Source organism: Ensifer sp. SL37 (genome assembly GCF_026672675.1).
Taxonomy (GTDB): Bacteria; Pseudomonadota; Alphaproteobacteria; order Rhizobiales; family Rhizobiaceae; genus Ensifer; species Ensifer adhaerens.
Map to the genome: position 1 here is coordinate 670,009 of NZ_JAPPRN010000006.1, position 55,016 is coordinate 725,024.

56 protein-coding genes, 1 tRNA gene and 2 pseudogenes (1 of these 59 running past the window's edge) are annotated in these 55,016 nt (G+C 63.2%); 28 read left to right on the forward strand and 31 right to left on the reverse strand.

Going from position 1 to position 55,016, the window contains the following annotated elements:
* Window positions 1-40: 40 nt before the first annotated feature.
* Together OVA00_RS15430 and copM are read left to right on the forward strand one after the other, a co-directional pair.
* Entirely contained in the window at window positions 41-469 is a 429-nt protein-coding gene (locus tag OVA00_RS15430) for a hypothetical protein (protein WP_034801425.1), read from the forward strand.
* A gap of 108 nt (window positions 470-577) precedes the next feature.
* A complete protein-coding gene (gene copM / locus OVA00_RS15435) occupies window positions 578-964 on the forward strand; it encodes a CopM family metallochaperone (protein WP_034800951.1) in 387 nt (128 codons plus the stop codon).
* 56 nt (window positions 965-1,020) lie between these two features.
* On the opposite strand, the gene OVA00_RS15440 is transcribed toward copM, so the two are convergent.
* Window positions 1,021-1,665: a DNA-3-methyladenine glycosylase I gene (locus tag OVA00_RS15440; RefSeq protein ID WP_060602071.1), complete on the reverse strand. Its 645-nt coding sequence runs from the start codon at window positions 1,663-1,665 to the stop codon at window positions 1,021-1,023.
* Window positions 1,666-1,921: 256 nt separating this feature from the next.
* Between OVA00_RS15440 and OVA00_RS15445 the strand changes: the two genes are divergently transcribed.
* Window positions 1,922-2,695 (forward strand): L,D-transpeptidase, encoded by a 774-nt coding sequence (locus OVA00_RS15445; protein WP_134885796.1) that lies wholly within the window; start codon window positions 1,922-1,924, stop codon window positions 2,693-2,695.
* 191 nt (window positions 2,696-2,886) lie between these two features.
* Window positions 2,887-3,582, forward strand: a complete 696-nt coding sequence (locus tag OVA00_RS15450; RefSeq protein ID WP_034800943.1) for a L,D-transpeptidase — start codon at window positions 2,887-2,889, stop codon at window positions 3,580-3,582.
* Window positions 3,583-3,647: 65 nt separating this feature from the next.
* Here OVA00_RS15450 and glcF read toward each other — a convergent pair whose 3' ends face one another.
* The 4 genes and pseudogenes from glcF to OVA00_RS15470 all read right to left on the reverse strand — a co-directional run bounded on the left by glcF (window position 3,648) and on the right by OVA00_RS15470 (window position 8,115).
* Window positions 3,648-4,943 carry a glycolate oxidase subunit GlcF gene (glcF, locus tag OVA00_RS15455; RefSeq protein WP_268089288.1) on the reverse strand — a complete coding sequence of 432 codons (1,296 nt, stop codon included), beginning with the start codon at window positions 4,941-4,943 and terminating at the stop codon, window positions 3,648-3,650.
* A gap of 111 nt (window positions 4,944-5,054) precedes the next feature.
* Window positions 5,055-5,435, reverse strand: coding sequence for a DUF4870 family protein (locus OVA00_RS15460; protein WP_034800937.1), 381 nt, complete (start codon window positions 5,433-5,435; stop codon window positions 5,055-5,057).
* Between the two features lie 31 nt (window positions 5,436-5,466).
* Window positions 5,467-6,679, reverse strand: a pseudogene (glcE, locus tag OVA00_RS15465) (glycolate oxidase subunit GlcE).
* Window positions 6,676-8,115 (reverse strand): FAD-linked oxidase C-terminal domain-containing protein, encoded by a 1,440-nt coding sequence (locus OVA00_RS15470; RefSeq protein WP_060584051.1) that lies wholly within the window; start codon window positions 8,113-8,115, stop codon window positions 6,676-6,678. The pseudogene glcE and the gene OVA00_RS15470 overlap by 4 nt, the downstream one beginning before the upstream one ends.
* 106 nt (window positions 8,116-8,221) lie before the next feature.
* Here OVA00_RS15470 and OVA00_RS15475 point away from each other — a divergent pair, with 106 nt between their 5' ends.
* Window positions 8,222-9,118 carry a LysR family transcriptional regulator gene (locus OVA00_RS15475; RefSeq protein ID WP_034800931.1) on the forward strand — a complete coding sequence of 299 codons (897 nt, stop codon included), beginning with the start codon at window positions 8,222-8,224 and terminating at the stop codon, window positions 9,116-9,118.
* A gap of 72 nt (window positions 9,119-9,190) precedes the next feature.
* On the opposite strand, the gene OVA00_RS15480 is transcribed toward OVA00_RS15475, so the two are convergent.
* On the reverse strand, window positions 9,191-10,465 hold the full coding sequence (locus OVA00_RS15480) for a DUF3422 family protein (RefSeq protein ID WP_034800929.1): 1,275 nt from the start codon (window positions 10,463-10,465) through the stop codon (window positions 9,191-9,193).
* A gap of 286 nt (window positions 10,466-10,751) precedes the next feature.
* Here OVA00_RS15480 and OVA00_RS15485 point away from each other — a divergent pair, with 286 nt between their 5' ends.
* From OVA00_RS15485 to OVA00_RS15510, 6 genes are all read left to right on the forward strand, one after another.
* Window positions 10,752-11,540: a FadR/GntR family transcriptional regulator gene (locus tag OVA00_RS15485; RefSeq protein ID WP_268089289.1), complete on the forward strand. Its 789-nt coding sequence runs from the start codon at window positions 10,752-10,754 to the stop codon at window positions 11,538-11,540.
* Window positions 11,541-11,853: 313 nt separating this feature from the next.
* On the forward strand, window positions 11,854-12,360 hold the full coding sequence (locus tag OVA00_RS15490) for an NUDIX hydrolase (protein WP_218684921.1): 507 nt from the start codon (window positions 11,854-11,856) through the stop codon (window positions 12,358-12,360).
* Between the two features lie 137 nt (window positions 12,361-12,497).
* Complete coding sequence (locus tag OVA00_RS15495) at window positions 12,498-14,003, forward strand: inorganic phosphate transporter (RefSeq protein ID WP_268090338.1); 1,506 nt, start codon at window positions 12,498-12,500, stop codon at window positions 14,001-14,003.
* Window positions 14,004-14,014: 11 nt separating this feature from the next.
* On the forward strand, window positions 14,015-14,752 hold the full coding sequence (locus OVA00_RS15500; protein WP_268089290.1) for a 16S rRNA (uracil(1498)-N(3))-methyltransferase: 738 nt from the start codon (window positions 14,015-14,017) through the stop codon (window positions 14,750-14,752).
* A gap of 243 nt (window positions 14,753-14,995) precedes the next feature.
* The gene (locus OVA00_RS15505; protein ID WP_268089291.1) at window positions 14,996-16,369 is read left to right on the forward strand and encodes a glutamate--cysteine ligase; all 1,374 of its coding nucleotides are present in this window, start codon (window positions 14,996-14,998) and stop codon (window positions 16,367-16,369) included.
* Between the two features lie 126 nt (window positions 16,370-16,495).
* The gene (locus OVA00_RS15510) at window positions 16,496-17,326 is read left to right on the forward strand and encodes a DUF937 domain-containing protein (RefSeq protein ID WP_268089292.1); all 831 of its coding nucleotides are present in this window, start codon (window positions 16,496-16,498) and stop codon (window positions 17,324-17,326) included.
* Between the two features lie 299 nt (window positions 17,327-17,625).
* Here the strand turns inward: OVA00_RS15510 and OVA00_RS15515 are convergent, their stop codons facing one another.
* Window positions 17,626-17,922: a DUF1127 domain-containing protein gene (locus OVA00_RS15515; RefSeq protein ID WP_034800920.1), complete on the reverse strand. Its 297-nt coding sequence runs from the start codon at window positions 17,920-17,922 to the stop codon at window positions 17,626-17,628.
* Window positions 17,923-18,129: 207 nt separating this feature from the next.
* Between OVA00_RS15515 and OVA00_RS15520 the strand changes: the two genes are divergently transcribed.
* Window positions 18,130-19,080: a LysR substrate-binding domain-containing protein gene (locus OVA00_RS15520; RefSeq protein ID WP_034800917.1), complete on the forward strand. Its 951-nt coding sequence runs from the start codon at window positions 18,130-18,132 to the stop codon at window positions 19,078-19,080.
* 91 nt (window positions 19,081-19,171) lie between these two features.
* On the opposite strand, the gene katA is transcribed toward OVA00_RS15520, so the two are convergent.
* Complete coding sequence (gene katA / locus OVA00_RS15525; RefSeq protein ID WP_090294900.1) at window positions 19,172-20,656, reverse strand: catalase KatA; 1,485 nt, start codon at window positions 20,654-20,656, stop codon at window positions 19,172-19,174.
* Window positions 20,657-20,839: 183 nt separating this feature from the next.
* Here katA and OVA00_RS15530 point away from each other — a divergent pair, with 183 nt between their 5' ends.
* On the forward strand, window positions 20,840-21,751 hold the full coding sequence (locus OVA00_RS15530) for a hydrogen peroxide-inducible genes activator (protein ID WP_060602049.1): 912 nt from the start codon (window positions 20,840-20,842) through the stop codon (window positions 21,749-21,751).
* 12 nt (window positions 21,752-21,763) lie between these two features.
* Here the strand turns inward: OVA00_RS15530 and OVA00_RS15535 are convergent, their stop codons facing one another.
* The 5 genes from OVA00_RS15535 to OVA00_RS15555 all read right to left on the reverse strand — a co-directional run bounded on the left by OVA00_RS15535 (window position 21,764) and on the right by OVA00_RS15555 (window position 27,153).
* Entirely contained in the window at window positions 21,764-22,639 is an 876-nt protein-coding gene (locus OVA00_RS15535; protein ID WP_034800909.1) for a dienelactone hydrolase family protein, read from the reverse strand.
* A gap of 149 nt (window positions 22,640-22,788) precedes the next feature.
* Entirely contained in the window at window positions 22,789-23,817 is a 1,029-nt protein-coding gene (adhP, locus tag OVA00_RS15540; RefSeq protein WP_060602043.1) for an alcohol dehydrogenase AdhP, read from the reverse strand.
* Window positions 23,818-23,959: 142 nt separating this feature from the next.
* On the reverse strand, window positions 23,960-24,376 hold the full coding sequence (locus OVA00_RS15545; protein WP_090294904.1) for an MAPEG family protein: 417 nt from the start codon (window positions 24,374-24,376) through the stop codon (window positions 23,960-23,962).
* A gap of 83 nt (window positions 24,377-24,459) precedes the next feature.
* Complete coding sequence (gene guaB, locus OVA00_RS15550) at window positions 24,460-25,962, reverse strand: IMP dehydrogenase (protein ID WP_034800902.1); 1,503 nt, start codon at window positions 25,960-25,962, stop codon at window positions 24,460-24,462.
* A 204-nt stretch (window positions 25,963-26,166) separates the two neighbouring features.
* Window positions 26,167-27,153, reverse strand: a complete 987-nt coding sequence (locus OVA00_RS15555) for an MBL fold metallo-hydrolase (protein ID WP_268089293.1) — start codon at window positions 27,151-27,153, stop codon at window positions 26,167-26,169.
* 186 nt (window positions 27,154-27,339) lie between these two features.
* Between OVA00_RS15555 and OVA00_RS15560 the strand changes: the two genes are divergently transcribed.
* Complete coding sequence (locus OVA00_RS15560; RefSeq protein WP_034800899.1) at window positions 27,340-28,749, forward strand: DHA2 family efflux MFS transporter permease subunit; 1,410 nt, start codon at window positions 27,340-27,342, stop codon at window positions 28,747-28,749.
* Between the two features lie 51 nt (window positions 28,750-28,800).
* Here OVA00_RS15560 and OVA00_RS15565 read toward each other — a convergent pair.
* Window positions 28,801-30,440: pseudogene (locus OVA00_RS15565) on the reverse strand (peptidoglycan D,D-transpeptidase FtsI family protein).
* On the opposite strand from OVA00_RS15565, the gene OVA00_RS15570 reads away from it, so the two are divergent.
* Entirely contained in the window at window positions 30,378-30,725 is a 348-nt protein-coding gene (locus tag OVA00_RS15570; protein ID WP_268090392.1) for a hypothetical protein, read from the forward strand. The pseudogene OVA00_RS15565 and the gene OVA00_RS15570 overlap by 63 nt on opposite strands.
* A 142-nt stretch (window positions 30,726-30,867) precedes the next feature.
* Here OVA00_RS15570 and OVA00_RS15575 read toward each other — a convergent pair whose 3' ends face one another.
* Genes OVA00_RS15575 through OVA00_RS15585 form a run of 3 tightly spaced genes read right to left on the reverse strand, consistent with a single transcriptional unit; the run spans window position 30,868 to window position 33,573 of the window.
* Window positions 30,868-31,248 (reverse strand): VOC family protein, encoded by a 381-nt coding sequence (locus tag OVA00_RS15575; RefSeq protein ID WP_113188755.1) that lies wholly within the window; start codon window positions 31,246-31,248, stop codon window positions 30,868-30,870.
* A 1-nt stretch (window position 31,249) separates the two neighbouring features.
* The gene (locus OVA00_RS15580) at window positions 31,250-31,987 is read right to left on the reverse strand and encodes an RlmE family RNA methyltransferase (protein WP_034800892.1); all 738 of its coding nucleotides are present in this window, start codon (window positions 31,985-31,987) and stop codon (window positions 31,250-31,252) included.
* Window positions 31,984-33,573 (reverse strand): Ppx/GppA phosphatase family protein, encoded by a 1,590-nt coding sequence (locus OVA00_RS15585; protein ID WP_060516471.1) that lies wholly within the window; start codon window positions 33,571-33,573, stop codon window positions 31,984-31,986. The genes OVA00_RS15580 and OVA00_RS15585 overlap by 4 nt, the downstream gene beginning before the upstream one ends.
* A 317-nt stretch (window positions 33,574-33,890) precedes the next feature.
* Here OVA00_RS15585 and OVA00_RS15590 point away from each other — a divergent pair.
* From OVA00_RS15590 to OVA00_RS15625, 8 genes are all read left to right on the forward strand, one after another.
* A tRNA-Gln gene (locus OVA00_RS15590) sits at window positions 33,891-33,964 on the forward strand.
* 213 nt (window positions 33,965-34,177) lie between these two features.
* A complete protein-coding gene (locus tag OVA00_RS15595) occupies window positions 34,178-37,156 on the forward strand; it encodes an ATP-binding protein (RefSeq protein WP_268089294.1) in 2,979 nt (992 codons plus the stop codon).
* A 6-nt stretch (window positions 37,157-37,162) separates the two neighbouring features.
* Window positions 37,163-38,329 carry a YcaO-like family protein gene (locus tag OVA00_RS15600; protein ID WP_268089295.1) on the forward strand — a complete coding sequence of 389 codons (1,167 nt, stop codon included), beginning with the start codon at window positions 37,163-37,165 and terminating at the stop codon, window positions 38,327-38,329.
* Window positions 38,319-39,077: a TfuA-like protein gene (locus tag OVA00_RS15605; protein WP_034800884.1), complete on the forward strand. Its 759-nt coding sequence runs from the start codon at window positions 38,319-38,321 to the stop codon at window positions 39,075-39,077. The genes OVA00_RS15600 and OVA00_RS15605 overlap by 11 nt, the downstream gene beginning before the upstream one ends.
* 62 nt (window positions 39,078-39,139) lie before the next feature.
* A complete protein-coding gene (locus OVA00_RS15610; RefSeq protein WP_034800881.1) occupies window positions 39,140-40,351 on the forward strand; it encodes a hypothetical protein in 1,212 nt (403 codons plus the stop codon).
* Window positions 40,352-40,368: 17 nt separating this feature from the next.
* Window positions 40,369-40,857, forward strand: coding sequence for a hypothetical protein (locus tag OVA00_RS15615; protein ID WP_034800879.1), 489 nt, complete (start codon window positions 40,369-40,371; stop codon window positions 40,855-40,857).
* A 24-nt stretch (window positions 40,858-40,881) separates the two neighbouring features.
* Entirely contained in the window at window positions 40,882-41,145 is a 264-nt protein-coding gene (locus OVA00_RS15620) for a hypothetical protein (RefSeq protein WP_034800877.1), read from the forward strand.
* Between the two features lie 126 nt (window positions 41,146-41,271).
* Window positions 41,272-41,520, forward strand: a complete 249-nt coding sequence (locus OVA00_RS15625) for a hypothetical protein (RefSeq protein ID WP_034800874.1) — start codon at window positions 41,272-41,274, stop codon at window positions 41,518-41,520.
* Window positions 41,521-41,556: 36 nt separating this feature from the next.
* Here OVA00_RS15625 and OVA00_RS15630 read toward each other — a convergent pair whose 3' ends face one another.
* Entirely contained in the window at window positions 41,557-42,696 is a 1,140-nt protein-coding gene (locus OVA00_RS15630) for a fumarylacetoacetate hydrolase family protein (RefSeq protein ID WP_034800872.1), read from the reverse strand.
* Window positions 42,697-42,957: 261 nt separating this feature from the next.
* Here OVA00_RS15630 and OVA00_RS15635 point away from each other — a divergent pair, with 261 nt between their 5' ends.
* Complete coding sequence (locus tag OVA00_RS15635; protein WP_051659567.1) at window positions 42,958-43,374, forward strand: hypothetical protein; 417 nt, start codon at window positions 42,958-42,960, stop codon at window positions 43,372-43,374.
* Window positions 43,375-43,501: 127 nt separating this feature from the next.
* Here the strand turns inward: OVA00_RS15635 and OVA00_RS15640 are convergent, their stop codons facing one another.
* A complete protein-coding gene (locus OVA00_RS15640) occupies window positions 43,502-44,119 on the reverse strand; it encodes a TetR/AcrR family transcriptional regulator (protein ID WP_034800870.1) in 618 nt (205 codons plus the stop codon).
* 51 nt (window positions 44,120-44,170) lie between these two features.
* Between OVA00_RS15640 and OVA00_RS15645 the strand changes: the two genes are divergently transcribed.
* Window positions 44,171-44,965: a 3-oxoacyl-ACP reductase family protein gene (locus OVA00_RS15645; protein WP_082566269.1), complete on the forward strand. Its 795-nt coding sequence runs from the start codon at window positions 44,171-44,173 to the stop codon at window positions 44,963-44,965.
* Window positions 44,966-45,039: 74 nt separating this feature from the next.
* Here the strand turns inward: OVA00_RS15645 and OVA00_RS15650 are convergent, their stop codons facing one another.
* The 3 genes from OVA00_RS15650 to OVA00_RS15660 form a co-directional block, all read right to left on the reverse strand.
* Window positions 45,040-46,293 (reverse strand): NAD(P)/FAD-dependent oxidoreductase, encoded by a 1,254-nt coding sequence (locus OVA00_RS15650; protein WP_034800866.1) that lies wholly within the window; start codon window positions 46,291-46,293, stop codon window positions 45,040-45,042.
* Between the two features lie 64 nt (window positions 46,294-46,357).
* Entirely contained in the window at window positions 46,358-46,861 is a 504-nt protein-coding gene (locus tag OVA00_RS15655) for a TIGR00645 family protein (RefSeq protein ID WP_082566270.1), read from the reverse strand.
* A 155-nt stretch (window positions 46,862-47,016) separates the two neighbouring features.
* On the reverse strand, window positions 47,017-47,181 hold the full coding sequence (locus tag OVA00_RS15660) for a DUF1328 domain-containing protein (RefSeq protein WP_034800864.1): 165 nt from the start codon (window positions 47,179-47,181) through the stop codon (window positions 47,017-47,019).
* A 224-nt stretch (window positions 47,182-47,405) separates the two neighbouring features.
* Here OVA00_RS15660 and OVA00_RS15665 point away from each other — a divergent pair, with 224 nt between their 5' ends.
* Entirely contained in the window at window positions 47,406-47,600 is a 195-nt protein-coding gene (locus tag OVA00_RS15665) for a hypothetical protein (protein WP_060584342.1), read from the forward strand.
* Window positions 47,601-47,706: 106 nt separating this feature from the next.
* Here OVA00_RS15665 and OVA00_RS15670 read toward each other — a convergent pair whose 3' ends face one another.
* Both OVA00_RS15670 and OVA00_RS15675 read right to left on the reverse strand, forming a co-directional pair.
* Complete coding sequence (locus tag OVA00_RS15670; protein ID WP_090294925.1) at window positions 47,707-47,904, reverse strand: CsbD family protein; 198 nt, start codon at window positions 47,902-47,904, stop codon at window positions 47,707-47,709.
* 61 nt (window positions 47,905-47,965) lie between these two features.
* Window positions 47,966-48,289 (reverse strand): hypothetical protein, encoded by a 324-nt coding sequence (locus OVA00_RS15675; RefSeq protein ID WP_034800858.1) that lies wholly within the window; start codon window positions 48,287-48,289, stop codon window positions 47,966-47,968.
* 491 nt (window positions 48,290-48,780) lie between these two features.
* Here OVA00_RS15675 and OVA00_RS15680 point away from each other — a divergent pair, with 491 nt between their 5' ends.
* Window positions 48,781-49,029: a glycine zipper domain-containing protein gene (locus tag OVA00_RS15680; protein ID WP_034800856.1), complete on the forward strand. Its 249-nt coding sequence runs from the start codon at window positions 48,781-48,783 to the stop codon at window positions 49,027-49,029.
* Between the two features lie 46 nt (window positions 49,030-49,075).
* Here the strand turns inward: OVA00_RS15680 and OVA00_RS15685 are convergent, their stop codons facing one another.
* Window positions 49,076-49,294: a NepR family anti-sigma factor gene (locus tag OVA00_RS15685; RefSeq protein ID WP_060584014.1), complete on the reverse strand. Its 219-nt coding sequence runs from the start codon at window positions 49,292-49,294 to the stop codon at window positions 49,076-49,078.
* A 188-nt stretch (window positions 49,295-49,482) separates the two neighbouring features.
* On the opposite strand from OVA00_RS15685, the gene OVA00_RS15690 reads away from it, so the two are divergent.
* Window positions 49,483-50,280 carry a response regulator gene (locus OVA00_RS15690; RefSeq protein ID WP_034800852.1) on the forward strand — a complete coding sequence of 266 codons (798 nt, stop codon included), beginning with the start codon at window positions 49,483-49,485 and terminating at the stop codon, window positions 50,278-50,280.
* Between the two features lie 18 nt (window positions 50,281-50,298).
* Here the strand turns inward: OVA00_RS15690 and OVA00_RS15695 are convergent, their stop codons facing one another.
* The 6 genes from OVA00_RS15695 to OVA00_RS15720 all read right to left on the reverse strand — a co-directional run.
* The gene (locus OVA00_RS15695) at window positions 50,299-51,429 is read right to left on the reverse strand and encodes an AI-2E family transporter (RefSeq protein ID WP_442780567.1); all 1,131 of its coding nucleotides are present in this window, start codon (window positions 51,427-51,429) and stop codon (window positions 50,299-50,301) included.
* A 137-nt stretch (window positions 51,430-51,566) separates the two neighbouring features.
* Complete coding sequence (locus OVA00_RS15700) at window positions 51,567-51,737, reverse strand: hypothetical protein (protein WP_089044705.1); 171 nt, start codon at window positions 51,735-51,737, stop codon at window positions 51,567-51,569.
* A 177-nt stretch (window positions 51,738-51,914) separates the two neighbouring features.
* Window positions 51,915-52,262 carry a RidA family protein gene (locus OVA00_RS15705; RefSeq protein WP_060516475.1) on the reverse strand — a complete coding sequence of 116 codons (348 nt, stop codon included), beginning with the start codon at window positions 52,260-52,262 and terminating at the stop codon, window positions 51,915-51,917.
* 180 nt (window positions 52,263-52,442) lie between these two features.
* Entirely contained in the window at window positions 52,443-53,273 is an 831-nt protein-coding gene (locus OVA00_RS15710; protein WP_034800847.1) for an ABC transporter ATP-binding protein, read from the reverse strand.
* A complete protein-coding gene (locus OVA00_RS15715) occupies window positions 53,270-54,112 on the reverse strand; it encodes an ABC transporter ATP-binding protein (RefSeq protein ID WP_268089297.1) in 843 nt (280 codons plus the stop codon). The genes OVA00_RS15710 and OVA00_RS15715 overlap by 4 nt, the downstream gene beginning before the upstream one ends.
* A gap of 2 nt (window positions 54,113-54,114) precedes the next feature.
* On the reverse strand, window positions 54,115-55,016 hold the 3' portion of the coding sequence (locus OVA00_RS15720; protein ID WP_034800846.1) for an ABC transporter permease subunit. It continues 7 nt past the right edge of the window; 902 of the gene's 909 nt are visible here — the last part of the coding sequence; the start codon falls outside the window, past its right edge; it ends in the stop codon at window positions 54,115-54,117.

Genomic DNA, 55,016 nt, shown 5'->3' on the forward strand with positions numbered 1-55,016 from the left:
TAACGAGACATCACGTCCGCGCGGCGAGAAGAAGGGCATCATGTTGAGGTTCATGACACCTGGCTCGGGAGCCATCCAACCCGGGCACCTCGGGGCGCATTCGGCCTGGATGGACCACCTCGATGAAAGCGACTATTTCGTGGAGACATGGCGCTGCGATCTGGCCAGCGGCGTCTTTCATCTGGGCGAGCGAACCGCCGCCCTGCTTGGCGCTTCCAACCGCTCCTGCGGCATCGTCGATCTGGTGCGTGCCTATGACAGCCGGGATCGCGTGACAGTGCTCAACATCCTCGAGCAGGCAACCGCGTCGCCGTCTTCGTTCTGCTTCACGGCGCTCGTGCGCTTGCCAAGTTTGAAGGCGGCACAGCTTTTCTGCGTCGGCCGGTCGTCGCTCGACGCGTCCACCGGCGAAAACATGCTGCAGGGCATTTTCGCCTTTCCGCGCGAGCGTCCTGCGCTTGACGCCTGAACGGACGGGTTGAATCCGCAGCCAGCCCTTCCCTAGATTGATGGAGTGCCAAGGAGCCGGCCACGGCCGGCCTCTTGGCACGAGACATCAGATAAGGAAGGAAACACCATGTCGCTGAAACCGCTGATCGCCGCCCTCGCGCTTTCCGCCTGCCTCGGCTTTCCTGCGTTGGCAGAGGAGTCCGGACACGGCAGCATGCACCATGGAGCGACCGAAACCGCGATGCCGAAGGGCGACAATTCGCCTTCGAGCAAAGCCTTCGCCGAAGCCAATGCCCGCATGCACAAGGACATGGACATCACCTACACCGGCAAGGCGGACATCGACTTCGTGCGCGGCATGATCGCCCACCATCAGGGCGCGATCGACATGGCGAAAGTGGAGCTCGAATACGGTAAGGACGAAACGCTGCGCAAGCTGGCCGAAGAGGTCATCAAGGCGCAGGAAGGCGAGATCAGGACGATGAAGGCGTGGCTCGCCAAGAACGGCGGCTGACCCTCAGCCCCGCCTCCGGTAGACGCCCGCCGACAAGCCGGCGACGGGTACGCCCATCAGGCGACGCGGGCTTGGGGCCTTGCAAGCTTGCCACGCAACTCCTCGACGACCGTGCGGCAGTGGCAGCCTTCGATGTGATCGTTGACGAGGCCCATGGCCTGCATGAAGGCGTAGATCGTCGTCGGGCCGACGAAGGTCCAGCCGCGCTTCTTCAAATCCTTGGAAATGCGGGTCGAGGTCGGGGTGGTCGGATTGGCGACGATCGCTTCATAGGTCACCACCTGCGGACGCTCGGCTGCCTGCGGCTCATAGGACCAGAAATAGGCCGCCAGCGAACCGAACTCTTGCCTCAGTTCCTGGGCGCGGCGCGCGTTGTTGATCGTCGAGACGATCTTGCCGCGATGACGCACGATGCCTGTATCGGCAAGGCAACGCTCGATTTCCGCGTCGCCGAACTTTGCGACCGCGTCGAAATCGAAACCGGCGAAGGCGGCGCGAAACGCCTCGCGCTTGCGCAGGATCGTCAGCCAGGACAGGCCGGACTGGAAACCTTCCAGGCAGATCTTCTCGAAAAGCCGGCGGTCGTCGGTGACCGGGCGCCCCCATTCCTCGTCATGGTAGCGACGATAATCGTCGAGATTGCCCTGCCAGGCGCAACGCAAAAATCCGTCCTCACCGATCACAATGCCCTTGGCCGTCATCGCCCTCTTTGCTCCATCCTGCTCATTTTCCTGCCTTTACCATTTGCAAACCAGATTCCTAAAGCAGCGGATAACCCTACCCAAAGCTTTATCGGCGCCATCGGCTTTTAACGAGGCACCGTTTACCATTCGGTCGCCCTCCAAATGACACGATTGCCCCCATTGCCAAGGCGCAACCCGTCCGTTCGAGCATTCCGCTCGCCGGCAGACTGCGCCCCCTTCAGTGATTTTCGGCGAAAGGTAGCGAGTCCGTCCGATGTTGAAAAAGTCTCTTCTTATAGCCGCCTCTCTTCTGACCCTCGTGGCTGGCCCGGCCGGAGCGCAGGACCGGTATCAGAACAGGCCGCCCGTCGTCGTCAGTCCCGACCTCACCGCCCCCTGGGTGATGCAGCTCGGCGGACAGCAGGCGCGCACGCGGCAGGTGATCTACCGGCAGCAGATTCCGCAGGCCACCCGAAAACAGTTCTATCAGCAGGGACAGGTCGCGAAACCTCAGGTCAAGCGCCGCACCGTCAATCCGCTGATCCAGCCGGCCAATGCCATGCGCGCCCAGCGGCCGGTGAAATCGAAATTCGACCCGCAGTACCTGCCGCAGACGGTCGCCTATGAGAGCAAGGAAAAGCCGGGCACGATCGTCATCGATACCAACAACCGCTTCCTCTATCTGGTGACCGGCAACGGTGAGGCACGGCGCTATGGCGTCGGTGTCGGCAAGCCGGGCTTCGAATGGGCCGGCGCCCACAAGGTCACCCGCAAGGCGGAATGGCCGAGCTGGACGCCGCCGCAGGAGATGATCACCCGCGAGGCGGCCAAGGGCCATTACCTTCCGGCCCGCATGGACGGCGGCCCGGAAAATCCGCTCGGCGCACGCGCCATGTATCTCGGCTCGACGCTATACCGCATCCACGGCACCAACGCGCCCTGGACGATCGGCTATGCCGTTTCCTCCGGCTGCATCCGCATGCGCAACGAAGACGTTGTCGATCTTTACGAGCGCGTGAAAGTGGGGACGAAGGTTATCGTCATCTAATTGCAGCACTGCATAGAATATTCCCCTCTCCTCACCCGTGTTGCTGTTGCCTATGCGTGATTTTCAGGCAACAGCAGCGTAAGGACAGGCAAGTTTTGTGATCACGTTTGATCTACCGGATGTATCGCGGGCTTGAACTTCGATGCGTTTTGCATAGCCTGCCTGCAACGAGGGTTTAGAGGGAATCGTAAATGAAGCGTCATGCCAGCAAAGTGGTCGCAATCGCGATTGCGACCAGCACTATTCTTGTGGCCGCCAGCGCCTCGGCTTTCACGCCGGCGCCCGTAGCAGGCCCCAAGATCCAGTCGTCAGACATTGTACTCGTGGCCACTCCGAAGAAGCCGGCAAAACAATACTGGCGCACCAAGGTTCGCTTCCGCACCGACGAAGCCCCCGGCACGATCATCGTCGATACCAACAACAAGTTTCTCTACTACATCGACGGCCCGAACCGCGCGACGCGCTACGGCATCGGCGTCGGCCGTGACGGCTTCGGCTGGTCGGGTGTCGTGAAGGTTGGCCGCAAGGCCGAATGGCCGACCTGGACGCCGCCGGCCGAAATGCGCCGCCGCGAGGCCGCCAAGGGCCGCATCCTGCCGATCACCCAGGAAGGCGGCATCGACAACCCGCTCGGCGCCCGCGCCATGTATCTCTACAAGGGCGGCCGCGACACGATCTTCCGTATCCACGGCACCAACCAGCCCTGGACCATCGGCCAAAACATGTCTTCCGGCTGCATCCGCATGATGAACGAGGACGTGGAGCATCTCTACGACCGCGCCGACGTCGGCACGAAGGTCATCGTCATCGGCCCCGGCAGCAAGGCCGGCGACACCTATTTCGACGATCGCGGCGTCGACATCTTCCGCCAGATCTTTGGCGGCTGAGGACGCCGAAACGTCCACCCACAAAAAAGGCCGGCTCCCGAAGGTGGCCGGCCTTTTGCTTTGCCTCAGAGCCCCTCAGGCTTTGCCCCGCCATAGGCCCAGTCGAGCAATTCGACCGTATGCAGGATGGGGATTTTGGTGCCGCTGGCGATCTGGGTGATGCAGCCGATGTTGCCGGTCGCGATCGCATCCGGCTTCGTCGCCTCGATGTTCTTCACCTTGCGCGCCTTCAGCTTGGCCGAGATTTCCGGCTGCAGGATGTTGTAGGTACCGGCCGAACCGCAGCAGAGATGGCCCTCGGCCGGATCGCGCACGACGAAGCCGGCGCGCTTCAGAAGCTGCTTCGGCGCAAGCGTGATCTTCTGGCCGTGCTGCATCGAACAGGCGGAATGGTAAGCGAGCGTCATGCCGCGCGCCTCCTGTTCCGGCAGGTCGAGGGTCGCCAGATACTCGGTGATGTCCTTGGCCAGCGCCGAGACCCGTGCGGCCTTTTCCGCATAGGCGGGATCGAGCCTGAGCATGTGGCCATAGTCCTTGATCGTCGTTCCGCAGCCCGAAGCGGTGATGACGATGGCGTCGAGTCCACCTTCGTCGGCGACCTTGAGCCAGGCATCGACGTTGCGGCGCGCGGCTTCGAGCGCCTGGTTCTCGCGGCCCATGTGATGCACCAGCGCGCCGCAGCAGCCCTCGCCAGCCGAAACGACCACCTCCACACCAAATCGTGTCAGAAGCCGGATCGTCGCCTCGTTGATTTCCGGCTTCAGCACGGGCTGGGCGCAGCCGCTGAGCAGCGCAACGCGGCCGACACGCTTGTCCTTGGGCGCATGAACGCCGGGTGTGGCCGAAGCCGAGGGCTCCGCCACGACGGCGGGCGCCAGATCGAGCATCACGCCAAAGGTTTTCAGGAAGGCGACGCGCTTCATCAGTCCGGCGAGCGGCCGGGCAAGGCCGGCTGCCTTCAGCGACAGGCGGAAGCGCTGCGGATAGGGCAGCACGGCTGCGAGCACGGAACGCGCCAGCCGGTCCTTGAACGGGCGGCGATAGGTGTTTTCGATATGCACGCGGGCATGGTCGACGAGATGCATGTAGTCGACGCCGGAGGGACAGGTGGTGGTACAGGCGAGGCACGACAGACAGCGGTCGATATGGGTGACAGTTTCCTTGTCGGCCGCCCGGCCGTTCTCCAGCATGTCCTTGATGAGATAGATACGCCCACGCGGGCTATCGAGCTCGTCGCCGAGCGTAACATAGGTCGGACAGGTCGCGGTGCAGAAGCCGCAATGCACGCACTTGCGCAGAATGGCCTCGGATTCGGCCACGTGCGGATCGGCGAGCTGCGCGGCGGTAAAATTGGTCTGCAAGTGCGAACTCCACTCTTCGTCCTGCGGAACCGGGCGCTTCGCGCCGCGGTCGATTGCAACATTCTGTTTTCAGCTTCCTTCGACCTTGCCGGTCTCCGGTTGCATACCGGCCTAAACCATCCAGCCCTCGGGATTGGTAATCGGCTCTTCGCGCGCGGCCCTTTGCAGGCCGACGACGCAGCGCACGACGATCCAGACGGCGGTGGCGATGAAGCCGAGGATGCCGACAAGCACCACCGTCAGCAACAGCGAGATCAACAGGAACAGCAGCGATATCCAGAAGGTCCGGATCGCCCAGACATAGTGCGTCTGGACCCACGGCGCGCCCTTGCCACGATTGAGATAGGCCATGACGACGCCGATGATCGGCGTGATGCCCACCGCAAACCCGACGAGATAAAGGACATAGATCACCTGCACATTGATCTTGCCCGGCTCCAGCCAGCGATCGGTCTCCCGGGAGAACGGTGTCTGCGGACCCTTATCGCTCATGCTTGTCTCTCCTGTTCCCTTGCGAATGCGCTCAGGAAATCGCGGCCATGCGGCCGGGATTGAAGATCCGGTGCGGGTCGAACTTCGCGCGCACGCGCTCGCTCAACTGTGCCACGGGCAAGGGTTGCGGTTCAAACGATGAAACGGCCTGACGGTAGCTGTCATCTGCTCTGACGAGGGTCGCGTGGCCGCCGCCGAGAACCTTGATGTAACGGCGCACCAGTTCCGCCTCCGGATCGGCCTCCATGCGCAACCATACGAGACCGCCCTGCCAGTCGTAGAAAGCGTCGACGCCGGTCTGCAGCCGCAGTGCTGCTACCAGTTGATGGCCAAGCGACGGGGCGACGGACGCGCGCCAGAGCGGCTTCCTGGTACCGTCGGCATAGGGTTTGACGTCGCGGATCTCCGTCCAAAGCCTTGCTGTTTGCGATGCATCAAGCCGCGTCACCGCGCCGAAGCGTCCGACCGCCTTCGTCAGCTTTTCAGCCCTGATCGCAACGGATGCCTCCAGCCCTTCGAGCCTGAGCACGGTGGCTGCACCATCCGGAAGGTTGCCATCCAGGAACCGTCCGCGCACGCTCTCGGGCAGATGCGCCGCGCCGGAAACCTCAGTTGTCTGCGCCATTGCCTCGGCCATGACCGCCGCCGCCTCGGCATCGTTGAGCCCGGAGACGACGATGGTCTCCGACGCCGGCGGCAGCGGCAGGACGCGGAAGGTGACTTCGGTGAGGATGCCGAGCGTGCCATGCGAGCCAGCCAAAAGCTTGACCAGATCGAGACCGGTGACGTTCTTCATCACACGCCCGCCGGCCTTGATCGCCTCGCCCTCGCCGTTGACGAAACGCACACCGAGCAGGCTGTCGCGGGCGGCACCGGCGACATAGCGCCTGGGGCCGGACACGTTGGCGGCAAAGACCCCGCCGATCGTCGGCTCACCCGAGGAGGCGAAGATCGGACCGGTGATCCATCGGCTCGAAGGCGAGCATTTGCCGGTTTTCGGCCAATGCCTCGCCGATCTCGCGCAGTGGCGTTCCCGCAAGCGCGGTAATCGTCATTTCGGCCGGATTGTAGCTGACGATGCCGGAAAGGCGGCGGGTCGACAGCACCCGATCGGCGCGCACAGGATTGCCGAGGCCGGAGCGCGTGTTGCCGCCGATCACTACGAGCGACGCCTTGTCCGCCGCCATGGCGCGAACGACGGTCGCAATCCCCTCTTCGCTGGCCGGTTCGAAATGCACGATCATGCGGCGGGACGCCCTTTAAGAGGGAAGACCTTGGACGGGTTCAGGATCCATTGCGGATCGAAGGCGGCGCGCGCCGCCATCTGCTGGTCGAGGTCGATCTGGTTGTACTGATGCAGCATGAGATCCCGTTTTTCGATGCCGACGCCGTGCTCGCCCGTCAGGCAGCCACCCGCGTCGACGCAAAGCTTCAGGATATCGTTGCCGGCAGCCTCGGCGCGCGCCGCATCCTCCGGGTCGTTGATGTTGTACAGGATCAGCGGATGCATGTTGCCGTCGCCGGCGTGGAAGACATTGGCGACACGCAGGCCGTAGCTCGCGACGATCTCACCGGTGCGGGCAAGCACATGCGACAGCTGGCTGAGCGGCACGGTGCCGTCCATGCAGATATAGTCGGCGATGCGGCCGGTGGCGCCGAAGGCGGATTTCCGGCCTTTCCAGATCGCGGCCGCCTCCATGGCCGACTGGCATTCCTTTATGGTCGCGACCCCGTGACGGCGCGCGACCGCGACGATGCTCGCGAGCATCGCATCCATCTCCGGCTCAGAGCCTTCGACCTCGACGATCAGTAGCGCTTCGACATCGAGCGGGTAGCCGGCGTGGGCGAAGGCTTCGCAGATCTCGATCGCCGGCTTGTCCATGAACTCGATCGCGACGGGAATGATGCCGGAACCGATGACATCAGCGACGCAGGCGCCGGCCGCCTCCGAGGAGGCAAAGCCGAAGAGCACCGGGCGGGCTCCCTCCGGTTTGGCGATCAACCGCACCGTCGCCTCGGTGACGATACCGAGCTGGCCTTCCGAGCCGCAGACGAGGCCGAGCAGATCATAGCCCGCCGCATCCAGCGCCTTGCCGCCGAGATCGACGACGGTGCCATCGAACAGCACCATCTTCACGCCGAGCAGATTGTTGGTGGTGACGCCGTATTTCAGGCAATGAGCACCGCCGGAATTCATGCCGATGTTGCCGCCGATCGTGCAGGCGAGCTGCGAGCTCGGGTCGGGTGCATAAAAGAAGCCATCGGCGGAAACCGCCTCGGAGATGTTGAGGTTGGTAACGCCCGCCTGAACGGTGGCGGTGCGATTGAAAAGGTCGACATCGAGGATGCGCGACATCTTCGAGAGGCCAATGACGACCGCATCCTCTTGTGGGATGGCACCGCCCGAAAGCGAGGTACCGGCCCCGCGCGGCACGACCGGAACGCCGTAACGGCTGCAGTATTTCAGGAGCGCGGCCACCTGTTCGGTGGTTTCCGGCAAGGCGACCGCCAGGGGCATGCGGCGATAGGCGATGAAGGCATCGGTCTCGAACGGCTTCAGTCCGCGCTCGTCGCTGATCAGACAGCCCTCGGGCAGCAGGTCCGAGAGGTCGGCGATAATCTCGCGGCGCCGGGCGATAACCTCTGGTTTCGGCTGCAGAAAACCGATTGTCTCCGCCATCAGCTCCTCCCGCCGCATATCGATTGGTTCATTTTCTTTACCACTAGGACAGAGGCCTCGCAAATGCTATTGAGCTTTTCCGTTTTGGAAATAATGGCAACGATTGATGACGAATTTAGGCGATCTTGAGATTTTTGCACGGGTCGTTTCCACCGGCAGTATGTCGGCAGCGGGGCGGGCGCTGGGGTTTTCCCCAGCTGTGATCTCCAAGCGCATCAAGAGACTCGAAGACCGGCTCGGCACGCGCCTCCTTCAACGCACGACGCGCCAGATTTCGCTGACGGAAGCCGGCCAGGGCTTCTACGACCGGGTGCTCGGCATTCTGACCGGCATCGAGGAGGCGGAAGCCTATGCGTCGGGCCGCTCGTCCCATGCGCTCGGGGTGCTGCGGATATCGGCGCCCACCTCCTTCGGCCGCATGCACATCGCGCCGCATCTGACCAAGTTCATGAAGGACCATCCGGATCTGAAATTGCACATCGTGCTGACGGACGAATTCACCGACATCGTCGCGGAAGGCTTCGACATGGCGGTCCGGATCGGCGAACTGGTGGATTCGTCGCTCGTCGCCCGTAAGCTTGCCCCCGTCCGCCGGCTGCTCTGCGCCTCGCCGGACTACATCGCCCGCAACGGCGCACCGAAAGAGATCGGCGACCTCGCCAACCACCTCTGCCTGCCGGCGCATAACAACGACAATTGGAAGCTCGAAGGGCCGGAGGGCGCGCTGGTCTGGCACCCGGAAGGGCCGCTCGTCACCAATTCCTCGGAGATTGTGCGCGCCGCCGTCATCGCCGGCGCCGGCGTTGCACTGCGCTCCACCTGGGATATCGGCCCGGAATTGCGCAGCGGCCAGCTGGTGCAGGTGCTACCGCAATGGGAAGGTTCGAAGCAGCTGACGCTTTCGGCCGTCTACCCAAGCCGCCAGTTCCTCCCGGCCAAGGTGCGCCTCTTCATCGACTATCTCGCAGAACTCTACGGACCGATTCCCTATTGGGAGCAGTAGGCGAACCGGCCTGGCATCTTTGTTTTCCGCAATTCCGGACGCAAAACCGCTGCACACTTTTGCTGGAATTGCTTACTTATGCTCGCTGTCCTCGTGGTGGCGGCGAATGCGGCGCACGATCAGCCAGACCCCGGCAACGGCGAAGGGCACGGCAAGCCCGGTCAGGAGACCGGGATCGATCGGCAGCTCGTGGCTGACCGCCTTGGCGAGATAGCCGAACAGCCCGACCACGTAATAGGAGATGGCGGCGACCGACAGGCCTTCGACGGTCTGCTGCAGGCGCAACTGCAACCTGGCGCGCCGGTCCATCGAGTTCAAAAGCGCGCTGTTCTGTCGTTCAAGCTCGACGTCGACCCAGCTTCGAAGCAGCGCCGTGGCGCGGGCGAGCTTGCGCGACAGGTTCGCCTGGCGCTCCTCGACCGACTGGCAGGTGCGCATGGCCGGCGCCAAACGTCGTTCGAGGAAGGTGCCGATGGTCTCGTAGCCTGGCACCGGCGTTTCGGCGAGCGTGCGGATGCGCTCCTGGACGATGCCGTAATAGGCGCGGCTGGCGCCGAAGCGATAGAGGCTGAGCGCGGCACCGGCCTCGAGATCGGCCGCGAGCCGAGTGATCTCGGCCAACATGTCGTCGGCCTCCTCGCGCACGTTTTCCTTCATGCGCTGGGTCACCGCCGTCAACCCGTCCTCCGTCCGGCGGATTTCCGGCGACAGCGACTGCGCAAGCGGCAGGCCCATCATCGCCAGCGTCCGGTAGGTTTCGATATCGAGCAAGCGCTGGACGAGAGCGCCGGTACCGGCTTCCGTCATGCCGCGATCGATCACCAGGATCTGCGTCAGGCCGTCACCGTTCTGGCGGAAGTCGGTGACGATCACCGCCTGGCCATTCTTGGTCTCGCTGTAACAGAGGCTCGTCGGATCGAAGAGTCCGATGGCCTCGCGGGTCTCGGGCGTATCCGGCCGGATCTCGAGGCGGATGCCGGAGATCAGAGAGCCGGGCGGCGAAAAGCCGTCGCCGAACGGATGGATCGGCACATCGCCGCCGAATTTCTCCGGCGGCGGCGCGTCCCAGAAATAGGTGGAGAATTCGGTATGACGCTCCCAGCGCAGCGTGCCCTGCCCCCAAGGCATCGCGTGATGGTTGGCGTCACGGCCGGGCGGCGCGATGCCGCGGGCCCGCGAAAGCTCCGACAGCACGGCGTGATCGACGATCGAGCCACCATCTGTCAGGAAGGCGAGCTGAAAGATCACCCGCGGCGTGGTCACCAGCGCATAGGGGCGCGAATGAACCTCGCCCAAGGCCAAAGCGCGCATCGGCGCCACCGGAAATGCAAAACTACCCTTTGCCATGAAGCGCCTTGTCCCCCTCACGCGTTCATCACAACTTTCTTATCAACGGAAAGAGCAAAAGAACAAAGGACGCATTGCCGCAGTTTGACTTTTGTCAGTCGCATCCAATCGGACGCACCCAAGTGGACAATCAAATTGACCACTTTGCGCGACCTGCCTAGATTGCGGCGCTGACAGGAAGCGGCGCTGAGCATCGACGCTCCTTTCGCCCTTGCCGCATGCAAACCGACCACATTCGCGATTTCGGGCAAACCCGGCTGAAATCCGCGTGATCTGGAGACCAGACGTGACCGAAGACCAGATCGACCTTTTCGCCCGTATCAGCCATAGCCGCACGGCGGACGAGGTCGTGCAGCAGATCGAGCTTTTGATCCTCGAAGGCGTATTGCGCGACGGCGACCGTCTGCCCGGCGAGCGGGAACTCTCCAAGCGCTTCGACGTGTCGCGGCCGATCCTGCGCGAGGCGCTGAAGGAACTCGAAGGGCGTGGCCTGGTCGAAAGCCGCCACGGCGGTGGCACCTTCGTCGCCGACGTCGTCGGGCAGATCTTCTCCAGGCCGCTGATCGACCTCATTGCGCGCCATCACAAGGCAACCCAGGATTACCTCGAATACCGGCGCGAGCTTGAGGGGCTGACAGCGGAACTCGCCGCCACCCGCGCGACGGATTACGACCGGGACATCCTGACACGGATCATCGAGCGCATGCGCAGAGCGCACGGCGCCGGCGATTTTGACGCCGAACTCGAAGCTGATATCGAACTGCATCAGGCGATCGGCGAAAGCGCCCACAACATCATTCTCCTGCACACGCTGCGCGCCTGCTACCGGCTGCTCCAGCAGGGCATATTCTTCCATCGCAATTCGGTCTTCGATGCGCCGGGGGCGCGCGACCGGCTTCTTGTGCAGCACGAAGCGATCTACGAGGCGATCATGGCAAGGGATCCGGTGAAGGCGAAAGCCGCCTCGCAGAGCCATATCGACTTCGTCGCCGCCGCCACCCGCGAGGCGGAACGCACCGGAGAATGGAACCGCATCGCCCGACTGCGCATGCAGCAGCGCGACCGCGCGAACTGACAGATCGGGCCCGCGCCCGACCCCCGGCTCTACCCTGCAGCCGCCTCTCCGGTCGGAATCAATCGCCCTTGCGATCTCGAACCGTTCCACCCCGAAACCAATCGTGATCCGACGACAACGTATGGCTGTCGGTCGGTTTGCAAATATGCCGCGAAAACACCATATCCTGTCGTATCCGGACCACAGTTCTGCGCAAAGCAAACCGCATATCCGGCTGCCGAATGCCCGCGACATTTACACGCTGCAGGACGCTGCCATACTGGCCGGCAAAGCAATTAAAGCCACTGATTCGCCGAGAGGAGCACAGACGACCTTGAACTTCTTGAACAGGCTCGCATCGGATGTCCAATTGATGCTGCGTCGACCGGCGCGCATGCAGTATGCCGCGCTCTGCTATCGGATCCGCAAGAAGACCAAGGCCCTCGAAATCCTCCTGATCACCAGCCGCGATACCGGCCGCTGGGTCATTCCCAAGGGATGGCCGATGCAGGGCAAGCGCGCCCATGAAGTGGCCGAGCGCGAAGCCTACGAGGAAGCCGGCGTCAAGGGGCATGTGCAGAAGGCGACCGCCGGCTACTATCTCTACCAGAAGCGCATGGATCACGGGCTGAAGATTTCGGTCAAGGTGCAGGTGCACGCGTTGGAAGTCGACGATCTCTGCAAGCACTTCCCCGAGGAAGGGCGCCGACAGCTCGAATGGGTCGACTACAAGGAAGCGGCCTTACGGGTTGCCGAACCGTCTCTGAAAGATCTCATCCTTGCCTTCGGTGAACGCATGGGGAGCGCGTCGAGCCCGATGCCGAAGGCTGTGAACGGCTAGCCTTTTCAAGCATTCCAAGAGCATTCGACGCCGCCAGACGCGGGTTCCCGGCCTGCGCCATACGGATGTCCATCAAATCCACTTGAATGCGTGTCGCTGTGGCCTTAGTGGCCGTCGTGACAATGGAGTTCCAGGTAGTGGCACAGCCGCGCATACGCCTCGCAAAACAAACGATCGACAAAGACCTCGACAAGCTCAGCCTTGCCGAAGAGGCGTCGCAACATGTCAAGCGCAGCCTTGCGGCACCTGCGCTCGCCGGGCTGTTCCTGCTCTTGAGCATGGCCTTCGCCGCGAGCTTCGTGACGAGCTCCGCCAGCGCGCCGATCATCATCGCGGCAGCTGCCATTGCCGGCTACATGGCCATGAACATCGGCGCGAACGACGTGACCAACAACGTTGGCGCCGCAGTCGGCGCCAAGGCGATGTCAATGGCGACGGCGCTCACCATCGCCGCGATATTCGAGATCGCCGGGGCGCTGCTTGCCGGCCGGCAGGTCGCGCTGACGATAGAGGCGGGCATCGTCTATGGCGAAGACGTGCTTGGACCACAGGCAATCGTCTGGATCATGATGTCGGCACTCGCTTCCGCGGCGGCCTGGATCAACATCGCCACCTATTCCGGGGCACCGGTCTCGACCACGCACTCGATCATCGGCGGCATCGTCGGCGCCGGCATCGCGGCGGCCGGCTTCTCGAGCGTGCAATGGTGGTCGCTCGCCGGCATCACGCTCAGTTGGTCGGTCTCGCCGCTACTCGGCGGCGCCATCGCCGCAGCCCTCCTCGCTTTCCTCAAGGAATTCATCATCTACCGCGAGGACAAGATCGCCGCGGCCAGGCGATGGATGCCGGTCATCCTTGGCGTCACCGCCGGCTGCTTCATGGCCTATCTCGCGGTGATCGCACTGGTTCAGGTGGCCGCGATCACCATGCCCGTGGGTCTTGCTGCCGGCGGCGTCGCCGGTTTTGCGGTCTATCTGCAGGCAAAGCCCTGGATCGCCAGCCAATCGGAAGGGCTCGAAAACCGCAACCAGTCGCTGCGCCGACTCTTCCGCCTGCCTTTGATCGTAGCGGCGGCACTGCTTTCCTTCGCTCACGGCGCCAACGACGTCTCCAACGCCATCGGTCCCTTGGCTGCGATCGTCTCGGCGCTCGACGGCGTCATCACGACGGACAAATCACCGGCGCCCCTGTGGGAACTTGCGATCGGCGCGCTCGGCATCTCGATCGGTCTGCTGCTCTACGGCCCGAAGCTCATCCGAGTCGTCGGCCAGGAGATCACCAAGCTCAATCCGATGCGCGCTTTCTGTGTGGCACTGGCCACCGCGGTCACCGTGCTGCTGGCATCGGCGCTCGGCCTGCCCATCAGCTCGACGCACACGGCCGTCGGCGCCGTCTTCGGCGTCGGCTTCTTCCGCGAATGGTACATCCGCAATTCCAAGCGGCGGCTCGAATATGTCCGGCAAAAAACGGGACAGGCGGATTTCATGGAATCGGCGGAAACCAACATTGCCGAGGTGCGGCGCCGGCATCTCGTCCGTCGCTCGCATTTCCTCACCATTATCGGCGCCTGGGTTATCACCGTCCCGGCCTCTGCCGCCCTGTCGGCCGTACTTTATTTCATCCTCTCCGGCATTTTCACCTGAAGGCCTCCTCAATGCGCGCCAATTTTCGCATGCAGCGACTGTTCGTCGAACACCCCTTGAGTGCCGGCTCGGCGCACGAAGCGTCCAAGGAACAGTTCAACTACCTGGTGAACGTGCTGCGTTACGAAGAAGGCGCCTCGATCCTCGTCTTCAACGGGCGCGACGGCGAGTGGCGGGCCGAGCTTTCCTTCGCCAGCAAGAAGCGCTTGGTGCTGACGCCCGTCGAGCAGACGCGCCCCCAGCCGGCGCCTTGCGATCTCGTCTATCTCTTTGCCCCGCTCAAGGTCGGGCGGCTCGACTATCTCGCGCAGAAGGCCGTCGAAATGGGCGCCGGCACTTTGCAGCCGGTCATGACGCAACATGTGCAGGGCAAGCTTGGCAACATCGAGCGGGTTCGCGCCAACGTCATCGAGGCGGCCGAACAATGCGGCGTACTCGGCATTCCCGATGTCGAGGAACCACGCCGGCTCGAAGACCTGCTTGCCACCTGGCAGAGCGACCGGCGCATCATTTTCTGCGACGAAGGCAGCGACAGCCAGAATCCGTTGCCGATCCTAGCCGGCATCAAGGAAAAGAAGCTCGCGCTGTTGATCGGCCCGGAAGGCGGCTTCTCGGAAGCCGAGCGCACGCTGCTGCACAGCCTCGATTTCGTCACCGCCATTCCGCTCGGGCCCCGCATCCTCAGGGCCGACACAGCAGCCGTCGCCGCCATGGCGGTCATCCAGGCAACTGTCGGCGACTGGCGATAGCCGGTCGTTCCCGGGCAAATCGGACACCGCTCGCTCCCCTAGAAGGGGACGATCTCTCCGGCAAGGCAGGATTGGGTCACCAGTACCCATTTCCGCGGTGCTTGCTCCAGAGCAAGAAAATGTCCTACTTTTTTTGATGAGATCTTGAAAGAAATTGACTTGCACCGCACCTGATTACGGTTCAAGCAGCCTCCATCAACTCCCGCTAACCTGCGGGAGCCGCCCAAACAAAAGAAGACGCTCATGGCCCGAGATACCACCGACCAGACGCCGGTAACCTCTGTTGCTGACCTGACCGCCTACCTGGCAGAAGGTTCGAAACCGGAGGAGCGGTTCCGGATCGGCACGGAGCACGAAAAGTTCGCCTTCTTTAAGGCGGACAACAGCCCCGTCCCCTATTTCGGCGAGGCCAGCATCCAGGCGCTTCTGAACGGGATGGCGGCGAAAAGCGGCTGGGAACCGATCATCGACGAAGGCAACATCATCGGCCTTGCCGAACAGTCGGGCAATGGCGCGATCTCGCTGGAACCGGGTGGACAGTTCGAACTTTCCGGCGCGCCGCTCGAAAACCTGCACCAGACCTGCAAGGAATCGAACCAGCATCTGGCGGTGCTGCGCGAAGTCGCCGAGCCGCTCGGCATCCGCTTCCTCGGCATCGGCGGCAGCCCCAAGTGGACCTTTGATGAGACCCCGCGCATGCCGAAATCGCGCTACGGCATCATGAGCCGCTACATGCCGAAGGTCGGCACCCAGGGCCTCGACATGATGTATCGCACCTGCACGATCCAGGTGAACCTGGACTTCTCCTCGGAAGAGGACATGCGCCGCAAGATGCAGGTGTCCTTGAAGCTGCAGCCGCTCTCGACCGCGCTGTTTGCAAGCTCGCCCTTTACCGACGGCAAGCCGAACGGGCTTCTCTCCTGGCGCGGCGACATCTGGCGCGACACCGACAACCAGCGCGCCGGCCTGCTGCCGTCCGCCTTCCGTCCCGATTTCGGTTTTGCCGACTACGTGGAGTGGGCGCTCGACGTGCCGATGTACTTCGTCGTGCGCGACGGCCACTACCACGATTGCACCCACATCACCTTCCGCCAGTTCATGGGCGGCGCACTCAAGGGCGAGGTCGCCGACTGGCAGCCGAACATGGGCGACTGGACCAACCATCTCTCGACGCTGTTCCCCGACGTGCGCCTGAAGCGCTTCCTCGAAATGCGCGGCGCCGATGGCGGCCCGTGGCGGCGGATCTGCGCGCTGCCGGCCTTCTGGGTCGGCCTGCTCTACGACCGCGAGGCGCTCGACGCCGCCGAGACACTGACGCGCGACTGGACCTTCGAAGAGGTGAGTGCCATGCGCAACGCCGTGCCGGCTCAGGCGCTTGCCGCCAAGTTCCGCACCGGCACGCTTTACGACGTTGCCCGCGAGGTCATCTCCATTTCGCGCGGCGGTCTGAAGCGCCGCAACAGGCTGAACGGCGATGGTATCGACGAAAGCCAGTTCCTGGCGCCGCTCGACGAGGTGCTGGCCAAGAAGGCAACGCTCGCGGAAGACCTTTTGGCGCTCTACAATGGCCGCTGGAACGGCTCCGTAGACCCGGTCTTTGCCGAGTACCAGTATTAAGGCCCGGACAGGGGCGCGGCGCTCGTCGCGGCCCTCTCAAAAAGCGGTTCCCAGTCCCTGATTTCCCGTTATAGTGCAAGGATATGCGTCGCTTAGAGCGCCGCGCGTCCATAAAGGGGAACTGGGATGGCACCGCTTTTCGACATGTTCGCGCAGGCGCAGAACGGCAAGGCCATCGAGCTGATGGCGCAACAGTTCGGCATCGCCCAGGAGCAGATGACGAAGGCGACGGCGGCGCTGCTGCCGGCCTTCTCGGCGGCCTTCAAGCGCAACACCGCCAACCCCTACGACTTCGGCGCCTTGCTGACGGCGCTCGGCAGCGGCAACTACGCCAAATACTTCGAAGACATGAGCCAGGCCTTCACGCCGCAGGGCATGGCCGACGGCAACGGCGTTCTCGGGCAACTGTTCGGCTCGAAGGAAATGTCGCGCGCGATCGCCGCGCAGGCGGCCCAGGTCACCGGCGTCAGCCAGGAGATCTACAAGCAGATGCTGCCTGTGATGGCCGATACGCTGATGGGCGGGCTGTTCAAGCAGACAACCGGGCAATTTGCCGCCGCAAGCGATGCCTTTGCCAACAACCCGATGGCGACCGCGATGCGGCAATGGATGGAAGCGGCCGGTTTCGCCAAGAAGCCGGAACCGCAGCCGAACCCGTTCGACAACCCCTTCACCCAGGCGATGCAGGGCTTCTTCGGCATGGCCCCGAAGAAGGAAGAGAAGCCGAAGACAGCTGACGTCTTTGCCGACAACCCCTTCGTCAAGGCGTTTCAGGACATGATGCAGGCGGGTGCCGCCGGCGCGCAGAAGCCGGCAGCCGACAATCCGGCGCTGGCCCAATTCTCCCAGGTCATGAACAGCATGTTCGACACCGGGCTGGAGATGCAGAAAGAATACCAGAAGAACGTCGAGGCGCTGTTCGACCTTTACAAGATCGGCCCCGGCACGAAGAGCTGAGGCCAAGCCTCCCCGTCAGCACATCCCGCGCCTCCATCGGACGGCAATCGCCTGCAAGTGCGGGCGTCAGCGCGTTGTTTCGAACAGCTTCGGAAAGAAAAAGGCCCGGTGCATGTCTTGGTCATGCACCGGGCCAAGCGGCAGGGTCTATTGGCTCTACCCTGCGGGGAACGTTTGGGCGCGCGACCGTTGAGGTCAGCGGCACCGAATTTCGCAGCATGACCCGCGGCGGCGGCAGGCTTTCGCGGATCATGCTCGACTGGCACATCTCAAGCGGCGGGATGCGCCATTGGGGACGATCAGTCGTGGCGGGCCCCTTTGTAGAAGAGGCTCGCCCGGTTTCGCGACGCGCGTGTCAGGTAACTCGCCGGATTGTCGAAGAAGGGCGAGGTAATCGCCTCGCGCACATCTTCGCGTTTCAGCCCCATGTCGAGGAGCTGGCGGTCATCCAGGTCGTTCAGACGGCCGATCGCATAGCGATTTCGGAGGAGCTGCCATACGGACGTTAGCATGCCTGTCACGCCGACGGCGCGGGAGGCATAGGACTGCGTTCCGGCAACGAGGTCGAGATCGAGGGCATGCTGTGTCGTGCGCATGACAATTTCTCCTTTCAGGCACGAAGAGGCCCATCCCCTGCGGGGAGATCAAACGCAAGGGCGGGCCAAAGAGTTTGGGATTCGCCGGCGAAATTGCCGGCCGGGGATCGATGAATTTGCTTCCGATAGATCGCAAATCCTTATTGATCAGTCCAACGAATGTTTTTAATGATATTCATCAAACAATCTTATGGATGCATTACGGCCATGTCCGCACCCCTTGATATCGATCAGCTCCAGACCTTTGTCGCGATCGCCGACACGGGCAGCTTCACCAAGGCGGCCGACCGGGTCTTCAAGACCCAATCCGCCGTTTCCATGCAGATGCGCCGCCTGGAAGAGCGCATCGGCAAGGCGCTGTTCATGAAGGACGGCCGCGGCAACCGGCTGACAGTCGAAGGCGACCGGCTGCTCAATTTCGCGCGCCGGATGATCCGCCTCAACAACGAGGCGATCGCTTCCTTCGACGACAATCGCCTCGAAGGCACGCTCCGGATCGGCACGCCCGACGACTATGCCGACCGCTACATGCCCGAGATCATCATGCGTTTTGCCAAGACGCATCCGAATGTCGAGCTTTACATCATCTGCGAGCCCTCCGTGGACCTCGCCGAGAAGATGGCCAAGGGCGACCTCGACATCGCGCTCGTCACGCACAATCCGCGTGCCCGCGCGTCGGACGTGGTGCGGACCGAACCGCTCTGCTGGGTGAGCTCGATCAACCACCCGCTGCCCGAGAACGCACCGATCCCGCTTGCTGTCGGCCGGCGCGACTGTCTGTGGCGCCAGGCGGCCTGCGCCGCGCTCGATGCGACGGGTCGGGAGTACCAGATCCTGTTCACCAGCTGGTCGTCGACGGTCGTCGCCGCCGCGGTGCTGGCCGGCATGGCCGTCTCTGTCCTGCCGGAATCGGCGCTTCGTCCCGGCATGAAGGTGCTGACGCTTGCGGACGGCTTCCCGGCCTTGGCGCCGGTGCAGATCGGCATCATGAAGCGTCCGGGCCTTTCGCCCTCGCTTTCGAACGCGATCAGCAACCACATCACCGCCTGCCTCGACAACATCACGCCGATCAGCGCCAACGACGACCTCGAGGCCGACATCAAGGGCTTCCCGCGTTATCCGCGCCTCCGGCAGAGCCATATGCTGCCGGGCTGGTAAGAGCTGCAGAAAGCGGAAAAGGCCACGCACCAAGCCGGTGCGTGGCCTTTTTTTGTCCAGAGATCAGCACGCGGCCGACTCGATACCGAGTCTATTCGGCTGCCGCGCCGACAGCGTCGGCTTCGTAGCCGTGGGCCGCGTGAAGGGCGGCGCGCACACCGGCCTCATAGTCCGGGTGGACGCGCTTGAAGTGCGCAAGCTGGCGCTCGACGATCGGCCCCGGCACGCCGCCCATCGCCGCGGCGATGTTGGAGAACAGGCGCGCCTTCTGGCCGGCATCGAAGAGGTTGAAGAGCGCACGCGGCTGGACGTAGTCGTCGTTGCCTTCGCGGTGGTCGTAGCGGGCCATGTCGCCGCTGATGCGTAGCGGCGGTTCCATCGCGGAGGGCTGCTCGACCGGGCCGTTGAACGAATTCGGCTCGTAATAGGCACTCGGATTGCCGGTCTGAATGCCGCCGAACGTGTTCATCTGGCCATCGCGGTGATAGTGATGCACCGGGCATTTCGGCCGGTTGACCGGAATGTGCTCGTAATGCGTTCCGAGCCGGTAGCGGTGGGCGTCGGCATAGGAGAACAACCGGGCCTGCAGCATCTTGTCCGGCGAAAAGCCGATGCCGGGCACGATGTTGGACGGCGAGAAGGCGGCGTTCTCGACCTCGGCGAAATAGTTCTCCGGGTTACGATTGAGCTCCAGCACGCCGACCTCGATCGGCGGATAGTCTGCATGCGGCCAGACCTTGGTGACGTCGTAGGGATCATAGGCCGTCTTCTCGGCTTCGAGCTCGGGCATGATCTGCACCTGCAGCGTCCAACGCGGATAGTTACCCTCTTCGATCGCGCCATAGAGCGCTTCCTGGTAGCTTTCGCGCGTCCGGCCGATCACGTCTGCCGCCTCGGCGTTGGTGTAGTGCTTGTGGCCGTGCTGGGTCTTGAAGTGGAACTTGACCCAATAGCGCTCGCCGGCGTCGTTCCAGAACGAGAAGGTGTGCGAGCCGTAGCCGTTCATGTGCAGCGGCGACACCGGACATCCGCGATCTGACATCAGGATCGTGACCTGATGCAGGCTTTCCGGCGACAGCGACCAGAAATCCCACATCGCGGTCGCCGAACGCAGGTTGGTCTTCGGGTGGCGCTTCTGGGTGTGGATGAAGTCCGGGAACTTGTAAGCGTCGCGAACGAAGAAGATCGGCGTGTTGTTGCCGACGAGGTCCCAATTGCCCTCGGGCGTATAGAATTTCAGCGCGAAGCCGCGCACGTCGCGCTCGGCGTCGGCAGCACCCAGTTCACCGGCAACAGTCGAGAACCGCGCCAGCATCGGCGTCTCGGCGCCGGGCTGCAAAACCTTGGCCTTGGTGTATTTCGAGATGTCGCCGGTGATCTTCAGCGTGCCATAGGCGCCCCAACCCTTGGCGTGTACGGCGCGCTCGGGAATGCGCTCGCGGTTTTGATGCGACAGCTTCTCGATAAGCTGATAGTCCTGCATCATGACGCCGCCGCGCGGGCCGGCCGTCAGCGAATTCTGGTTGTCCGGCACCGGGGCTCCGGCACTCGTCGTCAATATGGGTCGATCAGACATCGCGTCCTCCTGTCAAAGGTTTCGCGTCCGGGTGGTCGCACAGGACCGACGGCAGCCGTGGCGACTGCCGGCCGCAAACTGCGCGGCGATCAAAGCCCGAACGCTCTGGCAAGAGGTTTTTCCCACGGCGCTTCGATAATCTCCAATTGCATAAAAATTAAAAATCGATAAGATTTTCCTATCATGCTTACACTCAGACAGATGCGCTATTTCGATGCGCTCGCCTCCGCTCGCCACTTCGGCAAGGCGGCCGAACTCGTCCATGTCAGCCAGCCGGCGCTCTCCGCCCAGATCATGGAAATGGAGAACCACTTGGGCGTGAAGCTGGTGGAGCGCAGCCGCAGCGGCGTTCTCTTGACCCGCAAGGGCGAAGAGGTTTTGGCCCGTACCCGCGCCATCCTCTCTGAGGTGGATCAGCTGGAGTTGAGCGCGCGCGCCAGTTCCGGCACGCTCGAAGGGCGGATCCGCATCGGCGTCATCCCGACGCTTGCCCCCTACCTCGTGCCGCGGCTGGTGCCGCACCTGCGCCAGGTCTACCCGGCAATCGAGATCGAACTGAAGGAATCGGTGACATCAAGACTGGTCGCCGATCTCGGCGAGGGCCTGCTCGACGCCGTCGTCGCCGCCTTGCCGATCGAGGCCGACGGACTTTCGACGAAGCCGCTCTTTTCCGACCGCTTCTACATGGCAATGGCGGACGACGAGCGAAACATCCTGATGTCGCCGCTGACTGAAGACCAGGTGGATGTCGAACAGTTGCTCCTGCTCGAAGAGGGCCATTGCCTGCGCGATCAGGCGCTCGCCGTCTGCAGCACGGCCGGCAAGCGCCGTCTCGTCTCGTTCGGCGCGACCTCGATGACGACGCTCCTGCAGATGGTCGCCAACGGCATGGGCATGACGCTCATCCCCGAGATCGCGATCGCGACCGAGGCGGCGCGCAACTCCATCCGCATCGTACCCTTCGCCGCGCCTGAACCGGCGCGCGAGATCGGGCTTATCTGGCGGCGCAGCAGCCCGCGCGAGCGCGACATGGAAGCGCTCGCAGCGGCGATCAGCGGCTGCGCCGACGATATTCTCCAGGCGGCAGCGGCCTGAGCGTAGCAGCGCTCAGGCGAGCTTGGCCTTCAGGAACTCGACCGTCCGGCTCCAGGCGAGATCGGCCGCGGCCTTGTCATACCGCGCTGCCGAGGTGTCGTTGTTGAAGGCGTGGTTGACGCCGTCATAGACATAGATCGTCGCGTCCTTGCCGTTGTCTTTCAGCGCCTTCTGATAGGCGTCGATGCCGGCATTGATGCGTTCGTCGAGGCCTGCATAGTGCAGCAGCAGCGCCGCCTTGATCTTCGGCACGTCCTCGGCCTTGGGCTGCGCACCATAATAGGCGACGCCAGCCTTCAGATCCGGGGATCCGACCGCGAGCCGGTTGACGAGACCGCCGCCCCAGCAGAAGCCGATGGCGCCGACCTTGCCGGTCGATTGCGCGTGTCCTTCCAGAAACGCCACGGTCGCCGCCGCATTCGCGGTCGTTGCCGCCGCATCGAGCGCACCGATCATTTCGCGCGCCTTGTCCTCGTCCGTCGGCGTGCCGCCCGCAGGCGACAGGAAATCCGGCGCCAGCGCCAGGAAGCCTTCGAGCGCCATGCGCCGCGCGACGTCGCGGATATGCGGGTTCAGCCCGCGGTTCTCATGGATGACGATGACCGCCGGCAGCTTGCCGCTCACCTCTGCCGGACGAACGAGATAGCCTTTCATATCGCCGGCAGCGCCGGGATAGGTGATGTCCTCGCCGGTCACCCGGGTGTCGTTTGCAGCCACGATCTCCGCCTTGGCACCATTGGCCGCCAGCAGCGGCGCGATCGCCGCGGCCGCAGCCGCGGAACCGGCGAGACCGGTGAGCTTTTCCATGAAGCGACGGCGATCGAGGGTCAGATGCGTGTACTCGTCATAGGCGTCGATCATCGCCTGCGTGATTTTCGGTTCCTGCATGCCAGCCTCCTTCGGTTCTTATCTCCCGCGGCGGCAGACAGAACCGCCCGCGACAGAATAGGTCGGCGGGCGGTCTGGAACATACAAACTTGCGTTACTGCCGCGTGTTTCCTTTCGCCCTCACAGGTCGAGGGTCCCACGCACACCGATCAGCCGTTGAGGTCGAGCACGATGCGACCGTCGATCTTGCCTTCCTCCATGCGCTTGAAGATGGCGTTGATGTTCTCGATCTTGTCCCAGGTGAAGTGCGAGGCGACCTTGCCTTCACCGGCGAACTCGAGCGATTCCTCCAGATCCTGCCGCGTCCCGACGATCGAGCCGCGGATGGTGATGCGCTTCAGAACCGTATCGAAGATTGGCAGGCACATCTGGCCGGGCGGCAGGCCGACCAGCGCCATGGTTCCCTTGGAGCGGAGCATGTTGAAGGCCTGCTCCATCGCCTTGGGCGCGACGGCCGTCACCAGGGCACCATGCACGCCCCCGGTCGCATCTCGCACCTGCTCGACCGCATCCTTGTCGCGCGCATCGACGACGAGGTCGGCACCGAGTTTTCGGGCAAGCTCCAGCTTGTCCGGGAAGATATCGACGGCGGCGACATGCATGCCCATGGCCTTGGCATATTGCACCGCCATGTGCCCGAGTCCGCCGATGCCCGAGATCAGCGCCCATTCGCCCGGACGCACTTCGGTTTCCTTCAAGCCCTTGTAGACGGTGACGCCGGCGCAAAGGATGGGGGCCGCGGGCCCGAATTCGAGCTTTGCCGGCAGGCGGCCGACGAAGTCAGGATCGGCGAGGCCGTATTGCGCAAACGTGCCGTTGACGGAATAACCGGTGTTCTGCTGGCTGCCGCAGAGCGTTTCCCATCCGGTGCGGCAAGGCGTGCAGCCGCCGCAGGCGGTGTGCAGCCACGGAACGCCGACGCGGTCGCCTTCCTTCAGCCGCGCAACGCCGCTGCCGAGCTTGGCGACATAGCCGACGCCTTCATGTCCGGGGATGAAGGGCGGCTTCGGCTTGACTGGCCAGTCGCCGTTGGCGGCGTGCAGGTCCGTGTGGCAGACGCCCGTCGCCTCGTATTTGATCAGCACCTGGCCGGGACCCGGCTCCGGTATCGGCACATCCTCGATTACCAGCGGCTTGCCGAATTCGCGCACCACGGCGGCTTTCATCGTTGCGGTCATCTCGTCCTCCGATGCGTTGTTGCCCAACGCCGGAGAGACTACGCGCAAAAGCGGCATCGGGTAATTGATACGCATCAAGACGGGAAGATGAAGGCGCAGACTGTCTCAGATCTGCGTCAGAATGGCGGTGCGCCTATCCGGATCAGCTCATCGCCATCCAGACGGCAAGCCACACCCACATCGCAAACAGCGTTGCAACACCGCCCATGAACAGCGGGCGCCGGTAGCGGAGGCGATTGCTGGTGACATGCACGAAGGCGTGCACATAGCGCAGGGCAACGAAGAGCCAGGCAAGAGCGAGGGAGACGATGTTGTCGGCCTCGGTGATGTAGAGCAGCACGCAGCAGAGGTAGAAGAGAACCGGCAGCTCGAACTGGTTGGCGATGCTGTTCTTCACCACCAGGCTTTCGCCCGGCTCGTCACGGTTTTCGCGAAACTGGCCGGCATTCGCCTTACCGGCGCGCACCAGGCCCATCCGGCGGAAGGAGAGAAGAGCATAGAGGCAGAAGACGAGGAAGACATGAGCCACGATCGGCCAGAAAATCTCGAAACCCGTCATTACGCTACTCCCTCAAACACGCTTACTCTGAAATAGCGAAGGGCGCCGCGCGATGGCGCGGCGCCCTTCGAATGCAATCGCAATCAGTGCGCGCCCGGGTAGTTCGGGCTTTCGCGAGTGATCGTCACGTCATGGGCGTGGCTTTCGCGCAGGCCCGCGCCGGAGATGCGCACGAACTGGGCGCGCTCCTGGTATTCCTTGATCGTCGGGCCGCCGACATAACCCATGGAGGCCTTGAGGCCGCCCGCGAGCTGGTGCAGGACGCCTGCGACCGGACCCTTGTAGGGGACCTGGCCTTCGATGCCCTCGGGAACCAGCTTCAGCGTGTCGCGCACTTCCGCCTGGAAGTAGCGGTCCGCCGAGCCGCGCGCCATGGCGCCAACGGAGCCCATGCCGCGATAGGCCTTGAAGGAGCGGCCCTGGTAGAGGAACACTTCGCCCGGGCTTTCATCGGTGCCGGCAAGCAGCGAGCCGATCATGACGGCCGAAGCACCGGCGGCGATCGCCTTGGCAAGGTCGCCAGAGAACTTGATGCCGCCATCGGCGATGACAGGAATGCCGGCCGCCTGGGCGGCTTCGACGGCGCCCATGATCGCAGCGAGCTGCGGCACGCCGACACCGGCGACGATGCGCGTGGTGCAGATCGAGCCCGGGCCGATACCGACCTTGACCGCATCCGCACCGGCATCGATCAACGCCTTGGTGCCGGAGGCAGTCGCGACGTTGCCGGCCATGATGCGAACCGAGTTCGAGAGTTTCTTGACGCGGGCGACCGCGTCGAGAACGCGCTGCGAGTGACCATGGGCGGTGTCGACGACGATCAGGTCGACGCCGGCATCGATCAGTCGCTCGGCGCGCTCAAAGCCGTCATCGCCGACCGAGATGGCGGCGGCGGCACGAAGGCGGCCCTGCGCATCCTTGGAGGCGTTCGGGTTCAGCTGTGCCTTCTCGATATCCTTTACGGTGATGAGACCGACGCAACGGCCGTCGCCGTCGACCACGAGCAGCTTTTCGATGCGATGGGCGTGCAGCAGGCGCTTCGCTTCCTGCTGGTCGACGCTTTCCTTGACCGTGACCAGGTTCTCATGGGTCATGAGTTCGTGGATCTTCTGGTTCGGATCAGAGGCGAAACGAACGTCGCGGTTGGTGAGGATACCGACGAGGCGGCCCTGCTTCTGGCCACCGGCACCGCCGTTTTCAACGACCGGGATGCCGGAAATGCCATGCTGCTTCATCAGGCCGAGCGCATCGGCGAGCTTGGCGTCGGGACCGATGGTCACCGGATTGACGACCATGCCGCTTTCGAACTTTTTGACCTGGCGAACCTCTTCGGCCTGCTCGGCCGGCGTCAGGTTGCGGTGGATGACGCCGATGCCGCCGGCCTGCGCCATGGCGATTGCGAGACGCCCTTCGGTCACCGTGTCCATGGCCGACGACAGGATCGGCAGGTTCAGGTCGATGTCCTGGGCAATGGTGGTCGCGATGTTGGTCTGACCCGGCATGACTTCGGAATGCCCGGGCAGGAGCAGGACGTCGTCGAAGGTCAAAGCCTCCAGACCAGTTGCCGTTTCGATGATGCGCGCCATGGCCAATTCCCTTCAAATAGCGAAAATCCCCGGGGACGGGCTGCGATTTGTCCACCGGGCGACTTCAAAGCGTGTCTTGGAAGTTGGCGAGGGCTCGTAACACGGATATGTCAGGATGAAAATAGCCAAAGCCGGGAAATGTCCCGCCGTCGGCCGATATTTGTTGCAGAGCAGCAATTTCGCGCGAAGAGGCGCGGCAACCGATCAGATATCGAGCTGATAGCTTGCAGGCACGAAACGGTAACCCTCGCCCTGCTTCTCGACGAAACCGACCGCAGGAAACGGCATGTGGTAGCCGATAAAGGGCAGCCGTTCGCTGGCGATCATGTCGAACACCCGGCGGCGCGTCTCTGCTGCCTTCGCCTTGTCCATGTCGAAGCGCACTTCCCAGTCCGGCCGCTGCAGCGACAACACATAGTGGTTGGCGGTATCGGCCGTCAGCATCAGCGCTTTGCCGTCGGAATCGAGACGGAACACCATGTGCCCCGGCGAATGGCCGAAGGCGGCAATGGCCGAAATGCCCGGAACGACCGCGGCACCGTCGCCGATGAAGGTGGTCTTTTCCGCAAGCGGCACGACCTTTTCCAGCACGGCCTTGTGACCGTTTTCTGCTGGCGTGCCGGCGCGCGCCGGATCTTTCCAGAAGGCGTATTCGACTTCGCCCATCACATAGCGGGCATTGGCGAAGGCCGGTTTTTCGGCCTCCATGAGGCCGCCGATGTGATCGCCATGCATATGGGTTACCACGACAACCGAGACCTGCTCCGGCGAATAGCCGGCAGCGCGGATCCCGTCGAGCAGGCGGCCAGCGCCGGTCTCCCGACCGCCCTCGCCCATGCCGGCATCGAAGAGCACGAGGTCCGATCCGGTATCGACAAGAACCGGCGAATAGCTGTTGAGCAGCGCATCGGTCGGCAGGAAGTTCTGCTGCAGCAGTTCGGCCACCGCCTGTTGCGGCTGGTTGGTGCCGTAGGTCTCGTGCGGCTTGTCGCTGACGCGAGTGCCGTCATTGACGACAACGATCTTGAACGCGCCAAGCTTGAGCATTCTTGTCGGAGGGCTGGCTTTCATGCCGGTGTTTTCCGATTTTTCCTGAGCGACTGCAATGCCCGTCATCAGCGAGGGCGCTGCGAGCACGCCGAGCGTTCCCGCTCCCATCAAGGTCCTGCGCTTCATCGACATTTCACTCATGGTTCGTTTCCGCTTTCTGTTGGATCCGTTGCCATCGGCGGCAACTCGGCCAGAACTAGCGTCTTGACAGCAAAGGCCAGTCGGGATCACAGGCTTTTGATCCGCAATCACCGGTTTTGCCCCGACAAAAGCCATGACCGGCATTATTAGCTTCTGCTTATCGCTGACCGTCCGAAGCATCGTTTCATGAACCGTATCGTCCCGATGATCCTTGCCGTCGCTCTTTTCATGGAGCAGATGGACTCGACCGTGATTTCCACGTCGCTGCCGGCAATCGCCCGCGACATCGGCGTCGGGCCGATCACGCTGAAGTTGGCGTTGACCGCTTACATGGTGGCGCTGGCGATCTTCATCCCCTTGAGCGGCTGGATGGCCGACCGCTTCGGCGCCAAGAGGATCTTTCGCGCGGCGATCCTGGTCTTCATTGCCGGATCGATCTTCTGCGCCATTTCGAACAGCCTGCCCGCCTTCGTCTTCTCCCGGTTCCTGCAGGGAATGGGCGGCGCGATGATGACGCCGGTCGCTCGCCTCGTGCTGGTTCGCGGGACGCCGCGCAGCGAACTGGTGTCGGCCATGGCGCTGTTGACGATCCCCGCGCTCGTGGGTCCGCTTGCCGGACCGCCGCTCGGTGGCTTCATCACCACCTACTTCTCCTGGCACTGGATCTTCCTGATCAACGTGCCCGTGGGCATCGCCGGCTACATCCTGTCGGGCATCTACCTGCCGAAGATGGAGCCGCTCGATCCGCCGCCGGTCGACGTGCTGGGCTTCCTGCTCGGCGGCATCGCTGCCTCCGGCATCGTCTTCGGCCTGTCGGTGATCAGCCTGCCTGCCCTGCCCCCCGTTGTCGGCATCGCCTCGGTAGCGATCGGCCTTGTTTCGGCCCTGCTCTACATCCGCCATGCGCGGCGTCATCCGGCCCCGGTCCTCGACCTGAAGCTCTTCCGCGACAACGCCTTTCGCGCCGCTTCGATCGGCGGCACGATCTTCCGCATCTCGGTCGGCGCCGTTCCCTTCCTGATGCCGCTGATGCTGCAGGTGGGGTTCGGCCTCAATCCGTTCCAGTCCGGCCTCATCACGTTCATCGGCGCGGTCGGCGCGATTACCACGAAGTTCTACGCGCGGCGCGTTCTGGCCTTTGCCGGCTTCCGTACCACGCTCATCATCGCTGCGATCATTGCGGCGATCACCACCTTCGCCAACGGCTTCTTCACGCCGGAGACGCCCTATCTGGTGCTGATCACCATCCTCCTGATCGCCGGCTTTGCGCGCTCGTTCTTCTTCACCAGCGTCAACGCGCTGTCTTTTGCCGATATCGACGATGCGGATGCCAGCAAGGCGACCTCGATGAGCGCGGTGCTGCAACAGATCAGCCTGGCGCTCGGCGTTGCGGTCGCCGGCGCGATCCTCGAAATCGAGACGAAGCTCAGCGGCGGCCCGTTGCAGCTCGACGATTTCCACACCGCTTTCATGATCATCGCCGCCGCCAACCTGATCGCGGCGATCCCGTTCCTCACCATGGCGAAGAACGCCGGCTCCTCCGTGTCGGGACACCGGCTGCCGGCGCGCGAAGTCGAGACGGCTGCGGGGAAATGATCCCTTGGGCACCGACTGATCGACGGTGCCTTCCCAGCAACGGTGCCGGCCTTAGTAGTTGGCCAGCCACTGTTCGGCGCCCAGGTCTCCAAACCGGGGCTTCACCCCAAGGAGCGGCGCAGACCGACCGATGATCGACTTGACCATCGGAGCGGCGTTGGCCGCGGCCGTCCGCCCGCCGTTTTCTCCGGTTTTCGGCGCGTCGATGATCGACAGCACGATGTATTTGGGCTTATCCATCGGGAAGGCCGCAAGGAAGGCGTTGAAGTTGATGTCCTTGGCATAGCGGCCGTTGATGACCTTGTCGGCCGTGCCGGTCTTGCCGCCCACATGGAAGCCTTCCACCTGCGCCCGCCTGCCGGAGCCCTTCACGCCGTTCCAGTTGTAGAGGAAGCGCATGTCGGCGCTGGTCGTTTCCTTGATCACCCTTTGCGAGACGAACTTCGTTTCCTCCGGCGAGCGCGGCAGGAAGGTCGGCGGGATCAGGTGTCCGCCATTCATCAGCGCCGCGGCAGCAACGGCCGTCTGCAACGGCGTGGTCGCCACGCCGTGACCGAAGGAGATTGTCACCGAATTGATCTTCTTCCACGTGCGCGGCTGGGTCGGGATGGCGACCCCCGGCATTTCGGTTTGCATGCGGGACAGGAGGCCCATCTTCGTCAGGAACTGCTGGTGACCTTCGATTCCAACCATGTCGGCAACCGCCGCGGTGCCGATGTTGGAGGAGTACTGGAAGACCTCCGGGATCGATAGCGGGCGGTTCTTGCCCTTGAAGTCCTTGATGGTGAAGCCGCCCATGCGGATCGGCCGCGACGCGTCGACGACCGAGTTCAGGTTGACCTTGCCCGCGTCGAGGCCCATCGCCAGCGTGAAGCTCTTGAAGGTCGAGCCCATCTCGAACGTGGCGTTGCTCATCCGGTTGAACCAGCCCTTTTCGTACTCCTTGTCGACGCCGCCGCCAGGCAAGGTTCGCGAGGGTTCGTTCGGATCGTAGTCGGGTACCGAGGCCATGGCGAGCACCTCACCGGTCTCTGCATCGAGAACCACAGCGCCGGCCGCCTCGGCCTCATAGTCGGTCATCGCGTTGGCGACCACTTCGCGCACGATGTTCTGGACGCGCAGATCGATCGACAGCCGCACAGGCTCGAGCGAGGCGTTGCTGGTAAGGCCAGCGGCCCGCAGATCGGCAAAGCCCTGCTGGTCGAGATAGCGCTCGATGCCGGCCAGCCCCTGGTTATCGACATTGACGTGACCGAGGATGTGCGAAGCGGTGACGCCGCCGGGATAGAAACGGCGCTTTTCCGGGCGGAAGCCGATGCCGGGAATGCCGAGCGCCAGAATGTCCGACTGCTGCTTCGGCGTGAGCTGGCGTCGCAGCCACTGGAATGCCGATCCGGACTGGAGTTTGCGGTGCGTATCGCGCCAATCGAGATTGGGGATCACGGTCGCGAGCTTCTCGACGACCTCGTCGGCGTCGACGATCTTGCGCGGTTCCGCATAGAGCGACATCGTGTTGAGATCGGTCGCCAAGAGATGGCCGTTGCGGTCGACGATATCCGGGCGAGAGGCGATGACATGGCCGCTGCCGCCGATCGACGCGGTTTCGGTACCGGCGCCGACAGGCCATATTGAACCAGCCGCCCGCCGACGACGAGAAAGACGACGGCAAAGCCGGCGATCAGGATCCCCACCCGCTGCCGCGCCTGGTTCCTGCGGCCGGCGCTGGTGCCGATGATCACCCCCGGCTTGCCGGCACCATTCCTCTTGACGGAAAAATGCGCGCGGCTTCTGAGCCGAACGGCAAGCGAAATCATCGACATCCAGGTACTTCCACATGCAGCCAACCGGGCACGTGCTCGACCCGTCGCCAATCGTCGATCGGCAGCCAGCGCTCGGTGAAATTTAAAACCTTAGGAGGTCCTAATGGACCAGATAGCACCACCAGAGTTGCATTCAACTGGTTAATGGCCGATTAACCACGATGCGCCGTCTTTGGGGGGACCGGGTTTGGAGGGCGATCAGGAGTGCGGCCGATCGGCAAAAGCCGGCCTGGCCCCGTGGCGCCTGCGTGCTTTCGCCATCAGGAAATCGTTGGAAACTCGGCGCCCAAGCGGCAGGTTACTCCGGCCGCTCGCAGACGGCGGCGATCTTGTTGCCGTCGTGATCGCGAACCCAGGCACCATAAAAATTTGCGTGAAACGGGCGTAGGCCCGGCGCACCCTCGTCCGTGCCGCCATTGGCAAGGGCTGCGGCATGAAAAGCGTCGACGGCGGCGCGGGTCTCGGCGGCAAGCGCGATGCTCACGCCATTGCCATAGGTGGCGGGCGCGCGGTTGAAGGGAGTCACCACCCAAAAGCGGATGCGATCGCCCTCAGCGCCATAGCCGATCTCGGTCTCGTCCCGGCGCTGCCGGTGGTAGCCAAGCGTCGGCATTACCGCATCGTAGAACGCGCCGGCGCGTGTCAGATCGTTGCTGCCGACGGTGACGTATAGCAGCATGTTATTTGGCCGCTTCGTCTTCGGTTTCCGTTTCGCTGCCGGCCTGCTGGCGTCCCTTGAAATCCTTGGCAAGCAGGAACATCTCGACCGATTCGGCGCGCGAGGAGGCCGGCTTCACATGGATGACCTGACGGAAATTCTGCTTGAGCATGTTGAGCAGCTCGCGCTCGGTGCCGCCCTGGAAGGTCTTCGCCAGGAAGTGCCCGCCCTTGGCCAGCACGTCGACGGCGAAATAGGCCGCGACCTCGCACAGATGCATGGTGCGCAGGTGGTCGGTCTGGCGGTGGCCGGTCGTCGGCGCCGCCATGTCGGAGATCACCAGATCAGGTGTTCCGCCGATCGCTTCCATCAGCTTGCCCGGCGCTTCCGGATCGAGAAAGTCCATCTGAAGAATGCGCACGCCCGGAAGGGGATCGACCTCGAGGAAGTCGATCGCCGCAACGCGCGGATCGGTATCGGTGGAGTTGGTGACCTTGGCGGCAATCTGCGACCAGCTGCCGGGGGCAGCGCCCAAGTCGATGATGCGGCGCGCGCCGCTCAGGATCTTGTGCTTCTCATCGATCTCCAGGAGCTTGAACGCCGCGCGGGCGCGGTAGCCCTCGAGCTGCGCCCGCTGCACATAGGGGTCGTTGATGTGGCGCTCGATCCAGCGGCGGGAGGATGCCTTGAGCTTGCCCTTCTTGACCTTCTGGCCAAGCTTGCGGCCGCTGCGGTTGGCGCCGACGGGGGGTTTCGTCATGGTTTGTTTCCTTCGTGGCTGCCGGAGGCATTGGAACCGCGCTGGTGGCGGCGCGGCCGCGAGCGGCGCCAGGCGCCGTCGTCCGCCATCATATCGGTGAGCAGGCCTTCGCGCAGGCCACGATCGGCGACCCGCATGCGGGTCGACGGCCAGCGCCGGCGGATCGCTTCGAGGATAGCGCAGCCGGCAAGCACCAGATCGGCACGATCAGGGCCGATGCAGGGATTGGCGGCGCGCGCGTCGAAATCCCAGGAGAGAAGCCGCGCCTGCATGGCCGAGACTTCGTCGTCCGTCAGCCACAGGCCATCGACGCGGCGGCGATCATAGCGCGGCAAGTCGAGATGCACGCCGGCAAGCGTCGTCACCGTGCCTGACGTGCCGATCAGGTGGAAGCCGCTGCCCGACGTGCCGTTCGCCAGAGCTTCGACAGGCGGGCTGTCGAAGCGGGAAAGCATGCCTTCCACTTCCTGCACCATCGCCTCGAAGCTTGCCGGCGTCACATGCTGGCCGCCATGGCGCTCCGAAAGCGTCACGACGCCGACCGGCAGCGAAGTCCAGTGGGTGATGTGGTTGGCGAGCCGGTTCGAGCGCGAATCACCGATGCGGATGACGGCGATCTCGGACGAGCCGCCGCCGATATCGAAGAGCACGACCGAGCGCGTCTCGCGATCCACCAGCGACGAGCAGCCGGAAACGGCAAGCCGTGCCTCGGTTTCGCGGTTGATGATTTCGAGATCGAGACCGGTTTCGCTCGCAACCCGCTCAAGGAAGCTTTCGCCGTTTTCAGCCGCGCGCGCAGCCTCCGTCGCAATCAGGCGGCTGCGGCGAATGGTACGGGCGCCGAGCTTCGACGCGCAGATCTTCAGCGCCTCGACGGCACGCTCCATCGCCTCGTCCGACAGCCGGCCGCTGGCACCGAGCCCTTCGCCGAGACGGACGATGCGCGAGAAGGCGTCGACCACCCGGAACTGGCCGGGACGGGTCGGCTGAGCGATCAACAGACGGCAATTGTTGGTGCCGAGATCAAGTGCGGCATAGAGCGGCGCGGGCGGTTCGCTAGCAGCGATATAGGGTGCACGCGGTTGTTCGCCGCGATTGCCCGAACGCGGCTGTGCGCCCGCCTGACCGCCGCCGGCGGCAGAAGTCTGCCGCGCATTGCCGCCGCCATCGGCGCCACGCTGCTGCGCCGGCTGGCGCTCGCCGCTCGTCAGCGGGCGCCCCTGGAGCCCGCGGCGGTGCTTGGCCTTCTTGCTGCGCTTGTGGCCCTTGCGTTCGCCAAGCGACGCATCGACGACCTGAACGCCGCTGCTTTGCGACGCGGATCCGGCCTGAGCCTGCTGTTTTGCTGATTTCGAACGACGCCGCCGCTTGCGCTTGCGCGCCGGCTCCGTTTCGTTCTCTCCTGCGGGACGCCCTGCCAAACCGGCTGCGCCGGACTGGCTGGCAATTGCAGACGGCGAAGCAGACGACTTGCGTCGTTTACGCTTGCCCTTGCCGTTGCGCGGACCGAGCTTCGATCCATCACTGCGGCCTGCTGCCGACGCCCCGGATTCGGACGGCTTATCGCCGTGATCGGGGTCTTTCACTTGTTTCAACCATGGCGCCGCGCAAGGCCTTAGGGCCGCTCAAGGCGCTCTCTCGATTTTTCGTTGGCGCGACTGTACCAGCGCAACCCCCATTCGCCAAACTTTTTTTGAGAACCGGCTTGTGCACAACAAAGGCGTCGGGCGCCCGAACCCAGCAAACACACCGGGTTGAGCACCTGGGCCCCTGTTCCGGCCACCCTCGATGGCTGCGATCTCACTTCAGCCGCGATTTTTTTTGCAAAAGGTATTTGCATCAGCCGCCGATTTGTTTATAAGCCCGCCAACCACACCGACGGGCTTCGCTCCGACGGCGGCTTTGGGGAATAGGTTAACGGTAGACCCACGGACTCTGACTCCGTTAGTCCTGGTTCGAATCCAGGTTCCCCAGCCAATCTTCTCTCTTCAATTCCTTGATTTTCAGATCGCGCTGGATGTCGATTTGACGCCATTGGCGGCCCGATACGGCGCCGAAATCCCTGCCCACCGTAAGCTCCGTCACCTCTGAGGTAGGAATATTAGGATATTCTGCCCCATGGTCGCTTGCCTATGCGTGGCAAATGGAGTGGGATGTGGTCAACTCGGCTGACGTTGGGCGATGGCGAGAATGAAGGGGTCCGATTCGCAAATTCAGCTCGGCGGCGAAAGGCGCCAGGTGACGGCGGTTTTCTACGATATCGTCGGTTCGACCGAGCTGTTGCTCAGCAACGACCCGGAGAAATACCTCCGCTCCATCGCCAGTCTCCACAACAGTTCGGAAGACATCATTCGTCGCCATGGGGGCAATCTTAGCCGGCGGCTTGGCGACGGCGGATGCGGCTACTTCGGCTATCCGGCGCAGGTCGAGGACGCAGCCGAAATGGCCGTCCAGGCGGCTCTGGAGCTCATTGAGATGGCGACCCGGCAAAGCCACCGCCCGCGCACGGTACCCTTCAAGTTGCGCGTCGGTGTCGCAACCAGCGTCGTCGTCCTCTCCTCCGACGGCAAGGATATTGTCGGCACCGCACCGATACTGGCGGCGCGGCTTCAGGCGGAAGCGCAGCCTGATACGGTCCTTGTTGCCGAGGCAACCTACCAGCTCACCCGAAACAGGTTCGACTATACTTTCTTGCGCGACGCCGCTCTCAAGGGCTTCTCTGAACCGTCGGCGTTGTGGCAGCCTCTTGCCAGAAGCCCTGGATCTCTCCGCGACCGGTCGAACCCGGCGCGCGGCGCGCCGATGGGCGGGCGCGAGAAAGAGCTGGCGCGGCTCACGATCGAGTGGAACGCCGCATGCAGCGGCACTGGCAGATCGGTCGCCGTGACCGGGGAAGCCGGTATCGGCAAGTCCCGGCTCGTCGCCGAACTGCGCCGCTCGCTCGGGCGCGAAAACGATGCCGATATTCTTCTGCAATGCGATGCACGGATGACCGGCGAGCCCATGCAGCCGCTGATCGGCTTTCTGGAAGCAAGCGTGGGAAAGGATGTCCTGCAGCGCGGCAACGCACCGCAGCTGCGGGAGGCCCTGCACGGCATCGGGCTTCCCGTCGATGAGCGCGCGGCGCGCGCGATCGCCACGTTTACCGGCGGCGATTCGCGACGCAAGGCCGGCAATATCCAGGTTGCCGATCTCTCCGGCGAGGCGTTCCGAAAGGATGTCATCCGGGCGGCCGTGCAGATCCTGTGTGCTGGCGACGCGGCCAAGCTCATCGTGATCGAGGACGTGCACTGGGCCGACAGCATGACCCTGACGATGCTCGAGCACCTGGTGAGCCACGCTCGCCATCGTCCGGTTCTAGTGGTCCAGACCTCGCGTGGACCGACGGCGGTTGCAGCCGCCGAAAGCCTGCCCCTCCAAGGCCTCGGAACCGCGGCGATGAAGAGCCTGGTCGCCTCCGTATGGGGCGGCGCGCCACCCGCAGGCCTAGTGTCCTTCATTCTGCAGCAATGCGACGGACTGCCGCTTTATGCCAAGGAGCTCGCGCTTCTGCTTCGGAGCCGGCATTCCGTCGCGCCTGCCGCCGCCAGCTGGACGAAGCTGCTCGTCGAAGAAGGCGTTTCGTCGCTGAACGATCTCCTAGCCGTCAAGCTTGCGAAGGTTGGAAGCGCCCGCCGCGTTGCCCAACTGGCAAGCGTCATCGGCAGGGAGTTCAGCGTCAGCCTGCTCAATCGGCTGCTCGATGGCGCGGCTGCAGCGTCGCTCGGAGCGGACCTTGCCGCACTCGTCGCGCATGGCGTGATCGAACAAGGCGCCACATCCAACGACGCCTTCCAGTTCCGCCACGTGCTCCAGCATGAGGCGACCTATGGCAGCCTGCTTCGCACCGACCGGCGCAGGTTCCACAAACGCATCGCCCAATTGCTAAGCGAGGAGGACGTGCCGAGCGTGCCGCCAGCCGTGGCCGCCTGGCAATGCGCCGAAGCTGGCCTCCATCTCCAGGCGGCGCAATTTGCAATGAAGGCGGCGGAGGCGTGCGTCCTGCGATCGGCGATGCGCGAGGCCCGCCAGTCGCTCGATCTTTGCGCCCGCGAGATCGCGGCGATGCGGCGGCACGTGGATCGCCGTCAGTTCCTGCTGGACCTGCTGCAGCTTCAGGGCGTCGTGGCGACGGCGCTCGAGGGCGAAGGGTCGCAACTGGCCCGCCGGACCTACGCGCGCGCCATTTCACTGCTCAAGCGCGACGGCTCCGCCAACCGCGAAGAGCGCCTGCCGCTCTATTGGGGCTGGTGGTTCACCGCTCCGAACATTTCTCTGCAACAATCGCGGGCGCGCGTGCTGGTGAGCGACATGGAGGGCGCCCGGGATCCCGAAACGCGGCTTCAGGCTTATCATTGCGGCTGGGCGACGAGCTTCCATGCAGGCCATCACGACTACTGCCTGGACTGCGTCGGCAAGGGCATCGCCCTATATGACGCGGAACGGGCGCTTCGCAATCGCGCCTTCTACGGCGGCCACGACGCCAAGGTCTGCGGCCTTGGCGAAAGCGCCTTGTCCTACCTTCTGACGGACGCACACGAACCGAGCGAGGCGGCCATCCGGCAATGCCTGGAGTGGGCCGACAGGACGGAGCATGTCGGCAGCATGGTGCATGCGCTCTACTACGGAATCGTTTTGCGCCGCTGCCAGCAGCGATATGAAGACGTGCACAGCCTCGGCGAACGCATGCTGGCGCTCGCCGACGAAAATGGCCTGGTGGCGAGCCAGGCGCGCGCCAATATGTATTGCGGCTGGGCGGAAGCCATGGCCTCGTCACCGGAGCGGGGCGCTGCGCGCTTCGAGGAAGGGCTGCGCCTCCAAAAGCTCACGGGGACCGACGACAATCTGTCGATCCACAGCGACATGCACTCCGAGATCCTGGAACGCATGGGAGATCCCGGAGCGGCGGTCGTCCCGATCGAGAACGCCATCGCGCTTGGCCGCAAGAGCGGCCAATGGTTCTGGCTTGCGGAGCTCTACCGGCGAAGGGCGCATCTGCGGCTGGCGCTCGGCGACGCTCCTGCGCGGGCACGGCGCGACCTGCGATATGCCTTGCAATCGGCCGAGACGCAGGGCGCCGAATGGCTGGCCAAGCGCGCCGGGCACGATTTGCGACATCACTTCGGCTAGTCGGCGATGGCGAGCGTTTCGTTCCAGGACCGATCGCTCGAGGGCGTGCTGAACGCCCCCTCCCCAGCCCCTCCCGACACCTGGCAAACCGTGGAGAAAATTCTCGCCCTCCGACGGGATTTCGGGATCACCCGCCTCGGATCGGTAACCGGGCTCGATCGGATCGGCATACCGGTCGTGCAGGTGGTCCGCCCGGCCTCGCGCTCGGTTTCGGTCAATCAGGGCAAGGGCCTCAGCTATGCCCAAGCCGCCATCTCCGGCCTGATGGAATCGCTTGAAGGATGGGCATCGGAGCGCATACCGGCGGAGCGCGTGTGGCGGGCCAGCCTTGCGGACATGAATGCCGACGGGATGTGGTCGCATCTCCATCCGGCTGCAACGCCGCCGGCCGACAGCAACGATCTCGCCTGGATTTCAGGCTGGGATCTGATCTCCGGCTCTTTCCGGCCCGTGCCGCTGGCGGCGGTCGACACAAATTACGTCATCCCCTCTCCGCATCCGCACTGGCTTCAACGCAACACCACCGGGCTTGCCGCAGGCACGAGCCTGCAGCAGGCACTGATTCACGGCTGCCTTGAGATCCTCGAACGCCACGCGCATCATCTGGCCACCAGGCGGCCGCATTTCTTCGACCGCTACCAGATCGGTGTCGACACCATTGGCGGGGGCAAATCCGGCGAAATCCTTGGCCGGCTGCGCCAGGCGGGGCTGGCTGCGGGCGTATGGGCGTTACCAAGCCCGAGTGGCCTGCCCGCCTATTGGTGTCATGTCATGGAAGACCCGGCGCGGGTTCCGCTGGCCCCCTTGCCGGCGTCTGGCTTCGGCTGCGACATCGATCATGACCGCGCCCTTGCCAAGGCTCTTCTCGAGGCGTGCCAGTCGCGCCTCGGCGCCATCGCCGCGACCCGGGAAGATGTGATCGGCCGCTTCTACGCCCCACCGGAACGAAGCGAACTGATCGCCTGGTTCGAAACCCTGTCGCGCGGCGGTCTGCCCTTTCCCGAAAACGCGTCTGCGCACTTGGGCGAAAACCCGTTACCGGCCATTCTCGAGGCGATGGTCGCCGCTGGTGTCAAAGCGGTCGTCGTCGTGGTCCTGTTCTCGGACGAAGCGCTCCCTCTGCATGTGGTCAGGGTGGTTGCCCCGCCCCTGGAGGTCAGCATTGAGGAGTGAAACGATCGTCTTCCTCGGACCAACGCTGAGTGCCGCCGAGGCGCGAGCACAGCTCGATGCGACCTATCTTCCGCCCGCCGGGCAGGGGGACGTCGTGCGCGCCGTGCTGAAACATCGCCCGGCGGTGATCGCGATCATCGATGGCGAGTTTGCGCAGCGGCCGGCGGTCCGGCACAAGGAGATCCTCTGGGCCTTGGCAAAGGGCGTGTATGTCTGCGGCGCATCCAGCATGGGCGCCGTCCGTGCGGCGGAACTCAGCGACGAAGGAATGATCGGCTATGGCTTCGTCTACCGTTGGTATCGGCGCACGAGGCTTGCCGACGACGCCGACGTCGCTGTGGCGATGGCGCCGCCCGAACTGGGTTCAAGAGCTCTCACCGAAGCCCTCATTGACATCAGGCTGACACTGAAACAGTCTGAACGAAGGGGCATCATCACACACGAACTGCGCGTTGCACTCGAACAGGCGGCACGATCGCTTCATTATTCCGAGCGCAGCTACAGCACCATCCTCGACAGTGTCAGGAATAATAACAACGACCCTGATATTGAGCGATTAAGACGTCATCTCGCAATCGGATTACCGAGACAGAAGAAACTTGACGCAATCGAACTACTAAAGGCGATCTCCACCTTTAAACTTCGGCGCAAAGGCCCGGACAAGAGCAACGCGTTCGAGATGACCGAGGCTTTTGCATACGATCTTCAATACGCTGAGCTGCTCGATGAAATATTCCGAGCGGATTAGTACGAACAAGTTAATCGAATTTTACAATCACAGGTGATATTGAAACCGCGAGAGAGGCCAACATGGATGCCGCCGCTCACACGTCCGACGCCGACCCGGGCAGAGCCGCTTCACCGCGTCTCGGAACGCGCTTTCTTGTCTTTCCGCAACCCCCATACATTCCAGGTTACGAGAAACCCGAGGTGGTCTGGCTCGCCCCTTCGGCAGGCGGGATTACGGCCGGCCCGTCCGACCGGCGCATGTATGTCGCCGATCCGCTCGAAACCAAGAGGCCCTATGCCTACCCTATCCTGCCGCCCTATGCCGGCGCACTCTGCCCGCCGGTGGAACCGGACGCTGACGGACATTTCGATTACATCACGCCGGACTCGCCTGCCTTTCTGGCGACACACAGCTTTGCCTGCGCACGGCGCGTGCTGGATATCTTCGAGGGCTATGTCGGGCGCGAAATCAGATGGTTCTTCGAACCGACCCTGAGCCGGCTGGAGATCATTCCGCACATTGCCGACTGGGACAACGCACAATCGGGCTTCGGCTTTGTGGAATTCGGGGAAAGCGAACCTGCGAGAGTGACGTCGCGATTCGCGCTCAATTTCGATTCCGTCGCCCATGAGATGGGCCACCTGATCCTTCTCAGCGAACTGGGCCTGCTTGAGGGCGACGGCGCCGGCAGCGAGTTTTTTGCCTATCACGAAGCGGTCGCCGACTTCGCATCGCTGCTCGGCTTGCTGCATTTCGATACAGCCGCGGATCGCATCCTGCGCCGCACCGGCGGCAACCTTTTGATCAACAACGAACTCGATCGCTTCGCCGAGCTCAGCGACGAAAGGCAGATCCGCACCTTCAACAATTCGCTGCGCGCGGGCGACGTCAGCCATGAAGTGCACGATCATTCCAAGCCATTTGCCGGAGGGCTCTTCGACTGCTTGGTCGAGGTCTATCAGACACTGCTCTTCGAGCGAGGACTGTCCGACCTCGATCCTCGCCAGTTCGGCAACCTGCGCCAGCAACTGGCGCCAGAGCTCATCGAAGCGACGTTGCGCCCATCAAGAGCGGACTACGAGCTGAAGCACTTTGCCAGCAAGGCTGCCCTAGAAGAGGCGCGAGACATCGTCGGCGAGAGCGTCGTTCGCTCCTGGCGGTTTCTGGAACCCGACGACGTCACCTTCGAAGCGGCAGCGGAAGCCTTTTTGACGGCCGCCGATCGGGGACGTGGTCGAGCCTATGTCGAACAGTTTGAAGATTGCATGCGATGGCGCGAAATTCTTTGGTGAAACAGAGGGAGAACGAGATGGACTACGAACATGTACCGGCACCGGCAACTGGCAGATACAAAGCGGACGAGCTTGTTCTCTACGGCGTCAAGCTCAACGCAAACGATGACTATGGCAGGTTCGATATCGGTGAAGGCCATAGTACCGAGCTTCGGGTCCAACTGTTTAAGGACGGTGGCGGCCTCAAGGCGGGCGACTACTCTATCGTCTTGGCCTACGGCTACGCATTCGACGGGCATTGCTACAGGCTGGATTCCCATCGAATCTTCATCGTGACAGGCCCGAAGGCCGAAGCAGCGGTCGGTTGCGGCTTCGATTCGATCGCAGGTGCATCCTATCAAATGTGGCGCATTCGGGCATCGACAGAGTTGATTGAAATCGCGACTAGCTTTGGCGATGCGCAGACGCTCATTCTAGACGCGAACCTGCCCGGAAAGCGGTCGCCGACCTCATATGCGATCACCCAATCGATGGCGCATCGCGACCGCCGACTAAACCGCGACTAGCCGGACTCTCTAACGGAGAATGTCATGTCGATCACCTCAACCGTGAAATTTAAGCAGGACTGCAACAATTTAACGATGATAGACGAATTGCCCGGCAGCTACTGCGTGGACGACAAGTTGGAACCTATCGTCGGGCGCAGCGTCAAAAAGGACACAAGCCTCAAATTCTCGGCTGATACAAACAACGGCATCGCAGACGTGAGGATCACTGGGGACATCAACGGAACGCCGCATGACGACAGGTACGATCTGGAGGACCTAAGTAAGGGAATCACTTTCCCCAAGTAGGTGTCGGTACGCACTCGGTCGAAAGCAGCACGCTATTCATCAGGTGGCTAAGGTCGACATTGGCGGCTTCGGCCAAACAAGCGCATGATCACACCTCTCCCGAAACGATCAGGCGGAGGAAGACTCATGCTCGATACCGATAGAAAAGCGGATGCAGCCTATGCGATCGAGTACATCCAGGAACATCCGGAAGCCGGACTTTGCCAGGAGGGTCGGCGCTGGTGGATTACCCCAAACGCCAACGAGACGGATGGGCGGGTTTTTTCCATGGATACGGTGGAGGCCATACGGCTCCGGGATGATGCGCGCCTACGGGCCGTGCCTGACATTGCGCATGCGGGTCGGTCGCTCTGGGTTATGCGGGACATGACATAGTGACCGTGCAGACGCGTTCGGCCGTGAGCTTGCTCCTTACAGCAGCCGCCGTCCTGCCAGATTGCGCATCAGCGCCGCTGCGCCAAAGCTCCAGGGCGCACATTCGGTCGAAAGCCTGACCGTGTTGGTCAGCGACCCGAGTTCGGCACTGGCGATCGTCACCACGTCGCCGAGCTTGTGGGTGAAGCCCTGGCCGGGCTCGTCGCGGTCTTCGACGGGCGCAAAGAGGGTGCCCATGAACAGCATCAGGCCATCAGGATACTGGTGGTGCGGGCCAATCGTCTGAGCGACGAGGTCGAGCGGGTCGCGGCTGATTTCGGCCATCGAACTGCGGCCGGTCAGGCGGTAGCCGTCCTCGCCTTCGACCAGGAGCGTCAGTTCGGCCTTGCGGACATCGTCGATCCCGTAGGTTTCATCGAAGAGGCGGATAAAGGGACCGACGGCGCATGAGGCGTTGTTGTCCTTGGCCTTGCCGAGAAGCAGCGCCGAGCGCCCCTCGATGTCGCGCAGGTTGACGTCGTTGCCGAGGGTGGCACCCCTCACCTGGCCGCTCGAGGAAACCGCAAGCACGATCTCCGGCTCCGGATTGTTCCAGCGTGAGGCCGGGTGCAGGCCGACATCGGCGCCCGGGCCGACCGCCGAGAGAACCTGCGCCTTGGTGAAGACCTCCGCGTCCGGGCCGATGCCGACCTCCAGATACTGCGACCAGACGCCCTCTTCGATGAGGGCTGCCTTGACGCGGGCCGCCTCCGGCGAACCGGGCTTCAGGTTTCGCAGACTGTCGCCGATGACGGCTGTGACGCGGGCGCGGATCGTTTCGGCGCGCGACGCATCGCCCGCCGCCCGCTCCTCGATGACGCGCTCGATCATCGAGCGCGCGAAGGTGACACCACAGGCCTTCACCGCCTGCAGATCGCAGGGCGCAAGGAGATGCAGGGCGGACGGATCCGCCTTCTGTCCGAGGCAATCCTCGAGCGCGACAAGCCGCTCGCCCTGGGTGGAGCGGACGTGCGCAACGGGATCCGGGTGTTCGAGGAGGTCGCGCATGGTGGGCGCTGCCTTCGAGGTGATGTCGAAGAGCGCGCCGTCACGGATCACAACTACCGACGGGCCGCCGACATCGGCTCGCCAGGCGCGACCGACAAAGGTGCCATTTTGAAATACCGGATCCGCCATGCCGTTCTACCCTCCCGTGAGCGCTACCATCATGCAGCGGAAACCTCCGCTGTAAAGCGGGCGACGACGATCGAACGTCCCTTGGGTTGTAGCGGTCGGAACATTGCAAATTTTCACGCGTTTACGGTTACGGCGCGCCGATCCGAGCGCGCCCCGCCGCTCTGTCTCGCGAGCGCACGAAATCCGGCGCCCACCGCTGCCCCGGGAAGGTTCAGGAGCAGCCGGCCGAGGCCACGAGGAGATCAAGAAAGGATCAACGCAATGAACCAGCACGAAGAGTTCAAGGAAAAGCCGGTCATCGACCCCGTGACTGGGCAGCCGCTGCCCCAACCCACTGCGCAAACGCACCTCAGCGACGTACCTGTCGAGCCCCCCAGACGCAGCAGCTGGCCAATCATCATCATCCTGCTCGCCGGCTTGGTGCTGGCGTTGATCGCCTGGCTGCCGGCCGAACTGAGCCGCGACACCGCCAACACGGTAGCGCCGCCGTCGACCACCGACCAGCCGGCAACCGGAACGACGGGCCAGGCCACACCGCCGGCCGATACGGGCACGGCTCCCGCCGGTGGAACGACGACCCAGCCGGCCCCGGAAGCAACGCCGCAGCAGGGAACACAGGGCGCTAGCCCGAACTCGACCCCTGGCACGACACCCGAAATGACGCAGCCGGCGCCGTAAGCAGGACGGAGCACGCGCAAACCGGTGGGCCGGAGGCTTTTGATCTCCGGCCCTCGCGTCGTCGTTCACCTGAACAAAAATCATGAGGCCGAATGACGGATCGGCTGTGTCCGTTAGACGTCGTTCGTCAGTCCGGCCGGATGTTTGCGGATATCATCGCGTCCCAGCCGGCTGCGGCGCAGTCGGCGATCGCGACCAGGGTTTCCCGCGTGGCGCCGTCGCGCGCCTGGATCGACATGCCGTGCTGCAGCGAGGCGACGTAGGCGGCAATCGCGGCGCAGTCGACACCCACAGGCAGTTCGCCTTCCTCGACTGCGCGCTCGAAACGCTGCTCCAGAGCCATCTGCTTCTCCAGCCGACGCAGCTTCAGTGCGTCACAGACCTCCGCATCACCACCCGCCATCTGCGGTGCCGACAGAACCACCATGCAGCCTCTCGGCTCGCCACGCTGTGTAAAATTCTCGGCCGTGCGTCTCAACAGGTCGTGCACCGCCGCCTTTGCGGTCGGAACCGTCTCCAGTTCATCCCAGATGCCGGCACCGTCGGTGCGGCCGTAAAGGTCCACGGCCTCGATGAAGAGCTGCGCCTTGCTGCCGAAGGCAGCGTAGAGGCTCGGCGGGTTCAATCCCATGGCCCGAGTCAGATCCGACAGCGAGGTATTGTCATAGCCCTTGTCCCAGAAGAGCTGCATGGCGCTTGCAAGCGCCTCGTCCCTCGAAAAATTGCGTGGCCGCCCGCGGCTCATCTCGGCTGATCCTTTTTTGTATCGATCAATACATAAATCGCTTGACAGCGGATGGCAAGTCGTTTCCCCTTATATGTATCGATCACTACAGATTTGGAGAAACCAGTGACGAGTTTGAAAGACAAGGTGGCCCTGGTGACGGGCGGCAGCCGCGGCATCGGTGCAGCGATCGCAAGGCGCCTGGCAAGCGACGGCGCAACCGTGGCGGTGACCTACAGCCAGTCGAAAGAAAAGGCCGAGGCGCTCGTGGCGGAGATCACGGGGGATGGCGGCAGCGCACTGGCGATCCAGGCGGACAACCGCGATCCGGGCGCGGTTGAAGCCGCCGTCAAGACGGTCGCGGAAAAACACGGTCGCATCGATATCCTCGTCAACAATGCCGGCATCTTCGACGCCGGAACGGTGGACGAGGTGACTGAGGAGGATTTCGACCGGACGATCGACGTCAATGTGAAGGCGGTGTTTCTCGCCACGCGCGCCGCTTCGGCGCACATGCCGGATGGCGGGCGCGTCATCAACATCGGCAGCAACCTCGCCGCCCGCGTCCCATGGCCGGGCATGAGCCTTTATGTGCTGAGCAAGAGCGCGCTGATTGGCTTCACCAAAGCGGTGGCGCGCGATCTCGGGCCGAAGGGCATCACCGTCAACATCGTCCATCCTGGCTCGACCGACACGGACATGAACCCGGCCAACGGCGAACATGCCGGCCCGCAGCGCGGACTGATGGCGATCCCGCGTTTCAACGAGGCGAGCGACGTAGCAGGCGTCGTCGCCTGGCTGGCGGGGCCTGACGGCCGCAGCGTAACGGGCGCCGAATTCACCATCGACGGCGGCACCAACGCCTGATCAGGCAAGGAACAAGGCCGGAAACGCAGCGTCCGGCCTTTTCCTACTTCGTGATGCTATGGCTTCGGACCGTGTCAGGCCAGGAAACGCTCCGGCCGGTAGGGCGCGATGTCGATGACCGTCTTTTCGCCGGTCATGGCTTCCGCCAGCGCCCGACCGGTGACCGGCCCAAGCGTCATGCCGTGATGGGCATGGCCGAAGGCAAACCACAGGCCCTCGTGACGCGGCGCCTTGCCGATAAGCGGCATCATATCCGGCGTGCAGGGACGCGCGCCCATCCAGGGTTCTTCGTCGCGACGTTCGGCAAGCGGGAAGAATTCGCGCGCCACCCGCTCGGCCCGCGTCAGCTGCACCGGCGTCTTCGGCGCATCGCGCCAGGCAAATTCCGCACCCGTCGTCAAACGGATGCCGCGCAGCATCGGCGCCAGGAAGTAGCCCTTTTCGGCATCGAGCACCCAGTTGTTGAGCTGCGCGCCGTCCTGCATGCCGTAGTGCATGTGGTAGCCACGCTTCACAGCCAGCGGGAAATGATAGCCGAGCTTGCGGGTAACCGTATCGGCCCAGGGGCCGAGCGCCACGACGACTTCGCGGGCTTCCAGCGGCCCTTCCGGGGTGGCGACGCGCCAACCGGGACCTTCGAGTACGTGTTCGGTCGTCGCCGCATCGCCGGAAATCAGCCGTCCGCCCAGGGACTGGAAGTAGGCGAGATAGGCCTTGTTGAGGCTGTGCGGATCGCGGATCGACCAGGGATCGCTCCAGCGCAGACCGCCGACGAGATCGGCCTTGATCGACGGCTCCAGCGTCTTCAGCTCGCTCGTCGAAAGCTTCTGGTGGTTGACGCCGAAGCCCGCCGAGAGCTTTTCCGCTTCCTTGTACGCGGCGTCGCGTTCCTTCTCGGTGCGGAACACCTTCATCCAGCCGTCCTTACGGATGAGGTCGCCGGCTCCGGACGCCTCGATCAGATCCTGATGTTCGGTGATCGAATGCTCGATCAGCGGCGCATAGAGCTGGGCGATGCGCCGGTGCTGGGTAAAGCCGGAATGCCACCAGTAGCGGGCGAGGAACGGCACCAGGCCCGGAAGGGCGCGGAAATGGTAATGGGCGTCGATGGTGTTGTTGAGCGCGTAGCGGAAGAGTGCGCCGAAATCATGCGGGAAGCCGTATGGAAAGACGCCTTCGCGCTGGATCAGGCCGGCGTTGCCGTAGGAGGTTTCCTCGCCGGGGCCACGACGATCGAGCAGCACCACCGACTTGCCGCGGCGGGCGAGATGGATGGCGGTGGAAATGCCGACGATGCCGGCGCCCAGAACCACTACGTCAGTCTTCATCTCAGGCTGCCCCGTTGCTCGATCAAGACAAACCGCGGCTTTGCGTGAAGCCGCGGCACCAATATCACTTCTTCTTCAGCGCATTCATGATTTGCTCGAGATAGCCGAGCAGTACGGCCGAGACGACAAAGGCCAGATGTATGATCGTCGCCCACATCAACTGCTCGCTCGAATATTGCTGCGCGTTTAAGAAGATCTGCAGCAGGTGGATCGAGGAAATGGCCACGATCGACGACGCAACCTTGATCTTCAGGCTGCCGGAATCGAGCTTGCCGAGGAAGGAGACCTCCGCATCGCCTTCGTCGAAGCGGCTGACGAAATTCTCGTAACCGGAAATCATCACCATCACGATCAGGCTGGCCACGAGCGCTGCATCGATCAGGCCGAGCATCGCCAGAATCATCTGCGCATCGTCATAGACGAAGACCATGCTGGCGATCTTCAGCAGCTTGAAGGCGAACGAGATGCCGTAGAGGGCAAGTGCCGCGACCAGGCCAAGGTAGAAGATGACGAGAAGCCAGCGGCTGGACAGGATGATCCGCTCGACGAGCAGTTCCAGCGATTTCATGATGTTCGATACCCCGGGGCGAAAACGACAATTGGGGCATCAATAGCCAAGCGGGCCAGCAAGGGCAAGCAAGACGATTCGGCCACCAAACACATCGAGGGCGGCTGTGACGCCGCCCGTTTCCTGTTTATGCCTAACAACTCAAATAGGGCCGCTCAGCCGCGGCGCACCAGGCCGGCAACGAGCGAAATCACCAGAAAGACCAGGAAAAGGAAGAAGAGGATCTGCGCGATGCCCGCGGACGTGCCGGCAATACCCCCAAACCCAAGTACACCCGCTATGATTGCCACAACGAGGAAGACAAGCGCGTAGTATAACATAGCAATTCTCCTTGCCTAAATCACTGCAATGCAAACGCGATAGCTTTCAATTTGTTCCAGTTCTCGATCAAAATCGGCGCGCGGAATTCCGTGGCGTCACTCGACATTAATATTCTGTTTACGATGAAAGACGAAAGAGTCCCAAATCGGCACGGTTTGCACCGGAAATGCCCGGAACCTTCGCAATACTCTGACGTTCTTCATCCATGGAACGCAGGGTCGAAATGAAGATGCCGACAGCACATATCTGGAAAACGGCGACCGAAGCCGGACGGGAGCGGACGCATCTCTCCGATAGAAATCTTCACATCGGAAAGACGATGCGCGACCTGTACACGGACGGCGAAGAACAAAGCGCCAAGCTTCAGTCTCTGCTTGAAGAACTTCGCAGGCGAGAGGCCAAGGCAAAGAAGAAATAAGCGCGATGCGCATGACAAACAAAAAGCCGCGCGACAGGTGTCGCGCGGCTTTTGTCTTGGCGTCGTTCTTCCGGGGAAGCAAGACTGACTGCTTGCCGCGAACCGCCTAGCGGCGCGACATCCAGTCGTCGATCTGCCGCTCCGCCTCGTCACGTGCAACGCCGTATCGCGCCTGGATCCGCCCGGCGAGTTCTTCCCTGCGGCCATCGATGATATCGAGGTCGTCGTTGGTGAGCTTACCCCACTGCGACTGAGCCTTACCCTTCAACTCGTGCCATTTGCCTTCAACAATGTCCCAGTTCATTTCCGATCCTTTCGGTTGATGCAGTCGCCCTAGCGCAATTGCCCAAGAGCTACCGGTGAAATCAGTTGCGAGCCTTGGCGCCGCTTTCGCTTCGCGCGGCAACGGCATAGCTGCCGTCATCGACCTTGACCTCGACCTGCAGACGGCCAGGCGCCTTCACCTGCCACTCGATGGTCGCGTCTTCTACGAACAGCGCCGGATCGACTTCCGCGCAGGCCCCGTAGGCGTGCTTGAAGCTCGTCGATGTCGCCTCGATCGCAGGCGAAAGCAGTTCGCGGCATTCGTCTACGGTCTCGAAAGCCACGGTGGGCGCCGGCACTTCGCGGCAGGCCTCTGTCGTCTGCATGCAGCCGACCAGGACCATGATGGCGGCAATGTGTTCCATTCGCATGCTCCCTTGCGTCAAACTCCAACAGCAAACGGAAATGTGCGATCTGCGGTTCCGCGAATGGGCGCGAAATATTTCCTGGAACCTTGGCGTCAGCTGCGCGTTTGAGCGGCCCAGAGACGGCCGGGAGGCGTCATTCGCCCACAGCGTTCAGCGGGCGACCACGGCCCACAACCGGGACGGACATCGACCGTCGGCCACCCCAACAATGGAACAAAAATGCCCCGGTCTCGTTTTCGCAACGATAACAAGCGCTGCGACCGCGGCCGAGCGACGGAGGATATACTGGCGAGGCAAGGACACACCACAAGCGGCTCGCTCATTACGAGCGCCGAAAGGTAACATCAAAAGTCGATCAGGACGGCGCGGCATCGGGTACGGGCTATGCCTCATTGTCGTCATTCTGTTCGTCACCAGTCGCGGGCAAATCGATTTCACCGAAAATTGATTCTCAGTTCAACAAAGCAACCCTCGGATAGGAACGCGTCATGAAGAAGATACTTATCGTAGCAAGCCTGATCCTCCCCCTCGCGGCATGCACGCAGACAGAAAAGGGCGCGGCGATCGGCGCAACCGGCGGTGCCATCGTCGGCGGTGCGGCGACGGGCAATGTCAGGGGTGCGGCCGTGGGCGCGGCCATCGGCGGCGTCGCCGGCGCGCTCATCGGCAACGCCAACGAACCGGGCCGCTGCATCTATCGCGACCGCTACGGCCGCCGCTACGAAGCCGCCTGCTGATCGGCGCATCTCATAAAGAAACGGGCAGCCGCCCGTTTCTTCCCCCTCAAAGCGGAACCCCACCCTTCGACGGGACTTTGGCCGCAGCCTCCGCTTCATCGAGTTTTTCAAGAAGATTGAGAAAGAGTTCCGGAACGGGCTCCTGCTCCAGCGACCGATAGAGCGCCTTCAAGCTGGTGCCGATCGAGCCGCCGATTTCGAGCGTTTCGGCAGTGCCTCCGCGCTGTTGGCCTACGCCGCCGTGCTTTCCGGTTTCTTCATCCATGCTGCGTCCCACCACCGCTTAGTCCTTCACGGCTTTTGCTGCCCTTGCGAAATCGCCGGCACACCGTTTCGAACACGTCCCCCATTTGCTCTAAGCCGAAAAACGTGTTCAAAACATCCATCTATTCCGCCCCATACCCCCTATCCTCAGAAATCAAACGAATCGCATTGCACGTAAGGAAGTCGTTGATGTCACTTTCGACCCGGATTGCGCCCCACCTGCCCTTTCTGCGCCGTTACGCGCGGGCCGTCACAGGCTCGCAGGCCGCAGGCGACGGCTATGTGGCCGCCGTTCTCGAAGCCCTGATCGAGGATATCAGCCTCTTTCCGGAAGCCTCGAACGACCGGATCAGCCTCTACAAGCTGTTCTGCTCGCAGTTCGAAAAGATCTCGATCGACCGCAGCGAAAATGCCTCACCGTTCGCATGGGAAAAACAGGCGGCCGCCAATCTCTCGCTGATCGCGCCGGCGCCGCGCCAGGCGTTTCTGCTCGTATCGGTCGAGGGTTTCTCCATCGCCGATGCGGCCGAGGTCATGAACCTCAGCCAGGCCGAGTTTTCGAAGCTGCTGACAGTCGCCTCGGAGGACATTTCGCACCAGGTCGCAACGGACGTCCTGATCATCGAGGACGAGCCGCTGATCGCGCTTGATATCGAGGATATGGTGACCAGCCTCGGCCACCGCGTCACCGGGATCGCCCGCACCCACGGCGAGGCGCTCGATCTCTACCGCAAGACCTCTCCGAAGATGGTTCTGGCCGACATCCAGCTTGCCGATGGCAGCTCGGGCATCGACGCCGTCAACGAGATCCTCACGCAGGCCGCTGTGCCGGTGATCTTCATCACCGCCTTCCCCGAGCGGCTGCTGACCGGCAAGCGGCCGGAGCCAGCCTTTCTCGTGACCAAGCCGTTCAATCCGGACATGGTGAAGGCACTGATCAGCCAGGCGCTGTTCTTCGACGAGCACGCACGCTCTGCCCGGCGCTAGGCCGGGCAACACATCCCCTTATCCGGGCAGCTGACGTTCAGGCGGCTGGTCACTGATTTCCTCGACGATGGCGAGGACGATGAGAGAGAGCGGCAGCGCCAGCATGGCGCCGACCGCCCCCCACATCCAGGTCCAGAACACGATCGCCAGGAAGATCAAGAACGGGTTCACCTCAAGCTCGTTGCCGAGGATGGCCGGAATGGCAAGGTTTTCCATCGCAAGGTGAACGACGAAGAAGGCCACCGCCGGCGCCAATGCCAGCCACAGCACCTCGTGCGTCATCAGCCCCGCCACCAGCAGGCTCAGCGTCATCGCCGTGACGCCGAGATAGGGAATGAAGCTGGAGACGAAAGCGAACAGGCCCCACAGCGGCGCCATACCCAGACCCCCGACAAAAGCGATCACCGTCGCAACGAGACCGAGCGAGAAATAGATGACGCTGGCGATCGAGAAGTATCGCGCCAACGCATCCTCGATGCCGTTCATGATGCGAATGGCGCTAAGCCGCCGCTCACGGCTGCCAAAGGCAAGGATGACCGCCTTGCGCAGTTGCAACCGTCCGAGCAGAAACAGGCCGAGTGCTGCGAGAAAGATCAGTGTCTGCACCAAAGCGGGTGTCAGCCCGGCGGCGGTGGCGGCAAGCATCGGGCCGGCATTCTTCATGACGGTATCGGCAATCGCATCGTTGCCGACGCTGCGCGCGACGGCCAGACGCAGCCACTCGAACCGGTCAATGAACGGCATCACCCGCGCCACCACGCTTTCGGCAAGCTTCGGCGCCTCCGAGGCGAGCGCCGTCAACGGACCCAGGAGGGCATTGACGAGCCACGAGAGGCCGGTGACGAAAATGATCGCCAGCAGCAACCCTCCGAAAATCGGCGGCAGGCCATAACGCGCCAGTCCGTCGGCCGTCCGGCCGAGCACGACGCCGACGACGATTGCGAGCGTGATCGGCAGGAGGATCGTTTCCATGGCGTAGATGCCCGCGCATGCGGCAATGGCGAAGAGGCCGATAATACTCCAGGCGACCATCAGATCGATGCCGTCGCGCCGCGGGGCTGTCGATGGCGCCGCCGTCGCAACGGCAGCCTCTTCCTCGACGATCCACCGCGCACGCTTGCGCTGCTGGGCGGCACCCGCCCGACGCAGCGTATTCGCGATCATGCCTCGCCGTCCTTCAGTCAGGGCCGCGCGCGGTTCGTTCGCGTTTCCGGTCAACAGATCAGGCCGCCCTGCCTTTTGCTCCGGCCCGGCTTGCGGCACATCGCGTGAATGATCTTGCACGGTCAATGGTGTTCCGGCGGGAAGACATGCAGGGTCAGCGACAATAGGCCAAGCCCAAGGATGATGACGAGCAAGGTATGGGCGACACCTGCGGCGGTGTAGGGAAGAAGACCGAAACCGATCATGACGCCCGCCAGGAGAAGGACACAGACACGGGGCAGCCAGTAAAGCATAGACAGTCCTCCCAATCGTGGCGGCCGGTTTTGGCCTGCTTCTTCGGATTGGACACTTAACGTGCCGGTGCGCCGTTTGGTTCCGCGCAAGGGAACTGAAATGGGAACGAAAAACGCCGCCGGACGGCAGTCCGGCGGCGCAGGAATAAGAAGACGGGAAATCCCGTAGCGCAGGCCTTAGGCGGCAGCGGCGACGACGATGACTTCGACGAGGTATTCCGGGGTCGCGAGCTTGGCTTCGCCGGTGGCGCGAGCCGGGGTGTGGCCCTGCGGTGCCCAGGCGTCCCAGACCGAGTTCATCTTCGGGAAGTCTGCCATGTCGGCGAGCCAGATGGTGGCCGAGAGGATGCGGGTCTTGTCGGTGCCGGCGAGCGCCAGAAGACGGTCGACTTCGGCAAGCGCCTGCTTGGTCTGCGTCACGACATCGTCACCGGCGTTGCCGACCTGGCCGGCGAGGTAGACGGTGTTGTTGTAGACCACGGCCTGGCTCATACGGGGGCCGGTTTCGAAACGCTTGATTTCCATGAACGTGTTCCTGAGGTTGGGCCGAACGATCGGTCCGGCCAAAAAGCGGCTGCCCGCCGCCAAGAGGCGAGAAGTGAAGGCGGCGCGACACCTCTACACCATCAAGCCCCCAAGTCAAAGAAGCCGGGCATTGGCTGCCCGGCTTCTCTTGTTTCTTCAGCAAAAATCAGCAGCGGCGGGTCAGGCCGCCTGCTTCTTCTTGGCAAGGCGCGCCTTGATGCTCTCGACATCCGCACGCGGCGTCGCTGCAAACAGCGTCTTGGTGTAGCTGTGCTTCGGGTCGGCAAAGACCTCGTCGCGGCTGCCGTATTCGACCGCTTCGCCGAAATACATCACCATGACATCGTCAGCGATATAGCGCACGACAGAGAGGTCGTGGCTGATGAAGACGTAGGTGAGCTTCAGTTCGTCCTGAAGGTCGGCGAGCAGGTTCAGCACCTGTGCCTGGACCGACAGGTCGAGCGCCGACACCGGCTCGTCGAGCACCAGCAGCTTCGGGTTCAGCATCAACGCGCGCGCAATGGCGATACGCTGGCGCTGGCCGCCCGAAAACATGTGCGGATAGCGGTTGAAGTGCAGCTCGGTGAGGCCGACCTTCTTCAGCATCGTCATCGCCCGGTCGCGACGTTCGTCGGCCGGCGTGTCGGTGTTGATGACCAGCGGTTCCATCAGGATGTCGCCGATCTTCTGGCGCGGGTTGAGCGAGCCATAGGGGTTCTGGAAGACGATCTGCACCTTGCGGCGCATCTCCGGCGTCATGTCGCCTTTGGAGATATCGATCTTCTTGCCCTCGATCAGCAGCTCGCCGGAGGTCGCCGGGTCGATCAGGGTGAGGATGCGGCCCAGCGTGGACTTGCCGCAGCCGCTTTCGCCAACGATCGCCAGCGTCTTGCCCTGTTCGACGGAAAAGCTCACGCCTTTCAGCGCATGAACCGTCTTTGCCTTTTTGATGAGACCGCCGGGGATATGGTAGTCGCGCACCAGATTGCGCGCTTCGAGGATCACGCTCATTGGACCGCTCCTTCGTCGACGAAGAGTTCGGAAATCGTCGGCAGACGATCGCCGGTCGCGTTGTCAGGCAGCGCCGCCAGAAGTGCGCGCGTGTAGTTGCTCTTCGGGTTTTCGAAGAGCGTCAGCACGTCGGCCTCTTCCATCTTGCGGCCCTTGTACTGCACGACCACCCGGTCGGCAGTCTCGGCGACCACGCCCATGTTGTGCGTGATCATGATCAGGCCCATCTTGTGCTCGGCCTGCAGCCTCATCAGGAGGTCCAGGATCTGCTTCTGGATCGTCACGTCGAGCGCGGTGGTCGGCTCGTCGGCGATCAGGAGCTTCGGGTTGCAGGCGATCGCGATCGCGATCATCACGCGCTGGCACTGGCCGCCCGACATCTGGTGCGGATAGTGGCCGAGCCGCTCGGCCGGATCGGGAATGCCGACCGCCTCGAACAGTTCGATCGCGCGCTTGCGGCGACCGGCCTTGTCGAGGCCCATGTGGATGCGCAGCACTTCCTCGATCTGGAAGCCGACGGTGAAGCACGGGTTGAGGCTGGCGATCGGCTCCTGGAAGATCATGGCAATATCCTTGCCGACGATCTTGCGCCGTTCGTTTGCCGACATTCCGAGCAGGTCGCGGCCGTTGAAAGTGAGCTTGTCGGCGGTCACTTTCGCCGTCCAGGGCAGAAGCCCCATGGCGGCCAGCATCGACACGGACTTGCCCGAGCCGGACTCGCCAACGATCGCAAGCACTTCGCCTTCATGGACCTTCATCGACACGCCGTTAACGGCGCGGAAGGGACCGGAGGCCGTCTGGAATTCGACGACCAGGTTTTCGATTTCGAGAAGCGCCATGATCAGGACCTCTTCAGCTTGGGATCGAGCGCATCGCGCAGGCCGTCACCCATAAGGTTGATCGCCAGCACCGTGATCAGGATCGCGATACCCGGAAGGGTCACCACCCACCAGTGGCTGCTGATGAACTCGCGGGCTTCGGCGAGCATCGTGCCCCATTCCGGTGTCGGAGGCTGTGCGCCCATGCCGAGGAAGCCGAGGGCCGCAGCGTCAAGGATCGCGCTCGAGAAGGAGAGCGTCGCCTGGACGATCAGCGGCGCCATGCAGTTCGGCAGGATCGTCTTGAACATCAGACGGCCATGACCGGCGCCGGCCACCTTGGCGGCAACGACATAGTCACGGGTCTTTTCGCTCATGACGGCGGCACGCGTCAGGCGCACGAAGTGCGGCTGGAAGACGAGCGCGATGGCGATCATGGCGTTGACGAGGCCCGGGCCGAGGACGGCGACCAGCACGAGGGCGAGCAGCAGCGACGGGAAGGCCAGGATGATGTCCATCACGCGCATGATGACGGTATCGACCCAACCACGGAAGTAGCCGGCGATGACGCCAAGCGCGATACCGCCGACGAGCGACAGGGTCGTGACGATGACACCGACGAACAGCGAGAAGCGCGTGCCGTAGATCAGCCGGGACAGCATGTCGCGGCCGACGGCGTCGGTGCCGAGCAGGAAGCCGGCGCGGCCGCCCTCCTGCCATACCGGCGGTACCAACACCGCATCGCGGTACTGTGCCACCGGATCGTGCGGTGCGACCCACGGTGCGAAGACCGCGAGCAGAACGAGGAACACGAAGAACACGAGACCGATCACGGCGCCGCGGTTCTCGGAGAAGTAATACCAGAACTCGGCCAATCGCGCCCGGCGGGACGGATCGGTCGAAACGGTGCTTGTTGCAGCAGCTT

What these genes read in the sequence shown, in the direction of transcription:
- OVA00_RS15430 (WP_034801425.1), top strand. Translation starts at nt 41, where the DNA reads ATGTTGAGGTTCATGACACCTGGCTCGGGAGCCATCCAACCCGGGCAC.
- copM (WP_034800951.1), top strand. Translation starts at nt 578, where the DNA reads ATGTCGCTGAAACCGCTGATCGCCGCCCTCGCGCTTTCCGCCTGCCTC.
- OVA00_RS15440 (WP_060602071.1), bottom strand. Translation starts at nt 1,665, where the DNA reads ATGACGGCCAAGGGCATTGTGATCGGTGAGGACGGATTTTTGCGTTGC.
- OVA00_RS15445 (WP_134885796.1), top strand. Translation starts at nt 1,922, where the DNA reads ATGTTGAAAAAGTCTCTTCTTATAGCCGCCTCTCTTCTGACCCTCGTG.
- OVA00_RS15450 (WP_034800943.1), top strand. Translation starts at nt 2,887, where the DNA reads ATGAAGCGTCATGCCAGCAAAGTGGTCGCAATCGCGATTGCGACCAGC.
- OVA00_RS15460 (WP_034800937.1), bottom strand. Translation starts at nt 5,435, where the DNA reads ATGAGCGATAAGGGTCCGCAGACACCGTTCTCCCGGGAGACCGATCGC.
- OVA00_RS15470 (WP_060584051.1), bottom strand. Translation starts at nt 8,115, where the DNA reads ATGGCGGAGACAATCGGTTTTCTGCAGCCGAAACCAGAGGTTATCGCC.
- OVA00_RS15475 (WP_034800931.1), top strand. Translation starts at nt 8,222, where the DNA reads ATGACGAATTTAGGCGATCTTGAGATTTTTGCACGGGTCGTTTCCACC.
- OVA00_RS15480 (WP_034800929.1), bottom strand. Translation starts at nt 10,465, where the DNA reads ATGGCAAAGGGTAGTTTTGCATTTCCGGTGGCGCCGATGCGCGCTTTG.
- OVA00_RS15500 (WP_268089290.1), top strand. Translation starts at nt 14,015, where the DNA reads ATGCGCGCCAATTTTCGCATGCAGCGACTGTTCGTCGAACACCCCTTG.
- OVA00_RS15505 (WP_268089291.1), top strand. Translation starts at nt 14,996, where the DNA reads ATGGCCCGAGATACCACCGACCAGACGCCGGTAACCTCTGTTGCTGAC.
- OVA00_RS15510 (WP_268089292.1), top strand. Translation starts at nt 16,496, where the DNA reads ATGGCACCGCTTTTCGACATGTTCGCGCAGGCGCAGAACGGCAAGGCC.
- OVA00_RS15515 (WP_034800920.1), bottom strand. Translation starts at nt 17,922, where the DNA reads ATGCGCACGACACAGCATGCCCTCGATCTCGACCTCGTTGCCGGAACG.
- OVA00_RS15520 (WP_034800917.1), top strand. Translation starts at nt 18,130, where the DNA reads ATGTCCGCACCCCTTGATATCGATCAGCTCCAGACCTTTGTCGCGATC.
- katA (WP_090294900.1), bottom strand. Translation starts at nt 20,656, where the DNA reads ATGTCTGATCGACCCATATTGACGACGAGTGCCGGAGCCCCGGTGCCG.
- OVA00_RS15530 (WP_060602049.1), top strand. Translation starts at nt 20,840, where the DNA reads ATGCTTACACTCAGACAGATGCGCTATTTCGATGCGCTCGCCTCCGCT.
- OVA00_RS15535 (WP_034800909.1), bottom strand. Translation starts at nt 22,639, where the DNA reads ATGCAGGAACCGAAAATCACGCAGGCGATGATCGACGCCTATGACGAG.
- adhP (WP_060602043.1), bottom strand. Translation starts at nt 23,817, where the DNA reads ATGACCGCAACGATGAAAGCCGCCGTGGTGCGCGAATTCGGCAAGCCG.
- OVA00_RS15545 (WP_090294904.1), bottom strand. Translation starts at nt 24,376, where the DNA reads ATGACGGGTTTCGAGATTTTCTGGCCGATCGTGGCTCATGTCTTCCTC.
- guaB (WP_034800902.1), bottom strand. Translation starts at nt 25,962, where the DNA reads ATGGCGCGCATCATCGAAACGGCAACTGGTCTGGAGGCTTTGACCTTC.
- OVA00_RS15555 (WP_268089293.1), bottom strand. Translation starts at nt 27,153, where the DNA reads ATGAGTGAAATGTCGATGAAGCGCAGGACCTTGATGGGAGCGGGAACG.
- OVA00_RS15560 (WP_034800899.1), top strand. Translation starts at nt 27,340, where the DNA reads ATGAACCGTATCGTCCCGATGATCCTTGCCGTCGCTCTTTTCATGGAG.
- OVA00_RS15575 (WP_113188755.1), bottom strand. Translation starts at nt 31,248, where the DNA reads ATGCTGCTATACGTCACCGTCGGCAGCAACGATCTGACACGCGCCGGC.
- OVA00_RS15580 (WP_034800892.1), bottom strand. Translation starts at nt 31,987, where the DNA reads ATGACGAAACCCCCCGTCGGCGCCAACCGCAGCGGCCGCAAGCTTGGC.
- OVA00_RS15595 (WP_268089294.1), top strand. Translation starts at nt 34,178, where the DNA reads ATGAAGGGGTCCGATTCGCAAATTCAGCTCGGCGGCGAAAGGCGCCAG.
- OVA00_RS15600 (WP_268089295.1), top strand. Translation starts at nt 37,163, where the DNA reads ATGGCGAGCGTTTCGTTCCAGGACCGATCGCTCGAGGGCGTGCTGAAC.
- OVA00_RS15610 (WP_034800881.1), top strand. Translation starts at nt 39,140, where the DNA reads ATGGATGCCGCCGCTCACACGTCCGACGCCGACCCGGGCAGAGCCGCT.
- OVA00_RS15615 (WP_034800879.1), top strand. Translation starts at nt 40,369, where the DNA reads ATGGACTACGAACATGTACCGGCACCGGCAACTGGCAGATACAAAGCG.
- OVA00_RS15620 (WP_034800877.1), top strand. Translation starts at nt 40,882, where the DNA reads ATGTCGATCACCTCAACCGTGAAATTTAAGCAGGACTGCAACAATTTA.
- OVA00_RS15625 (WP_034800874.1), top strand. Translation starts at nt 41,272, where the DNA reads ATGCTCGATACCGATAGAAAAGCGGATGCAGCCTATGCGATCGAGTAC.
- OVA00_RS15630 (WP_034800872.1), bottom strand. Translation starts at nt 42,696, where the DNA reads ATGGCGGATCCGGTATTTCAAAATGGCACCTTTGTCGGTCGCGCCTGG.
- OVA00_RS15635 (WP_051659567.1), top strand. Translation starts at nt 42,958, where the DNA reads ATGAACCAGCACGAAGAGTTCAAGGAAAAGCCGGTCATCGACCCCGTG.
- OVA00_RS15640 (WP_034800870.1), bottom strand. Translation starts at nt 44,119, where the DNA reads ATGAGCCGCGGGCGGCCACGCAATTTTTCGAGGGACGAGGCGCTTGCA.
- OVA00_RS15645 (WP_082566269.1), top strand. Translation starts at nt 44,171, where the DNA reads ATGGCAAGTCGTTTCCCCTTATATGTATCGATCACTACAGATTTGGAG.
- OVA00_RS15650 (WP_034800866.1), bottom strand. Translation starts at nt 46,293, where the DNA reads ATGAAGACTGACGTAGTGGTTCTGGGCGCCGGCATCGTCGGCATTTCC.
- OVA00_RS15655 (WP_082566270.1), bottom strand. Translation starts at nt 46,861, where the DNA reads ATGAAATCGCTGGAACTGCTCGTCGAGCGGATCATCCTGTCCAGCCGC.
- OVA00_RS15660 (WP_034800864.1), bottom strand. Translation starts at nt 47,181, where the DNA reads ATGTTATACTACGCGCTTGTCTTCCTCGTTGTGGCAATCATAGCGGGT.
- OVA00_RS15665 (WP_060584342.1), top strand. Translation starts at nt 47,406, where the DNA reads ATGAAGATGCCGACAGCACATATCTGGAAAACGGCGACCGAAGCCGGA.
- OVA00_RS15670 (WP_090294925.1), bottom strand. Translation starts at nt 47,904, where the DNA reads ATGAACTGGGACATTGTTGAAGGCAAATGGCACGAGTTGAAGGGTAAG.
- OVA00_RS15675 (WP_034800858.1), bottom strand. Translation starts at nt 48,289, where the DNA reads ATGGAACACATTGCCGCCATCATGGTCCTGGTCGGCTGCATGCAGACG.
- OVA00_RS15680 (WP_034800856.1), top strand. Translation starts at nt 48,781, where the DNA reads ATGAAGAAGATACTTATCGTAGCAAGCCTGATCCTCCCCCTCGCGGCA.
- OVA00_RS15685 (WP_060584014.1), bottom strand. Translation starts at nt 49,294, where the DNA reads ATGGATGAAGAAACCGGAAAGCACGGCGGCGTAGGCCAACAGCGCGGA.
- OVA00_RS15690 (WP_034800852.1), top strand. Translation starts at nt 49,483, where the DNA reads ATGTCACTTTCGACCCGGATTGCGCCCCACCTGCCCTTTCTGCGCCGT.
- OVA00_RS15700 (WP_089044705.1), bottom strand. Translation starts at nt 51,737, where the DNA reads ATGCTTTACTGGCTGCCCCGTGTCTGTGTCCTTCTCCTGGCGGGCGTC.
- OVA00_RS15705 (WP_060516475.1), bottom strand. Translation starts at nt 52,262, where the DNA reads ATGGAAATCAAGCGTTTCGAAACCGGCCCCCGTATGAGCCAGGCCGTG.
- OVA00_RS15710 (WP_034800847.1), bottom strand. Translation starts at nt 53,273, where the DNA reads ATGAGCGTGATCCTCGAAGCGCGCAATCTGGTGCGCGACTACCATATC.
- OVA00_RS15715 (WP_268089297.1), bottom strand. Translation starts at nt 54,112, where the DNA reads ATGGCGCTTCTCGAAATCGAAAACCTGGTCGTCGAATTCCAGACGGCC.